The following is a 57671-nucleotide window of genomic DNA, read 5'->3' on the forward strand; positions in this document are numbered from 1 at the left end:
GCACAATTCTTTCAGGCAGTTGATACATTTTAAATTGCAGTCCAAGAATCAATTCCCCTTTCAGCGCTAATTAGCTTAAACTAACGTAATTATATCCGACCAAAAATAAAATGTCAAAAAAACAATATAAGAACATTGTAAGTTCTATTAACGTGATGTAAATCACAGTTTAATGTACACCTTTTTAGTATAATATGTGTGCAAAGAAAGCTTACCGGTCTATTGGTATTGTGGAGAAGGGAGCCTGTGATTATGAATTTTGCAGAAGGTAAATGGACCAAAGAAATTGACGTACGAGATTTTATTCTCGCAAACTACACCCCCTACGACGGTGATGAAAGCTTTTTGGCATCGCCGACAGAAAATACACAAAAGCTGTGGGAGCAGCTTTCCGACAAAATGAAGATTGAGCGTGACCGCGGCGGTGTGTATGACATTGACGAGCATACCATCTCGACGATTACGTCTCACCAGCCCGGCTATATCAATCAGGAGCTGGAGGTCATCGTGGGCGTGCAGACAGACGAGCCGTTAAAACGTGCGATTATGCCCTTCGGCGGGATTCGTCTGGTGCATACCGAGCTGGAAACGTATCACCGGGAGCTGCCGAAAGAGATCGACGAGGTATTCAAGTACCGGAAAACCCACAACGATGGGGTATTCGACGTTTACACCGACGAAATCAAGAGGGCACGCCACTGCGGAATTATTACCGGCCTGCCGGACGCATATGGCCGCGGCCGCATTATCGGCGATTACCGCCGTGTGGCCCTGTACGGTACCGCGTTCCTCATTGAGGAAAAGAAAAAGGCAAAGAGCGAATCTGTTGCGGCCGCGATGGACAGCGACCTGATGCAGCTGCGCGAAGAGCTCAGCGAGCAGATCCGCGCGCTCGGCGAGCTGACGGAAATGGCGGCCTCTTACGGATTTGATATTTCAAAGCCCGCCTCCAATACCAGAGAAGCGATTCAGTGGCTGTATTTTGGCTACCTGGCGGCGGTAAAGGAACAGAACGGCGCAGCGATGAGCCTGGGGCGTGTTTCTACTTTCTTGGATGTTTACGCCGAGCAGGATATCAAAAACGGATTGTTTACCGAGGAACAGATTCAGGAGATGGTCGATCATTTCGTGATGAAGCTGCGTATCATCCGTTTCCTGCGCACGCCCGATTACGATGAGCTGTTCAGCGGTGACCCCACATGGGTAACCGAATCCCTGGGCGGAATGGCTCTGGACGGGCGGTACATGGTGACGAAAATGACGTACCGCTTTCTGCATACGCTGACAAATCTCGGCCCGGCGCCCGAGCCGAACCTGACCGTTCTGTGGAGTGAGCGCCTGCCGGAAGCATTTAAGGACTATTGCGCGAAGGTTTCGATCGAAACCTCTTCCATTCAGTATGAAAACGACGACATTATGCGCCCGAAATACGGCGACGATTACGGAATCGCCTGCTGCGTTTCCGCCATGCGCATCGGCAAGCAGATGCAGTTCTTCGGCGCCCGCGCAAATCTGGCTAAAGCTCTGCTGTATGCCATCAACGGCGGCAAGGATGAGCGCTACGGCATGCAGGTTGGCCCGGAGCTGGCTCCCGTTACCTCAGAATATCTGGAGTATGAAGAGGTGCGCCGCAAGTTCGACGCCATGTGCGACTGGCTCGCGAATCTGTATATCAACACCCTGAATATCATTCACTACATGCACGATAAGTACAGCTATGAGCGGATTGAAATGGCTCTGCATGACGAAGAGATTCTGCGCACCATGGCAGGGGGCATCGCCGGCCTGAGCGTGGTAGCAGATAGCCTTTCCGCCATAAAGAACGCCAAAGTAAAGCCGATCCGCAACGAAGCCGGGCTGGCCGTGGATTTTGAAATCGAGGGCGACTACCCCAAATACGGAAACAACGATCCGGTGGTAGACGAAATTGCCTCGGATATCGTCAGCAGCTTTATGAGAAAGCTGCGCCGCCAGAAGACCTACCGCAATTCGCTGCAGACCTTGTCTGTACTGACCATTACCTCAAACGTAGTTTACGGCAAAAAAACCGGTTCCACGCCCGACGGTCGCAAGGCGGGGGAGCCCTTCGCACCAGGAGCCAACCCCATGCACGGCCGCGACACCAGCGGTTCCGTCGCCAGCATGAAGAGCGTGGCCAGACTGCCCTATGATGATTCTGAGGATGGCATTTCCTATACCTTCAGCATCGTTCCCGATGCGTTGGGCAAGACGAAGGATCAGAAGACAAAGAACCTTGTCACCCTGCTGGATGGTTACTTCCTTGAGACCGGACATCATATTAATGTAAACGTATTCAACCGCGAAACCTTGCTGGATGCGATGGAGCATCCGGAAAAATACCCGCAGCTGACCATCCGCGTCAGCGGTTATGCGGTGAACTTTATCAAGCTGACACGCGAGCAGCAGAAGGAAGTTTTGAGCCGCACCTTCCACGAGAAATTCTAAAATCCTGCAAATGGGGTAAAAGGCGGCGTTTGCCGCCTTTTATTCTGTAAAGCTTTTTCAAAGGTCAGAAATTTTTTCTCCACTTTAGGTGAGAAAAAACAATTATTTCATTTTAGCCTTTTTCAGTGGTATGATGATAATATAAACAGCAGGGAGAAATGACAATGGGAATCACGGGATACATTCATTCGGTAGAAAGCTTTGGCACATTGGACGGGCCGGGCGTTCGCTATGTTTTGTTTTTGCAGGGCTGCGGTCTGCGCTGCCTGTACTGTCATAATCCGGATACCTGGAACCCCTCCTGCGGCAAAGCGGTCGATTCGGAACAGGTCGCAGCGGATATTGTAAGCTACCGCAACTTTATTCGCACCGGGGGCATCGCCATTTCGGGCGGCGAACCCTTTCTTCAGCCGGAATTTGTCGTCGATCTGCTGCAGCGATGTCGGAAGAACGCAATCCACACGGCAGTAGACACCGCGGGAAGCGTTCCGCTTTCCATTTCAAAGCCTATCATCGACGCGGCGGATATGCTGCTGCTGGATATCAAAAGTCTGGATGAAGAACTGTGCAAACGCCTGACCGGACAAGGCCCGGAAAACACCCTGGCCACACTCGATTACTGTGAGCAAACAAAAAAGCGGGTATGGCTCCGCCATGTGTTGGTGCCGGGCTTGACTCTGGACAAAGCTCTGCTGGAAGAAATGGCGGACTATCTGCGTTTCTTTTCCTGTATCGAACTGACGGAACTGCTCCCCTTTCATAAAATGGGGGAATTCAAATGGAAGGAACTGAATTTGCAGTATGAACTGGGGGAAACGCCTGCACCTTCCAAAGAAGAACTGCAGATGGTAAAGAGAATTTTTGAAAAAAACAGCCTGCGTTACTTATTAAAGGAATAAGGAGGATACGCGGGTCTAAGGGCCGTTTATCATGCTGATAAAAGATTGACAAGGCAGGAAGATTCTGCTATCATTTTAGTTAGTTTAATCTAACTTATGTGAGGGTATGATTCATTGAAACAGTATGTATGGCTGAATCCCGTATCGGTGGCGATGTACGGTGGAGAATATTTGATTGCTCAATTAAAAGAAAAGGGGATGGAACCGGTGGAATGCCGGTGGAATCATATGGATTCTGTCCGTGAAAAGTACCGGCAGGCCGTGAAAAAAACAGACCACTGTGTCGCGGATATGCGATGTCCCCTTGCGGTGGACTATGTCAAGAAGCAGTATGCGCCCGATGTTTTGGAGTATCCGCCCATTGAGCCGATTTTGCTGCATTGTGCGAGGGAACTGCATCAGCGGCTGCTGGGGCAGGGGGAGTTGCTGGTCACCACACCATGCCGCGCATTAAAAGAATTGGGGACGAGCCTTCATCTGCCGGGGGTGGAATTTCTGACCTTTCTAGAGCTGGCCGAACGGCACGACATTTCCCTACATAAAAAGAAATTGGATGAAAGCCCGATTCCACCGGGCTTTTTTGTGGGATTGGGCGACCGGGTCAAAATACTGGACAGCCGGGAGAAGATCGACGATTATTTTTCCGTGCCAGTCCCCAAAACACCCCCTGCGCTTCTGGAGCTGCTTTATTGCGAGGGTGGCTGCCACCATGGCGACGGAGTATGGGAGGGAGCAGAATGAAACAGACGCTGAAAGCCCTTCTGCCGATTGCTGTTCTGCTGGCCCTGTGGCAGGCGGCGGCCTCGGCCAAAATTTGGAGCGAATATGTGCTGCCCAGCCCCGAGAGGGTGCTGCGTGCCTTTACCACGATGGCGCAGAGCGGCGTTCTGTTCGAGAACATCTGGGTCAGCTTCTGCCGCGTGCTGACAGGTTTTTCCATCGCCTTTGCGCTGGCGTTTCTTCTGGGGCTTCTGGCCGGGCTTCGCCCGAATTCCTCCGTGTACTATAACCATATCGTGGAGTTTTTACGGAATGTTCCGCCGCTGAGCCTGATTGCTCTTTTGATTCTGTGGTTCGGCATTGGGGAAACCTCCAAGATCATTATTATCGTGTTGGCATCGTTTTTCCCGATGTTCCTGAACATCAAAAAGGGACTGGCCTCCTGCGACCCCAAGCTGATCGAGGTGGGGCGCTCCCTGAATTTTACACAGGGACAGATCTTCCGGCGAATCCTGCTGCCAAACGCTCTGCCGGATATTCTGGTCGGCATGCGCGTGGGGATGGGGTACAGCTGGCGCGCCATTATCGGCGCGGAAATGATCGCGGCGGCCGGCGGGCTTGGATATATGATTCTCGACGCACAGCAGATGTCCCGCTCCGACAAGGTGATCGTGGGAATCTTTGTCATCGGGATCGTGGGGTATCTTTGCGACCGGCTGTTCTCACTGGCCATCAAAAAAGCGCTGCATGGGGGTGTTGACAATAGCTGGAGCTAAGGTAGAAAAGCTGTACAAGAGCTTTCAGGTCGCCGGGAAAGAGCTGCCGGTGCTGCAGAATCTGACGGCGGAATTTCCCGAGCAGAGCATCACGGTGATTCTGGGCAGAAGCGGCTGCGGAAAAACAACCCTGCTGCGGATTCTGGCAGGCTTTGAGCCGCACAACAGCGGGGAGGTGCTTACCCCGGCGAAAGAAAAAATCGGGATGGTTTTTCAGGAGCCAAGGCTGATGCCGTGGCTGACCGTTTGGAAGAACATCACGTTTGGCGTTCCGAAAGAACGGCTGGCCCCTGCCGCCGTTGACCACCTTCTCAAAATGACGGGGCTTACCGGCTTTGAAAAAGCGTATCCGTCGCAGCTTTCCGGCGGAATGCAGCAAAGGGCCGCGCTGGCCCGGGCGCTGGCTTACGACCCGGAGCTGATTTTAATGGATGAACCGTTCGCCGCGCTGGATCACTTTACCCGCGAGGCAATGCAGAACGAGCTGATCCAAATTTTTTCCCAGCAGAAAAAGAGCATCATCTTTGTCACACACAGTGTGGATGAAGCTCTTTTGATCGGGCAGAAGATTCTGGTGCTGAACCCGGGCGGTGCGGCACAGGAATTTCTTTTGTCCCAATACACGTATCCGAGAGATCTGCTTTCCGATGAGATGATTGAACGGAAAAAAGAGATTCTCGGGGCAATTCAATCAAAAAAGGAGCATATGCAATGAAACGAATTCTCTCAGTCCTTTTGTCCGCGGCAATTGCGGCGGCCTCTCTCGCCGGCTGCGCAGCCGGCGGCCAGGCCAGCCAGCCCGAACCCTCACAGCCTGTTTCTTCGGCGGTGCCGGAGTTTACCGTAGACAAAATCGGCGTCACTTATGTCAAATCCCCGCTGAACGTTCCTTCGATCGTTGAAAAGAAAAAGGGTATTTTTGCAAAGGCGTTTGAAGAATACGGTCTGCCTGTGGAATACTCCAATCTGACCGCCGGACCGGAGCAGACGCAGGCGCTGGCCTCCGGCGATATTCAGTTTTTGTATGCGGTGGGCGCCACCTCTGTGATTCTGTCCGCCTCCAACGGCGCGGACATCAAAATCATCAGCACCTACAGTCGTTCTCCCGAGGCCTTCCGCATGTTTGCGGGCAAAGACAGTAAGATTCAGTCCGCCGCGGATTTGAAGGGCAAAAAGATCGCCGGCCCCAAGGGCACGATCCTGCATGAGCTGATGGTTGCTTACCTCGCCACCGCAGGCCTTACGGAAAAGGATGTGGAGTTTGTCTCCATGGGAATTCCGGACGCGCAGGCCGCGCTGGCCGGGGGTACGGTAGACTGCGCGCTGCTGGCCGGCCCCACTGCTTATAACATGGCGAAGGACGGCTATAAAGTTGTCACCACCGGAAAGGGCCTTGTGGATGCTACCATCGTCGTGGCCACCAGTCAGTCCTTCTACGATAAGAACCCCCTGCTCGTCAAACGCTTTTTAGAGGCGGAGGATCAGATTGCCTCCTACATGAAGGAAAATCCCGAAGAGATTCTGGAAATAACCGCAAAGGAAACCGAGCTGAGCATCGATGCCGTGAAGGAAATGTACCCCATGTATGACTTTGGCACAGAGATCACCGACGCGGACATCGCTTCCATGAAAAAGACGGAACAGTTTATGAAAAAGAACGCGATGATCGAAAACGACGTGGATATTGACCAGCTCATCCTGAAAGTAAAATGACGCTATATTGAGTGGCCTCCTCAGGCCGCAAGAAAAGCTTGTCTTTCATGACAATCCATTGAAAAGATGACATTGATTCCCTCCGCCACAGGCGGGGGGAATTGCCGTTTCAGGGTGAATTTGATTATCTTGATTGGATTTTTCCGCCTTGTTTTGCTTTCGCATATCCGCAACAGGCTGCACGGATCAGATATCGGCATTCCCCCGCCCACGGCGGGAGAATATTCTCTTTTTGGAAATGTTTCAAGTTGAAGCACGATTCTGATTGAGGTGTTTTCACCCTGTTTTGATTTATTATATCCGCAACAGGCTGCACGAATCAGGCATCGGAATTCCCCCGCCCACGGCGGGGGAATATTCTCTTGTTGGGGAATTTTTCAAATTGTGCTGCCGTTGCGATGGAGGGCTTTCTTTTTCTGTTTTGATTTAGCATATCCGGGACAGGATGCGAATAGAAATTAGGTAGAAACAGGAAAAGGAGAGAAACTCTATGGAGTATACACTCAACCGGCAGTCCATCTGCGCAAGTGAGATCATATTTGACGGTTGCCAGGAACAGCCAATCGACCTGGATTTCAGCCTTCCTGATTATTGTCCCGACATTCAACGCATCCTGAAGTGCCAGGTTTGCCCCCGCATTACCGGCAGGAGCATCATCGGGGATCACCTGGAGATCGAGGGCTCCGCGGCGATTAAGGTGATTTATCTGGATTCCGGCGGCAGCTGTATCCGGTGCTGCGAAAATGTCAAGCCGTTTTCGGCGTCGATTCCGCTGAAGAAGCAGACCGACAATGCGGTCATATTTACCAGCTCGCGTGTGGAATACATCAACTGCCGGGCAACGAGTCCGCGCCGTCTGGATATTCACGGGGCGTTTTCCATCTGCGCCAAGGTGGCGGAAAAGGTAAACAATGAATTTGTGAGCAATATTGAGGGCGATGACATTCAGCAAAAGCAGGAGCAAATCCCGGCCAGCCAGGTAACGTCGATTGCGCAGCAGCAGTTTTCTGTTTCTGAAGTACTGGAGATCAGCGACAGCAAGCCGCCGGCCAATAACATCATTCGCTCCGGCGCAACGGCGACCATTTCGGATTACAAGGTGGTCTCCGGCAAGCTGATCGTCAAGGGCGAAGTGAGCGTTAAGCTTTTGTATGCTCCCGAATCGGAGGATATGCTCCCCGAGGCGATGGAATATGTGATTCCCTACAGCCAGATGGTGGACGGCGATGGACTGGAGGAGGGGAACCTCTGCGATGTGAGCGTCAACGTGCTGAGCAATGATCTGCAGATCAAGAGCGACTCCTCCGGAGAAAACACGCTGTTTGAGGCCGAGGTTCGCCTGGCGGCCAACCTGATGGCATACGAGGACACGGAAATCGCCATTGTAACGGACGCCTATTCCACTCAATATGAGCTGGAAACCCAGACGCAGTCGAAGCCGGTCTTCCGGCTGATCGAGATGATCAACGACTCCGTTACGCAAAAGAACAGCTTCGATATCGGCGAAGGCGGCATCACGAAGGTGATCGACGTCTGGAACGAGATCAGCAGTGTTTCCGCAGAGGAAGAGGAAAACCAAATTCGTTTTACCGGCAAGCTGAATCTGTGCATTCTCGCACTCAACGCACAGGAGAAGCCTTTCTACTTTGAACGGGTCGTCGACTTCACCGCCAGCCATGAGTGGCGCAAAAAAGAGGGTGGAGTCTTCTGCGCACCCCGGGTAGAGATCAGCAATATCAGCTTCCGAATTACCGGCGGCACGGGAATTGAAGTAAAGACCGAGCTCAAGCTGACCGCCGCCGTGTTCCAATCCAGCAGCCACAGAATGATTGCGGGCGCAAACGCGGACGAAACCAAAACGCGTAAAAAAGATAACTCCGCCGCACTAACCATCTATTTTGCAGACGCGGGAGAGAGCCTTTGGGACATTGCCCGGCGCTACTGCACCTCCGTTTCCGCAATTCAAAAGGAAAACGAGCTGGAGGAAGATTTTGCTGAGAATAGGGGGATGCTTTTAATTCCAATGTAAGCGATCCCAAAAATAAAATTCTCTGCCTGAGGGGGAGGTAAAATGGAAGAGCGCAATATTTATCAAGATATTTCGGAACGCACCAACGGTGATATTTATATTGGTGTGGTCGGCCCGGTTCGCACGGGCAAATCTACCTTCATCAAAAAGTTCATGGATACCATCGTCATCCCCAACATGGACGAAAACAGCCGGCGTGACCGCGCGATCGATGAAATGCCTCAATCCGCCGCGGGCCGCACCATTATGACGACGGAACCAAAATTCATTCCGGAGCAGGCGGTCACCGTAAATATTGACGACAGCGCCACGTTCCGCGTGCGCATGATCGACTGCGTGGGCTACATTGTTCCCAGCGCGCTGGGGTATATTGAAAACGATCTGCCGCGCATGATCCGCACCCCGTGGTACGACGAGCCGATCCCCTTCAATATGGCGGCGGAAATCGGCACGCAAAAGGTCATTACCGAGCATTCCACCATCGGGCTGCTCATTACGACGGACGGCAGCATCAGCGAAATTCCGCGGGAAGAATATGAAGAGGCGGAAGAGCGCGTTGTTTCGGAGCTCAAGGAAATCAAAAAGCCCTTTATCATTCTTCTCAACTGCACAAACCCCACTGCGCCGCAGTCTCAGGCGCTGGCGGAAAACATGCAGAAGCGCTACAAGGTTCCCGTGCAGCCGGTGAACTGCCTCGAGCTGAACGAAAAGGAAATCCGCGATGTTCTGGCAAAGATCCTGTTCGAGTTCCCGGTCAAGGAAATCAAAGTCGAAATGCCGCACTGGCTCTCTACGCTCGAAAAGAAGCACTGGCTGCGCTCCGCGATCTTCCAGATCATTCAGCAGTCCGCCTCGAAAATCTCGCGCATCCGCGAGGTGGGCGGCCTGGTGGATGACGTGTCGAAATGCGAGCACGTCGGCTCCGCGCAGACGCTTTCCGTCGATTTGGGAACCGGCTGTGCCAGAATCGGAATTCAGCTGAAAAACGACCTGTTCTACCGCATTCTCGGCGAGCAGACGGGGCTGGAGCTGCACAACGAGGGCGAGCTGCTCTCCTCCGTTCTGGAGCTGGCAAAAATCAAGATGGAATATGACAAGATTCGAGACGCCTACCAGGATGTACTCGATACCGGCTACGGAATTATGATGCCGACGATCGACGAGATGAGCCTGGAAGAGCCCGAGATCATCAAGCAGGGCGGCAAGTACGGTGTCCGCCTCAGAGCGGCCGCGCCGTCGATCCATTTGATCCGCACCAAAATCACAACGGAGCTGACGCCCATTGTAGGCTCGGAGCAGCAGTCGGAAGAGCTTGTCATGTCCATGATGAAGGAATTCGAGGAAAGCCCCGTTAAAATCTGGGAGTCGAATATCTTCGGCAAGTCTCTGCATGAGCTGGTCAACGAGGGAATGCATAACAAGCTGTACCGCATGCCGGCCGACGCGCGCGACAAGATGAAGGAAACGATCGAGCGTATCATCAACGACGGCTGCAACGGTCTCATTTGTATCATCCTGTAACATAACGCGATCTCTTTGCTCCGCAGGGAGTAAGTTGATTTATTTCACCCCAAACAGAAAAAGCCGCGCTCTGCATTGGCTATCATTGGGCCAAGACAGAGCGCGGCTTTTTCTTTACGATCGATTCTTTTTTGAGAAAACAGAAATTTCTCTCTGCCGCAGGCGGCGAGAAGGATTCCTGGCCTTTTTCGGCCGTTCACCGCAAACAGAGGCTTGAACAAGCCGAAAACGGAACTCATTCTATTTTGTCGTCAGCCCTGAAAGGTGTGATAGAATACCGTTTTGGAAAGCTCAAAGCGGTCGTTATGCAGTCTGCTGGGCTTTGCTTCCTCATTGGGGTAGCCCATCATCAGAATGGCCATGGGAACCAGCGCCTCGGGAATATGGAACTCGCGGCGCACCGCCTGCGGATCAAATTGCATCACCCAGGTCGAGCCGATCCCCAGCTCACTGGCCTGAAGAATCATGTGCGTGCCGACAATGCCCATATCTACCTCGCCGCTGTCGGCGTTGTCGTAATCCTTGCGCTTCCAGCTCACTTCTTTTTCATAGCATACCACAAGCGCCAGAGTCTGGTGAAAACGGAACGGGCAGCATTTTGCCAGAAGCTCCATCTCCGCGGGTGTGTTCAGCACCAGAATTCTCTGCGGCTGACTGTTGTGGGCGGTGGGGGCAATCCGGCCCGCTTCTAAAATCAAATCCAGCTTATCCTGCTCCACAGGCTTGTCGCTGAATTTTCTCATCGAATACCTGTCCTTTGCCAATTCCAAAAAGCTCATATTGCAACCTCCTGAGTAAAAGATGTTTGCCGTTTTCCGCTCAGCCGTCACGGCTCCGCTGAAAACGGCGCGAATAAAAAATGTCTCGGAGCGATCACGCCCCCGGGCTGAATAGCATAGTATTTCCGTTTTTGCGCGGGCTTCTTATCAGAATACAGTCCTTCATTTGGATCTCTCCGTCGGCGGCGCGCGCTTTTTGTTTTGAGGTGGGTGTTTCTTCGCGGTATTTAAGTTTGAGTATAATCGATTTGTCAGAGGTTTTAATTACCAAACAGAACCAAAAATACCGTTCTTTGTCTTTATTATATCGCCCTTTTTTCCGGGATGCAAGAATTCCTTTTCCTTTTTTGGTGCTTCTGCCATATGACTTTTCTTGCATTTAAAGCATAAGAAGGATATAATAGAATAGCTGAAAAGTTATCTCTGCAATCGTTGTCATACGCATGTGGCTTATATTGCACGAGTCAATACTCTATAAAAGGAAGTGGCAGAATGTTCCCAATTTTAAAAAAGCGAAGACTGAACGATACCATGACATTAATGGAGGTGGAAGCGCCGTTTATCGCAAAAAAAGCGAAGGCAGGGCAATTCATCATCCTGCGTGTCAATGAATTCGGTGAAAGAATTCCGCTGACAATTGCAGACTACGACCGCGAAGCGGGTACGATTACGATCATTTTCCAAAAGGTGGGAAAAACGACTCTGCTGCTTGACCAGTTGGAGGAAGGGGAAAAGATTCTGGATTTTATCGGGCCCCTCGGCACAGCCTCTCACCTGGAAGGATACAAAAAGGCCGCGGTGATCGGCGGCGGCGCGGGCTGCGCAATTGCGTACCCGCAGGCAAAGGCCCTGCATGAAATGGGCGCTCATGTCGATATGATCGCCGGCTTCCGCAGCCAGGATATCATCATTCTGGAGGAGGAAATGCGCGCGGCGAGCGACAATCTGTTCCTGATGACCGACGACGGCTCCAACGGCAACAAGGGCTTTGTCACCGACGCGTTAAAGGCGCAGATTGATGCCGGCGCCGATTATGATCTGGTGGTTGCGATCGGCCCGCTGCCCATGATGCGCGCGGTCAGCAATTTGACAAAGCCGTACGGCATTAAGACGATCATCAGCATGAACCCGATTATGATCGACGGCACCGGCATGTGCGGTGGCTGCCGCGTAACAGTAGGCGGCGAGACCAAATTCGCCTGTGTGGACGGTCCCGATTTCGACGGCCATCTGGTGGATTTCGACGAAGCGATCCTTCGCACCAGAACTTACAGGGAAGATGAAGCGAGAGCGACCCGCGAATACAACTGTCATCTGATGGAGGGCGCAAAGAATGGCTAACATGAATCCGAAAAAAACACCGATGCCGGAACAGGATCCGCTGGTGCGCAATCATAATTTTGAAGAGGTTACTCTGGGCTACACCGATGAAATGGCTATGGAAGAAGCGCAGCGCTGCCTGCAGTGTAAACATAAGCCTTGTATCAGCGGATGTCCGGTCAATATCAGAATTCCCGAATTCATCCGCTGTATTACAGAGGGGGATTTGGAGCAGGCTTACCATATCATTACCTCTACAAGCTCTCTGCCGGCAGTATGCGGCCGTGTATGCCCGCAGGAAACACAGTGTGAGGCTAAATGCGTGCGCGGCATTAAGCACGAGCCGGTCGGAATCGGCCGCCTGGAGCGTTATGTTGCAGACTGGTACATGAATAACCGCGAAAGAAAGCCTGTGAAAACAGAGCAAAACGGACATAAGGTCGCCATTATCGGCGCGGGCCCCGCAGGCCTTACCTGCGCCGGTGATTTGAACGCGATGGGCTATTCCGTCACCGTTTTTGAGGCCCTGCATACCGCGGGCGGCGTACTGATGTACGGCATCCCGCAGTTCCGTCTGCCGAAAGAAATCGTGCAGAAGGAAATCGATCTGCTCAAATCCAACGGAGTAACCATCGAAACCGATATGGTGATCGGCAAGGTTCTTTCTGTGGACGAGTTGTTTGAAATGGGCTTTGAGGCGATCTTTATCGGCTCCGGCGCCGGACTGCCGAGCTTTATGAACATCCCGGGCGAGGGCCTTGTCGGCGTGTACTCTGCCAACGAGTTCTTGACCCGCATCAATTTGATGAAGGCGTACAAAGAGGGTTACGATACCCCGATCATCCGGCCGAAGAACGTTGCCGTCTGCGGCGGCGGAAACGTCGCGATGGATGCAGCCCGCAGCGCGAAGCGCCTGGGCGCCGAAAATGTATATATCGTATACCGCCGTGCGGAGGAGCAGATGCCTGCCCGCCGTGAGGAAATCCACCACGCCAAAGAGGAAGAGATCGATTTCCGCCTGCTGACGAATCCGGTTGCCATTCATGGTGACGAAAACGGCAGAGTGACCGAAATCGAGTGCATCCGTATGGAGCTCGGCGAGCCCGACGCGAGCGGCCGCCGCAAGCCGGTGGAGGTAGAAGGCTCGAACTTCCGTCTTTCGGTAGACTGCGTTGTCATGGCCATCGGCAATTCGCCGAACCCGCTGCTCCAGAGAACAACGGAGGGCCTTGAGACGAACCGCCATGGCTGCCTGATTGTCAACGAAGAAACGCTGCAGACCACCCGTGAGGGCGTATTTGCCGGCGGAGACGCGGTGACCGGTGCGGCAACCGTTATTCTGGCGATGGGTGAGGGCAAACATGCCGCGAATTCTATCGACGAATACATCAAGAGCAAAAAGTAATTTTATTCTGAATGACAGGGAACCCGTTGTTTATAAAACAGCGGGTCCCTTTTTTATTTTCAGAGCAGTATACAAAAGAATTCTTTTGTATACTGCTCTGAAAATCTTTCTGTTTGAGAGAGGAAAGGTTCGGCGTTCTCTTTTGGTACTTGCTGTCATATAAATAGAGTTGACGGGAGGGATATCAAAATGAATCGTAAGTATAACAGAACAGACGGCATGGAAGACGATGACATCATCTTGAACCGGGCAAATGATATTTACAGTGAATCAGACAATACAAATAGCCGCTACGACAAAATGGACAGAATCGATGAGGACGGCTACGAGTATAATTACGATTACCATTACATAAAGCCCCAGGGATATGAAGAGGACGAAGAGGATTTCCAGCCGCGGCAAAAGAAAAAGACGAAAAAGATGCTGATCTTTGTACAAATGCTGCTTTGCATCACCGTTCTGGTAACCGCCATGCTTTTGAAAATCACAGGCGGGAATGCCTATCAGAGCATTCGCGAATGGTACCTGAGTCACGCTGGGGATTCCATCATCGCGCAGGAATCCTTCAATCATTTTACCCGCACCTGGGTACAGTTTTTCTCTTCCTCTCCGGCAGAACAGGGGAAGCAGGCATCTTCTGTACCAGAATCTTCAGTGCCGGAATCCTCTGCACCGGCTTCTTCTGCTCCTTCTTCTGCGCCGTCCTCCTCACTGCCGGATATTTCTTCTACAGTCTCTGGAATTGCCTATACCACCAGTGTTTCTTCCAAAACGCCGGTGTTTGTTTCTGTGTTTCTAGATACCCCGGTAAAAAACGGCGTGATCACCTCCGGCTTTGGTCCGAGGGACGGCGGCATTCACCTGGGCATTGACATTGCCGCCGACGCCGGCAGTAACATTGTGCCCGCAATGCCCGGCAAGGTGGAGTTCAGCGGAGAAAATTCCTCCTATGGAAAATACATTCTGATCGACCACGGCTCCAATATTGAAACGAGATACGCGCACTGTGAAAAACTGCTGGTAAAGAAAGGGGATATCGTTACCTATTCCCAGCCCATCGCCCTGGTTGGCAGTACCGGGGATTCGACCGGCCCGCACGTACATTTTGAACTGATTCTGTCCGGCGTCTGCTATGATCCGCAGCCGCTGCTGAAAAACAGGACGGTCTGATGCGCTTCACGGTTGGTGGCTGCCAAGTCACAGTGCAGTTCTGGTTTATGGCGCTGGTAACGCTGTCCCTGTTCTTAGACAGAAGCGGAATGGCCGGAATCGGGCTGGTCGCGGTGATTCTGCATGAAAGCGGGCATCTGCTGATGATGTCGCTCGTGGGCACTCCACCGGAGCGACTCTCTATGAGCCTGTTTGGTCTTGAGATCTGCCAGAAAAGCGGCAGCTGCCGCACTTATCATCAGGATGCCTGGATCGCGGCGGCGGGTCCTTTGGCAAGCCTGTTCTTTTTTGCGCTCTGCTGGATAGGATATGAGCTGACCAGTTCGCTGTATTTGGCGAATCTGGCCGCAGCGAATCTGATGCTCGCCCTTTTAAACGGACTGCCGGTCGGCCCACTGGACGGCGGCCAGACTCTGTATGCTCTGCTCTGCAAAAAATACCCGGCAGAAACCTGCGAAAAAATTGTAGAGATCGTTTCCTTTTTTGTGATCCTTCCTGTTGCACTGGCCGGCTTTCTGGTTTTACTGCAGTCGCGCTATAATTTTTCTTTGCTGATTGTCAGCGGATACCTGATGTTAATGCTTCTATTGAAAAAGGGAAGATATTTTTAACGGACTGCTGAAGCACCGTATCATTTGATTTGATTCACAAAATATTTAGAATATTGTTGCTTTTATCTAAGCAGGCATTGTGTTATAATAACCTCACGGCATAGACGAAAGCGGAGCTTTCGATGCCTGAGAGAACATTGAATCATCCTGTCCGGCAGGGAAAAGCAGTTGAGTTTTTCGAATCAGCTTGCTCTGGTGGGGATGATAGAATAACCTCACGACACAAGCGAAAGCAAAGCTTTCGATGCCTGAGAGAACATTGAATCATCCTGTCCGGCAGGGAAAAGCAGCTGAGCATTTTGAATCAACTGCTTTGGAGGAGATGATAGAATAAAACAAAGCTTTCGACGCCTGAGAAGACATCGAAAGGTCACAAATCATCAGTTAGATATTTTTTGTGTCTGGATTTAGTATTTTTATAAACTCATATTGGAAATTTATGATATAATAATGATTAAAGTTATATTCTTTTTTTGACGTCCTGTTTACACTTAAAAACGATATAAATCGGGAATGATAAGGAAAAACGGCGGTTTGCGGCCGGATCGGGCAGCTTGCCCGCGCCCTGCTAATCACCGGATAGGGAGATGAGAGAAATGATAAAAACAGAGGAGTATCCTGTCACTGAGGGTATAAACTTTCGCAGTATTCAGGATACCAGATTTAAAACTCTGCGTATTGCAGTCAATTTCATGTTGCCTTTGGAGAAAGAAACGGCGGCAGCAAATGCGCTGCTTCCTTTTTTATTGAGTCGTGCAAGCCGGGAATACCCCGATTTTACACGCTTGAATGAGCGCCTCTCAGAGCTGTATGGCGCGGCGATTCACGCCGATGTGCGAAAGCTGGGAGAAGCTCAGGTGCTTTCCATCGCGGCGGCCGGTCTTGCAGACCGCTACGCGCTCGAGGGAGAAAGCATTTCAGCAGAGCTTTCGCATCTGCTGTGCAGTATTTTATTTGATCCGCCGCTTGTGGACGGGCTGTTCCCGGAGGACGGCTTTGAACAGGAAAAAAGACAGACGATCGAAATGATCGATTCTGATTTCAACGATAAACGCACTTTCGCGCGTCTGCGCTGCGAACAGCTGATGTGTGACCGCGAGGCCTTTGGAATCAACCGCTATGGCAGCCGTGAGGATGTGACGGCGCTGCAGAGAGAAGAGATGACCAAGGTATGGGAACGCGTGCTGCGCACTGCCCGCATTGAGATCATGGCACTTGGCGACTGCGACCCGGTGCCGATTTACGACAGCTTTTTGAACGCGTTCAAAAAGCTCGACCGCGACCCGGTGCCGGAACTACACACGGAAATCATCAAGGAAGTGACAAAGCCGCGTGAATTTTCCGACACGATGGAGGTTGCCCAGTCCAAGCTGGTTCTGGGGCTCCGCGCCGGAGCTGCCGTTCCGCAGGACGCGGTGGCGTCCACAAAGCTGATGTCCGCAGTACTCGGCGGCACACCCAGCTCCAAGCTGTTTTTAAATGTTCGCGAAAAGCTGAGCCTTTGCTACTATTGTGCCTCCCGCTATGACTGGAATAAGGGTATTATTCTGATTGAAAGCGGTGTGGAAACGGAAAATATCGACCGGGCCCAGACAGAAATTCTCGGTCAGCTGGATGAAATCCGTGCCGGGAAGGTGACGGAAGAAGAGCTTCTCGCAGCAAGGCTGAGTGTCGGCAACAGCTACCGCACCGTCGGGGATTACCTGGGCGGCCTTGAAAACTGGTATGTTTCCCAGGCATTCTGCGAAAAGATCCAGTCGCCGGAAGAAGCGGCGGAAGAAATCAACTCCGTTACCATGGAGCAGGTGGTTCAGGCCGCAAATCGCGTCGTTCTGGATACGGTCTACCGCATGGTCGGAAAGGAGGAGGCAGAGGAATGAGAATGGAAAAAATCACAAACGAACGCGTACAGGACAGCTACTACAGCGTCAAACACCCGAGCGGCCTGCGTATTTTCGTTTACCCGAAAGAGGGAAGCAACTCAACCTATGCCATCTTCGGCACCCGTTACGGCTCGGTAGATACCAGCTTCCGGCGCTCCGATGAACAGGAAGTCAGCACGGTTCCGGAGGGCATTGCGCATTTTCTGGAGCACAAGCTGTTTGAGAGCGAAGACGGAGACGCTTTTGCGCGTTATGCAAAAACCGGAGCCTCCGCCAATGCGTACACCTCGTTCGACATGACCTGCTATTTATTCTCCTGCACCGAGAACGTGTATGAGTCGCTCGAAATCCTGCTGGATTTTGTTCAGTCTCCATATTTTACCGAGCAGACCGTGCAGAAGGAGCAGGGAATCATCGGCCAGGAAATCCGGATGTACGACGACGACCCGCAGTGGAGGGTCATGTTTAATCTGCTCAAAGCCCTGTATCACCACCATCCGGTGAAGATCGATATTGCCGGTACGGTAGAGAGCATTGCAGAAATCACGCCGGAGTATTTGTACCGCTGCTACCACACTTTTTATAATCTGAATAATATGGCTCTGTGCGTCGCAGGGAATATCGATCCCGAGCGCGTTTTAGAGCTGTGCGATAAAATGCTCAAGCCCTCCGAACCGACCCAGGTAGAGCGCATTTTTGAGGAAGAGCCTGCCGGCGTGGTGCAGGATCGTGTGGAGCAGAAGCTTTCCGTTACGATTCCTCTGTTCCAGCTTGGCTTTAAGGAGCCCGCACGCCGCCGTAATGTTCAGGAGCTGGCGCAGACGGATGTTCTGCTGGAGCTGTTGGCCTCCGATGCATCTCCGCTGTACCGCCGTCTACTGGATCAGAACCTGATCAACACCGCCTCCTTCGGCAGCGAATACTTTGAGGGACCAGGCTATGCCGCCGTGATTTTCTCCGGGGAATCGAAAGACCCGGACACTGTCGCAAAGGAAATCCGCGAAGAAATCGAACGCCTGCGCAAGGAAGGAATTTCGGCCGAGGCCTTTGAAAGGGCCAGAAAAGCCGTGTACGGCCGCAATGTGGCCGCGCTCAACAGCGCCGAAGCCATTGCGAACGCGATGATTTCTCTGACGTTTGCAGAGCGCGAGCTGTTCTCTTATATCGACGCGCTGGCTACCGTTCAGCTTCCGGACGTTCAGAAACGATTGGAAGAACAGCTCCTCACGGAAAATTCTGCTCTGTCAGTGGTTTTCCCTATCAAATAATTGGAGGCAAGCTTTCATGTACCAGGTTCATACCGTCGAGTTCCCAAAAATGGGGCTCGACTTCAACATAAACCCAACCGCCTTTTCGATCGGCGGATTTACAATTCAGTGGTATGGCGTCATTATTGCAATGGGATTTCTGCTGGCCTTTTTGTATCTGATGTTCAGCTGCAGAAAGTTCAACGTTGACCAGGACAGGCTGATTGACGCCGTGATCGTCGGCATGATTGGCGGAATCATCGGCGCAAGACTGTACTACGTTATTTTTTATCCCGGCGACCAATACGTGAAGGATCCTCTCAGCATTTTGTATATTTGGAACGGCGGTCTTGCCATTTACGGCGGGATCATCGGCGGTCTGCTCTGCGGCGCGCTGATGGCAAAGCTGCGCGGCCTGAAAATCGCCGCTGTTCTCGATCTGGCGGCCCTCGGCTTTTTGATTGGACAAACTGTAGGCCGTTGGGGCAACTATGTGAATCAGGAGGCTTTCGGCACTGCGACCGATCTGCCCTGGGGCATGATCAGCGACCGTACGCGCCTGATCGTCGACGGCCCGGTTCACCCTTGCTTTCTGTATGAATCTCTGTGGTGCCTCGTGGGCTTTGGCCTTCTGCACCTGTTTGCGACCAAGCTGCGCAGATACGACGGGCAGGTTTTCCTGCTGTACCTGATGTGGTACGGTCTTGGCCGTTTCTGGATTGAAGGGCTGCGTACCGACAGCCTGATCGCTCCGGTTCTGAACCTGCGGGTTTCTCAGCTTCTGGCTGCTGCCACCGTTCTGATTGCGCTGGCGTTTCTGGCGATCTTCCGCAACAAAACCAGCCTGACCGGCATCGGATCGCCCAAGGTAATGGCTCTCAATGGAATTACCCTTGCTGCGGTGGAAGGTGCAGCTGATGATGGGAAAAGCACTATCTTCGGCGATATTACTCCCAAGCCCGAATTAGAGGGATCAGAGGAAACCGAGGAAGCCCTGGAGGAAGAAAAAACAGAAGAAGTTCTTTCTGAAGATATCCAATCGCAGGCATCCGCAGAGGATGCAGCGGCTCCGGAAGAAGCGGATTCGGCAGAAGAGACCGGTTCAAACGAAACCACACTGCAAGAAGCCGGTGAAGCAACAGAGATCATAACGGAAGAGGCTCCCGCACAGGAGTCCGCCGATACACACGAAGAATAAACCGAGCCTCAAATTTGTGGGGAAGCGGAAATAAGGGGAAAATACGGGAGGCAACCTATGGCTCAATTGATTGATGGAAAGGCGATTTCTGCCGCAGTACGCAAACGCATCGCGGAAGAAATCCAGTCACTGCAGGAAGAACAGGGAATCACCCCCGGCTTGGCCGTTATTTTGGTAGGGGAGGATTCCGCGTCTGAAGTGTATGTAAAAAACAAAGGCAAGGCCTGCGAAGAGGTCGGCATTGACTTTGAATTATATCGGCTTTCGGCCTCTGCCACACAGCAGGAGCTGGAAGAAACAATTCGTTCTCTGAACGACCGGGAGGACATCGACGGCATCCTGCTGCAGCTTCCGCTGCCAAGCCATCTGGATGCAAACCAGTTTGTCGGCCTGATTCGGCCGGATAAAGATGTTGACGCGTTCCACCCGGAAAACATTGGACATATCATGCGCGGAGATTTCGTTTTTCTGCCCTGCACTCCTGCGGGGATTATGGAGCTGCTGCGTGCATCCGGAATCGATCCGGCGGGGCAGCGTTGTGTCGTAATAGGCCGCAGCGATATCGTCGGCAAGCCGACGGCAATGCAGATGCTGCACGCGGACGCCACCGTTACCATTTGCCACAGCAAAACACAAAATCTGGCGGAGGTCTGCCGCGAGGCGGACATTCTGGTAAGTGCCGTAGGGCAGGCCGGTCTGATTACCGGCGATATGGTTCGCCCCGGTGCTGTCGTCATCGATGTTGGGATGAACCGCAACGAAGAGGGCAAACTGTGCGGTGACGTGGACTTCGCTTCGGTGGAGCCGGTTGCGTCTTACATCACGCCAGTACCCGGCGGCGTCGGCCCGATGACGGTTGCCATGCTGCTGCAAAATACACTGGAGGCAGCCAAACGGCACAGCGGAATTACCGGATGACGCCTTCATTACAATGAACAGAGGTTTCTTGGATGGGAAAAATATTAGATTGCATAGAATCCCCAAGGGATCTGCGATCCTTGACAATGGATGAACTGAACGTACTGTGCAGAGAAATCCGACAGGAGATTATCCGCACTGTGGCGAAGAACGGCGGGCATCTGGCATCCAATCTGGGAGTTGTGGAGCTCACCGTTGCTCTGCACTATGTCTTTGATGTTCCGTTTGACAATATCGTGTGGGACGTGGGGCATCAGTCCTACACCCACAAAATCCTGACCGGGCGCAAAAAGCAGCTGTGTACCATCCGTACCCAGGGCGGGCTTTCAGGCTACCCAAACCCCAAAGAAAGCGACTGCGACCCGTTTCATTCGGGGCACAGCAGTACCTCCATTTCAGTTGCTCTGGGGCTGGCCAATGCAAAAAATCTTCACAATGACCCCGGCCACGTGGTTGCAGTGATTGGCGACGGCGCCCTGACCGGCGGTCTGGCCTATGAGGGCCTGAACAACGCGGGGCGTTTCCCGAAAAATTTCATCGTCATTCTCAACGACAACAAAATGTCGATTTCAAAAAATGTCGGTTCCATTGCCCGGTATCTGGCACATATCCGTACGCAGCCGGGTTATCTAAAGGCAAAGGGAACCGTAGAGGGAATCCTCGATCACCTGCCGGTGCTCGGCGACCCGATCAGCAATGTTCTGCAAAAATCCAAAACCCTGCTCAAGCAGGCGCTTTATAAGGGCACCTTGTTTGAGGATATGGGCTTTGCCTATTATGGCCCGTATGACGGCCACGACGTGGAACAGATGATTTCTGTACTGCAAAGCGCAAAAGAGATCAACCGGCCCGTTTTGCTGCACGTCATTACCGCAAAAGGAAAGGGCTACACCTTTGCAGAGAAAAATCCGGACGCGTTCCACGGGGTCTCCTGTTTTGACATCAAAACGGGGGAATCGCAGGCTTCCGGCGAGAATTTTTCCAAGGTCTTCGGCAAAAGTCTTTCCGCCATGGCCAAAAAGGATGAACGCATCTGCGCGATTACGGCCGCCATGGAGAGCGGAACCGGTCTTGTCGGCTTCCACAAAGCGTTTCCCGATCGTTTCTTTGACGTGGGAATCGCGGAGGAACACGCTGTTACCTTTGCCGGCGGACTTGCGGCCGGCGGAATGCTGCCGGTGTTTGCCGTGTACTCCAGCTTTTTGCAGCGCAGCATCGATCAGGTGATTCACGACGCGGCTTTGCAGAATTTGAAAGTGACATTCGCGATCGACCGCGCCGGGGTCGTGGGTGAGGATGGTGAAACCCATCAGGGACTGTTCGACGTTTCCCTGCTCAGCGCCATCCCGAACATGACGATTTTTTCCCCGGCCTATCATGAGGAACTGGAGCTTTTGCTCCATCAGGCAGTTTACGAGTGTCCCGGAGTCACAGCAGTACGCTATCCCCGCGGGGGCCAATTGTATCAGCCGAAGGATTTCACGATTACGGGAAACTCTTTCGACGAATACGGTGACACCGAAGCGCCTGTGGTGCTGGTCACCTACGGCAGAATCTTTTCCATGGCCTGTCTTGCGGCAAAAAAGCTGCAGAAGGAAGGGATTTCGGTTCGGATCATCAAGCTCAATCGTATCCACCCGGTGGACCCACAGGCGATTAATGCCTGCATGAATGCCCGTCACACCTTCTTTTTTGAGGAAGGCGTCCGGCAGGGCGGGGTAGGCGAGCATTTTCTGTATCTGATGTACCAGCAAAATTATGCGGGGAAAACAACCCTGCAGGCGGTGGAAAACCGCTTTGTCAAGCATGCTACCATGCGCCAGTCTTTGGCTGAGCTGGGGCTGGACAGCGAAGGCATGAAAAATAGGATTCAAACGGAGTATCTAAAGTGACGGAGAAAAAAAGACTCGACACCCTTGTATTTGAAAAAGGTTTTGCAGAAAGCCGTGAAAAGGCCAAAACCCTGATCATGCTGGGGAACGTTTATGTAGATAACCAGAAATCAGACAAACCGGGAACCATTCTCCCTGCCGACGCGGCCATAGAGGTGCGCGGGCAGGGGCTGCGGTATGTCAGCCGCGGCGGTCTCAAGCTGGAGAAAGCGATCGAGCTGTACGCGCTTGACCTTTCGGGCCTTACCTGTATGGACATCGGCGCTTCTACCGGCGGCTTTACCGACTGCATGCTTCAGAACGGCGCCGAAAAGGTGTATTCGGTAGATGTCGGCTACGGCCAGCTCGCGTGGAAGCTGCGCACAGACCCCCGGGTGGTGAATCTGGAACGAACGAATGTGCGTTACTTAACCTCGGAGCAGGTGCCGGATCCCATCGATTTTTTCAGTGTGGACGTGTCCTTTATTTCTCTGACTCTGGTGCTGCCGGTGGCAAGAACCTTTCTTTCCGACAACGCGAGGGCGCTTTGCCTGATTAAGCCACAGTTTGAAGCCGGGCGCGAAAATGTCGGAAAAAAGGGTGTGGTTCGCGATCAGGCAGTCCACAAGCAGGTGATTGTCAAAATTCGAGATTTCGTCCTTGCGCATGGATTTTCCGTACTGGGACTTACCTTCTCGCCGGTCAAGGGGCCGGAGGGAAATATTGAGTATTTGATCTATTTGCAGAAATCGGAACATCCGGAGGATGCCAGCGGACAATCCGTGCCGGATTTGGTGGAGCAATCCCACATCGAGCTAAACGGTGGTGATACACATTGATTGCAGCAGTGATTCCTAATCTGACAAAAACAAATGCGGAACAGGTGACGCAGGAGCTTGTCAAAGAGCTGCGCCGTCTGGGAATCCATGTCTGCATGGACGCAGCTCTGTACAGCAGCTTTCCGTACCGCGATATTGAATTTTTTGAGGATTTTCTTGGCATGATAGCTGCATGCGATATCGTCATTGCCGTAGGCGGCGATGGTACGATCATTCACGCGGCCAAGCACGCCGCTCTGGCCGACAAGCCGATTCTGGGTGTCAATGCCGGCAGAATCGGGTTTGTCGCCGGTCTGGAGCCGAACCAGCTGCATCGTCTGCATCAGCTGTTGGACGGCACCTATAAGGTCGAGCGCCGCCTGATGCTCGAGGCCTCTTTAAAAAGCGAGCAGTATCAAAATGTGTATTACGCGCTGAACGAAGGGGTGATATCCCGCGGTTCCCAAAGCAGGATTCTCGATTTTCAGGTTTCTTATAACGACAACAATCTTTGCCACTACCGTGCGGACGGCCTGATCGTTGCAACGCCGACCGGCTCTACGGCGTATTCTCTTTCCGCGGGCGGCCCGGTGATCGAACCGGCGATGCGCTGCCTGCTGCTGACCCCGATTTGCCCGCATTCTTTGATGACACGCTCGGTCGTGTTCGGTGAGGACACCACCTTGCACATCAACGCGGTGCCGAACGGGCAAAGCGAAATCTTTTTGACTCTCGACGGAGAAACAACGATTCCCGTAACAGAGGACGAATGCGTACGCTTTCAAAAGTCTGCCCGGTCGGTCAGCCTGATCGACCTGAAATATCAAACCTTTTACGAAGTAGTGAATGAAAAACTTTCAGAACGGAGAGCGTGACATGAAAACAAGACGTCATACGAAAATTCTGGAACTGATCAGCGAATATCAAATCGATACGCAGGAGGAACTCCTGCGCCGGCTGAAAGAGGCTGGCTTCGATGTAACGCAGGCCACGGTATCCAGAGATATTAAAGAGCTTCGCCTTGTTAAGATTCTGTCTGCAGACGGAAAGTACCGTTATGCAAACAGTCAGGAGCCGTCTAGGGATATTTCCGGAAAATTCTATTCGCTGTTTGAGGATTCCGCCGTGGATGTGGACAACGCCATGAACCTTGTGGTCATCAAGTGTCTGACGGGAATGGCCAACGCCGTCTGCGCCGCAATGGACAGCCTTCGCTGGGAAAAGGTGGTGGGCACCGTGGCTGGCGACGACACCGTGCTTATCGTGTGCAAAACGCCGGAGACAGCGCTTGAGCTGACAGAGGACCTTAAAAAACTGATTGTTGGCAGGTGATAGCAGATGCTCTCGCAGCTGTATATCGAAAATGTGGCTGTTATTGAAAAATGCGGGCTGGATTTTGACGCCGGCTTTAATGTGCTGACCGGAGAAACCGGCGCCGGTAAATCCATCCTGATCGACTCGATCGGCGCGATTCTGGGCGAGAGAACCTCACGTGAGCTGATCCGCACCGGGGCTTCCTCCGCTTTTGTCAGCGCTGTATTTTCCTCGCCGAACGGCCATGTCCTGCAAAAGCTCACAGAGCTCGGCTATTCCGCCGATGAGGAAGGCAATGTCCTGATTCAAAGGGAAATCAGCCAGACGGGGAAAAACACCTGCCGCATCAACAGCCGGCCGGCCACGGTATCTGTATTAAAAGAGATCGCCCCGTTCCTTGTCAATACCCATGGGCAGCATGAAAGCTACCAGCTGCTTTCACCGGATCTGCATATTCGGTACATAGACCGTGTGGGCGAGCTTCTGCCTTTGCTTGGCGAATACCAGCACGCTTACCGGAATATGTGCCGGATCCGCGACGAGCTGCAGGCGTTCGATCTGGACGAATCGCAGAAGGAGCGCCGGATGGATCTGCTGAAATACCAGATTCAGGAGCTGGAAGAAGCCGCGCTGCGCCCCGGCGAGCAGGAGCAGCTGACGGAAAAACGCACGCTGTACCGCAACAGCGAGCGCCTGGCACAGCAGTTTCAGCTGGCACGGACTTTGCTCGATGGGGAAGAAGAGGGCGGCGTTCTGTCCGCCATGGCGCAGATCAGCTCCGCTTTGCTCGATGCAAAGCGCTATCTTCCGTCGGCCGAGTCATTGTCCGACCGTTTTCAAAATCTGGAATACGAGCTGCAGGACTGCAGTGCGGAACTAAGCCGCACCGCGGAGCTTTTGGACTATGACCCCGCGGAGCTGGAGCAGATTGAAGACCGGCTCGATTTTTTGTACCGGCTCAGCCTGAAATACGGTGAGACAGAAGAGGACATACTGGGTTATCTTGAAAACTGCCGCGCCGAGCTGCAGAACATTGAGCTTTCCGATGAACGTCTGGCCAAGCTGAACGAGCAGTACGAAAGCGCCAAGGAAGAAGCGATCCGCCTTGCGAAGCTTCTTTCCGCACAGCGTAAAAAGGCGGCGTCCAGATTTATCGAGAGCGTAAAAAAGGAACTGCAGTTTTTGAATATGCCGGGAGTTTCGTTTGAGGTTGAGCAGGAGCGCTGCCCGCTCAACGCGACCGGCTGCGACAAGATTCAGTTTCTGCTTTCCACCAATCCGGGGGAGCCGCCGAAGCCGGTAGCGAAGATCGCGTCCGGCGGTGAGCTGTCGCGTATTATGCTGGCGATTAAATCGGTACTTGCGGGGAAAGATGAAGTGGACACCCTAATTTTTGATGAGGTGGACACCGGTATCAGCGGCAGCGCCGCGCAAAAGGTGGGCCTTAAGCTGCGTCAGGCCGCTGAGGGACATCAGGTGATTTGTGTGACTCACCTGGCGCAGATCGCCGCCCTGGCCCAGAACCATCTGCTGATTCAGAAGAAACAGCAGCAGGACCGCACCTTCACAGAGATCACCCCGCTCGATGCTGAGGGCCGCGCCAACGAGCTGGCGCGCATTATGGGCGGATTCCCCATTACGGAGCTGATGCTGGAAAACGCCCGCGAAATGCTTCGGCTCGCGGAGCAGGCGCCGGGAAAGGCCGGGGCTTGACAAGGCAAAAAACATTCGTTATAATGCAAATCAATGGCGAAGATGGAAAAAAGTACAGGAAAGCGGCCGGTACAGAGAACCTGCGGTTGGTGCAAGCAGGGGCGGAAGCTTCCCGGAAATACATTCCTGAGCCGTCGGGCTGAGAAAGCGGCAGATTGCCGGATTTAGGCTCGTCCGGGGTACGCCCGTTAGCGCGTTTGGGTAATTTTTTACCCGTGAGGCCGCCGCCGTGAGGCTGCGGTAAACTGAGGTGGTACCGCGGAATTTCCGCCCTCTGCAGGAGAAAAACGCAGGGGGCTTTTTATTTTCCCCTTGCAGACTGAATTGGAGGAAATGGAAAATGGGAGTATTTGACGAACTGGAAGCAAGGGGCATGATCGCCCAGATCACAAATGAAGAAAAGGTAAGACAGCTGCTGAATGAGGACAAGATCGCTTTTTACATTGGCTTTGACCCGACAGCGGACAGCCTGCACGTAGGGCATTTCGTTCAGATCATGGTCATGGCGCATATGCAGAGAGCAGGCCACACACCGATCGCGCTGTTCGGCGGCGGCACCGGCATGATCGGCGACCCCTCCGGGAAGAGCGACATGCGCAGAATGCTGACGAAAGAGGATATTGACCACAATATCGCATGCTTTCAAAAGCAGATGTCCCGCCTGATCGATTTTTCTGAGGGAAAGGCGATTATGGCAAACAACGGCGACTGGCTGCTGAACCTGAACTATATTGAATTTATGCGCAAGGTCGGCGTGCATTTTTCCGTGAACCGCATGCTGGCGGCGGAATGCTATAAGCAGCGCCTGGAGCGCGGGCTTTCCTTCTTCGAGCTGAACTACATGATCATGCAGAGCTACGACTTTTTCGAGCTCAACGAGCGCTACAACTGCATTCTGCAAATGGGCGGAGACGACCAGTGGAGCAATATCATCGGCGGGGTCGAGCTGATCCGCCGCATGAAGAGCAAAGAAGCCTACGGCATGACCTTTACGCTGCTCACCACCAGCGAGGGCAAGAAGATGGGCAAAACGGAAAAAGGCGCCGTATGGCTCGATCCCGAAAAAACCTCTCCGTTCGATTTCTACCAGTACTGGCGCAATGTGGATGACGCGGACGTGGTTCGCTGCATGAAGTTGCTGACCTTCCTGCCGCTCTCTAAAATCGCAGAGTACGAGGCGATGACCGGCAGCGAGCTGAATCAGGCAAAAGAGGTTCTGGCCTTTGAGGTGACAAAGCTGATCCATGGGGAAGAGGAAGCCGCAAAAGCGCAGGAAGCCGCGCGGGCCCTGTTCGGCGGCGGCAGAAATTCCGATAACATGCCCAGCACGGAGCTTTCCGCTTCTGATTTAGCGGACGGTTCGATGGGCATTCTGGAAGTAATGATCAAAGCAGGTTTGATTCCGTCCAAGGGCGAGGGCCGCAGACTGATTCAGCAGGGCGGCGTTTCGGTGGATGACCAGAAGATCACCGCAGTTGAGCATGTGCTGACAGCGGCTGATTTTGAAAAGGGCTTTGTCATCATTAAAAAGGGCAAAAAGGTATTCCACAAGGTGATCCTCCAAAAATAAAGGCATACCGCTTTTCAGATTGGATTGATTTTATTTTGCTGTTTCTTCCCCTGTCTTTGGCGGGGGAAGAAACAAGGTGTATTGAATGAGATATTTTTCAGAACTGAGAGGGGGAGGAATCATGAAACGTCGCTGCTGGCCCGCTCCGATTGCAACCGCCGCACTGACATTGCTTCTGTTCTTCCTCTTTGACCTGTATCCTTTCGAAAATCAGACCCTGGCCTGGTGCGACATGAAGCAGCAGGTCATTCCCTTTTTGCTCGATTTCCAAAACATATTAAAGGGAAACGCCGATTTCCTCTTAAACACGCAGAATGCGGGCGGAATGAGCTTTTTGGGCGTTTTCTTCTTTTTTGTATCGAGCCCGTTTACCTTTTTGGTACTGTTTGTTCCGTCAGAGCAGATGTATCTGTTTGCGAACATCCTCGTTCTGCTGAAAATGGCGTTATGCTCGTTTACCGCAGCGCTCTTTTTCCGGCATCGGTTTTCCAATCTCAACACCGTGCAGATTCTGGCACTGTCGATCATGTATGCCTTTGGCGGGTACACCATGCTGTATTTTCAGAACATGGTATGGCTCGACGTCATGGCGATGTTTCCCATCCTGATGATCGGGCTGGACCGGCTGATCCGGCAGCGCAAACCGCTTTGCTATGCGCTGAGTCTGGCGGCGATCATGGTTCTGAATTTTTACCTGACCTATATGGTCGTTCTCTTTGTAGTTCTGGCGTTCGGAATTTATCTGCGCCTGACACAGGAGAAAGTGGAGGAGAGAAGACAATCGGTTCTTCTGCTGGGGATTTCCACAATTTGCGCATTGCTGGCCACCGGTGTGGTCTGGCTGCCGTCTCTGTTTCAATATCTGTCGTCGGCCCGCACCGTCGGTTTGATCGAGAGCATTTCCTCCGGCACACTATTGACCAGCTTTTATACCACGCTGCCCATTCTGCTTTGCAGTGCGGGCGTGTTTGCCGCACTGGCGTGCTTGAACCCGCGCAAATGCTGGCAGGATTCCCACATGCGCAGTCTGCTGATTCTGTGGGTACTCCTTGTTGTGCCTTTGTTTATCGAGCCGATCAATAAAATGTGGCACACCGGCAGCTATCAGGCTTTCCCGGCACGGTACGGATATATGACGGCTCTTCTCGGCCTTCTGTTTTTGGCCAAGGCGATCTCCGACCTGAATCGGGAGGAAGGGCGCTTCCTGCATCAGGATTGGCCGGGAATCGGCATTGGCATTTTCCTTTTTGCCTGCATGTCTCTGGTGGCATATCTACTTCTGTATTACCGCTACCGCGATTTGAGCGTCTACACCAGAACTCTTTGGCTGGATGAAAACGCCGTGCTCTATTTTCTGCTGTTTACGGTGCTGGCCATCCTGTGCTACTATTTGATTCTGTATTTGTACCAGCATCAATATCTGACTAAAAAATATTTCTCGTTGTTTCTATTACTGCTGGCTTGCTGTGAATCCGTATTTTCCGGCAGTGTGTTTATCGGCTCGGCGGCAAATCCGGTGTCTTTTTACAGCTCCGTGTTCGATCTGAAAGATAAAATAGACGACACCGATTTGTACCGGGTGAAAAACGGACACAAGTATTTTGACGTCAACCTTTTGGGTGGGATCAATTACCCAACGCTCAATCACTATACCTCGCTGACAGACGAGGATTTTATGTTCGCGATGAAGCGGATGGGGTATTCCTCCTACTGGATGGAGGTCAGCTCCCACGGCGGTACCGAGCTGACGGACGCCCTGTGGGGAAACCGCTATACCATCAAGCGGGAGTACGAAACAACCGACCGCGATCATATCCTTTATCAAAATGACCGCTACGCTCTTGTCAAGAACCAGGAACTGATGTCCTTTGGAACCGTCATTCAGTCCGACGACATCAGTGAGATGAAGGATCTGCCGAGCATGACCCGCCGCGAAATTCAGCAGTATCTTTTTACAAAGGTATTTGGTTCAGAGGAACAGCTGACGGAGGAATATGAACCGTCCTCTACAACAAATCTGTTTGTGTACGACACCGGCTCCCAGATGGAGCTGGTACGGGAAAATTCCGAAAAGGACGGCGATCTGGAATACCACATCCTGGTGGAGGGAACGCAGACCTTGTATCTGGACTGCTTCGATCAGGTCACCAATCATCTGACGGAACCGGCTTATAAAAGCCTGCGTGTTTCTGTCAATGACGAAACAGTGGCGTATCAGTACCCGACCCAGCAGGAAAACGGACTGCTCAATCTCGGTACCTTTACCGATGAAACCGTAGACATCCGCGTTTCGGTTCTTCGTGATTTCCATGCGAAATCGTTCGGCGTGTTCGGTATGAATCTGGAAACACTTGACGCCGCCGAGGCTTCCGCGCCTAAGGTACAGCTGACGCAAAACGGGAACAGCATTTCCGGAACTGTGCAGGCCTCAGGCAATAATCCCTATTTGCTGCTGCCTCTTTCGTACCAGAAGGGATATTCTTTTCAGGTAAATGAAGAAAAATCAGCCGAAGCATCTCAGGTGTTCGGCGATATGATCGCCATTCCTTTGGAACAGGGAGAAAACAGGGTAACGATCACGTTTGTGCCGCAGGGCCTGAAACCCGGTATTCTTCTTTCCGTTTTGGGTATTTTCGCGCTCCTGGGATTCTGGCTGTTTTTAAGAAAGGGAGGCTACCGTTACCTGAGGCCGCTGGAGCCGCTGGCTTTGTGGGCCTACCGGATTTTGTTCTGCGCCGTTCTGGCCGGGGTTTATTTGTTCCCGCTTGTTATTTACGCATTCGGGTAGCAGGGAAGAGAGACTCTACTTCAGCTTTACTTTTGCAATGATAAAAGTAAATTATAATGGAATTTGCAAAAAGGGCCACGCGAAAACGCGTGGCCCTTTTTATACACCTGATCGATCACAATTCTAACGGTCGGCTATCATAAAATCAAGTGAAGTTATAATTAAAATCTACCACAGACAGTCTATGAAATATATAAGATCGGCATATTCGGCAGCTCTTTGGACAGCTTTTCCCGTAAAAAAGACTCGGCTTCTGCGCGTATATCGTTTCGGTAACAGTATTTGCCGCGCCCGCGCCCGGTCATCGTCTCCCGGTTAAACAGTTCCACGCCATTGGGAAATGCATCTGTATTAATGGCATTTTGAACAAAGCTGTAGGTCATCAGTATGATTTCTATAAAACCGTTTTGCGTCACCTTTGGGCTCAGTTCTTCCGCTAGCTGCTCGATCAGTTCCCCATACAGGCGCTTCCAGTCCGGCACCAGGATGATTGGCGCAAGTAACATCCCCACCGGATACCCTGCTTCCGCCATATCATTCAGTGCCCCAATGCGTGCGTGCAGCGGCGATGTCCCCAGCTCTATGCGGCGGATGAGCTCCTCCGGATTGATACTCATGCGAAATATGGTCTTTCCTCCGTGGTCAAGGCTCAGCAAGGGTTTTACCATATCAAATTTGGTGGGGAAGGTAAGGTGTCCGCGGCCCTCACGCGCAAAACGCTCGATGGTATAAATAAGATTATCCGTAATGGTGTTTTCCAGCACCAAATCGCTGTTGCTGCCGATTTCAAAGGTCTGCGGCGCAGGAGCTTCGGCATCCTTTTTCAAAATTCTGTCCAGCATTTGCTCACGGTTTACGAACAGGCGCAGATAGGCACATTTGTTATAATTGCATACCAGATAGCAATACAGGCACATGGCTCTGCACCCCGAAGAGGTATACGGTACCAGCCAGTCGGAAACTTTATAATTCGGCACATATTTATGTGTTTTTCTCAGGCCGATGATCAGATGCTGTTTGAGCTTTGGGAAGTCCCGATTTTCCGAAGCCGTCAATTCCGGTATCCGGTTATGGCTCTCAATTTCGATCCAAGGCAAGCTTTCATATTTGGCCCGGAGCATTTTTCCCAATTCATAATGAAGTGCAGCCGGTTCGTAATAAACCGCATCAAAACCCATATTCACTGTAAACGCCTCCTCTGCACTCAGTTTTCCCAAAACAGCGGATACTATAGCAATAAGGATTCTGTGCTGCACATCGTTTTGAATCAAAACAGTCATGTGTCATTTTTTAGTTGAAATGGAACCACGCAAAAAGCACCTGAAGCTTCTTCAAAGAAGCTTCAGGTGCTTTTTTTAAATCAGGATTTCTCCCAAATCAATTTAGTCCTGTGGTTCTCTCATCGCCTGCTCAATGGCGGTCAGGGTTTCCGGATAATCCGCAAAGGTAACCAGTAAAGACACTTCATCTTCCGACGTGGTGATAATCCGTACATCGGTCGAAACACGGGCTGCTGCTGCAAATACTGCGGCCGCAATACCGGGGGTATGTTTCATACGCTGATCGCTCACGGTAATTTTACTGTTGCCGCTGCTGACGATCATTTTGATTTCATGTCTTGCCTGCAGCTCAGAGGTGAATTGCAGCATTCTTCCCAAATCTTCATCTGCAATCGTAAACGAAAGAGAGGTGAAGGCCCCTTGTGTGGGGGACAGGGAAATCATATCGACATTCACTTCCAGCGCTGCGATCTTTTCGAATATCTCCGATAAAAAGGAAATATTCGCCGAGCAGTTCTGCAAAGTGATCAGGGTAATTTCACTGGACGAAGCAATGGTCGCTCCTGGCATCATGATTCCTCCTTATGATCGGCCAGCAGGTCGCTCATGTTGTATAAACCCGCAGGCTTACCGATTAGGAACAGAGCGGCATTGATAGAGCCTGTTGCGAAAATCTCTTTGGATTGAGCCGAATGAGTGATGCTCAAAATCTCGTCGGGGCCGGCAAACAGAACCTCGTGTTCCCCAACGATGGTGCCGCCGCGAACAGAATGCAGACCGATTTCCGTTTTGCTTCTCTTCTTGCGCTGAGAATGCCGATCATATTCGTAATGGGGTTCTTCTTCCACTACAGAAGAGATTGCGTCTGCAATCATCAGTGCGGTACCGCTGGGAGCATCGACCTTCTGATTATGGTGCTTTTCGATGATCTCTACATCGAACTGGCCCCACAGTACAGAAGCAGCCTTTTTCGCAAGCTCGATCAGCAGATTGACCCCAAGGGACATATTGCCGGAGTAAAAGATCGGGATGCTTTGGGCAGCTCTTTTGATTTGAGCCACCTGATCCTTCGAATAGCCCGTAGTGCAGATAACCATGGGCATTTTACGGGAAAGCCCCAGCTCCAGCAGGGAAGAGAGAAGAGAGGGGTTGGAAAAATCAATCAGAACATCCGCTTCGCAGCTGATATCGGCCGGAGTAGAGAACACGGGAAATTCCTTTTCCACGCCGGTAAAAGCATCGATTCCCGCAACTGTGATGCAGTTGGGGCGGGTTTTCAGCCCCGCGGCAATCTGATTGCCCATTTTTCCGTTGCACCCGCTTATGATAAATCTAGTCATTTTATCATTCCATTCTTAAATTAATACTATTTCCAATGAAACCGCGGATTTTATCCGCGATTTCATTCCTGCCGCAGGGCGGCAGACGACAGCATAATCTGCCGTGAAAGCCGTGTAATACTGAAATCTTGCCAAAACACAAAATGTTTTTGCGAGCTGCTGACAGCGGCAGGAAAAAGCGTTTTTTGCTTTTTCACTTAGAAATTTAGTATTATCACGATTGGCCCAATTACAGAAGTCAGATCAGACCATGCTTTTTCATCACAGAAACCATCTTCTCGCGGTTTGCGTCATTCATGGCTACGAGGGGCAGACGGCATTCGCCGCTTTCATAGCCGATCAGATTGACAGCTTCCTTCACCGGAATGGGGTTCACATCGATAAACATGGCGTTCATCAGATCAAGATATTCCAGAGAAAGTGCGCGGCTCTTTGCAATATCACCATCAAAGAAGCTCTGGCAGATATTGTGCATCAAAGCGGGGCAGATGTTCGCAATCACCGAGATGATTCCCTTGCCGCCCAAAGAGAGGATCGGCAGAGTCTGGTCGTCGTTTCCGGAATAGATGTGCAGGTTATCTCCGCACAGAGCAGCCGTTTGCGCAATGGCGGAAATATCCCCGTTCGCTTCCTTTGTCGCCACAATGTTGGGGTGCTTGGAAAGCTCCAGATAGGTAGCGGGCTGAATGCCGCAGCCGGTGCGGGAAGGAACATTATACAGAATGATCGGCAAATCAGTCGCGTCCGCAATATGAGTAAAATGCTGAACCAATCCCGCCTGAGAGGTCTTGTTGTAATAAGGGGTCACGCTCAGCTGAGCATCCGCTCCATAGCGCTTTGCCTCAACAGCCAGCTCGATTGCGTAAGCCGTGTCGTTGCTGCCGGTACCGGCAATCACGGGAACACGGTGATTGACCTTCTTGATCGAGTATTCCAGAACACCGCAGTGCTCTTCATGTGACAATGTGGCGGATTCGCCCGTGGTCCCGCAGGCGATAATCGCGTCGGTCCCGTTTTCAATCTGAAAATCGATCAGGCGGCCCAGCATCTCATAGTTGACGGAGCCATCTTGATTCATAGGAGTTACAATGGCAACACCGGAGCCGAGAAAAGGTGCCTTTTTCATAGTAGCAACCTCCTGTTATACAAATAATAATATAATAAATAATAATCTGAAATCGGATGAAAAATGCTTAGTCCATATATCCCTGAGCACAGAGCAGCTCACCCAGCAGAACGGCGCCGCCGGCGGCTCCGCGCAGAGTGTTGTGGGACAGGCAGACAAATTTGATGTCATACTGGGTATCGGGACGCAGACGGCCAACGGATACCGCCATGCCGCCCTCCAGATTTCTGTCCAGCTTTGTCTGCGGACGGTCGTTTTCTTCAAAGTAGTGGATAAACTGCTTCGGGGCGCTGGGCAGCCCGAGCTGCTGAGGTACACCGGCAAAGTTCTTCCAGCGGTTCAAAATCTCTTCGATTTCGGGCTTCTTTTCAAAGGAAGCGAACACCGCCGCAATATGGCCGTCGGTTACCGGTACACGGATGCACTGTGCGGTGATCGACGGGGAAGTGGCATTGACAATCTTGTCGCCCTCAATGTGACCCCAGATCTTCATGGGCTCCTGCTCGGATTTTTCTTCCTCGCCGCCGATATAGGGGATCACGTTGTCGATCATTTCGGGCCAGGATTCAAAATTCTTACCCGCTCCGGAAATTGCCTGATAGGTGCAGGCCAGAACCTTTGTAACGCCGAAGTCCATCAAAGGATGCAGAGCCGGCACGTAGCTTTGCAGGGAGCAGTTGGATTTTACCGCGATAAAGCCGCGCTTTGTTCCAAGACGCTTTCTCTGCGCCGCGATGATCTCGGTATGCTCGGGGTTGAGCTCCGGAACCACCATGGGAACATCGGGGGTACCGCGATGCGCGCTGTTGTTTGAAACAACCGGGCATTCCGCCTTGGCATAGGCTTCTTCCAGCGCTTTGATTTCTTCTTTCTTCATATCGACCGCGCAGAATACGAAATCGACCATAGAAGCGATTTTCTCTACGTCCGTATCAGCATTTAACACAATCATATCGGCCATCTTCTCAGGAATGGGAGAAGACATCAGCCAGCGTTTGCCTACGGCCTCGCGATATGTTTTCCCGGCGGAACGGGCACTCGCGGCCAACGCGGTCACCTGGAACCACGGGTGGTTTTCCAATAATGTGGCAAAACGCTGTCCCACCATACCTGTTGCTCCAATAATGCCAACCTTATACTGTTTCATGGGATGTTCCTCCTAATGTAAGAAAATGGAATAAGAAATAAAAAAACCGGTTGAAAACCGGTCATCAATCAAATATAATAAAAAGCATTCCAGATGCAGTATTCCTGCTGATACTCTGTGATAGCTCTCCACCATAATCTCATGATGACAGTCATGCTGCTGTTCGCAGACATAACCAGGCAAATGCCTGCCGGGGCATTCCCTTCGGCGACTTTCCCTTTCACAGGCTCTCGTCGGTTTTGGCAACCTACATCCCGCTACTTTTGAAAGACGCGCCTCTATCTTCTTATTTTTATCTTGCTTTATCATAGCACGGGTTGCTATCGGTTGTCAATTTATTTATAATAGAATTCGAAAATAATCTAACCCAATTTAGGAGAGTAAGAATGGAAAGCACTTTAAGCACAAAAGACTTTGATTTCGACCTGCCCGAGGAGCTGATTGCGCAAACTCCCATTGAGCCGCGCGACGCTTCCCGGCTTTTAATTTTGGACAAGAAAAGCGGTGAAATTCAGCACCGGCATTTTTATGACATCATCGATTATCTGAACCCAAACGACTGTCTGATCCTGAACGATTCCCGCGTTCTTCCCGCCAGAATATATGGCATCAAAGAGGGAACGGGAGCAAGGGTGGAATTTTTGCTTTTGGCCGCGAAAGGGGACGACGTTTGGGAGGTACTGGCCGGCCCCGGCAAACGTGCCAAGCCCGGAAATCGCTTTTCCTTCGGCGACGGACTCATGACTGCCGAAGTACTGGAAATCATAGAGGATGGAAACCGTCTGGTCAAATTCTCTTATCAGGGGAATTTCTACGCTGTTCTTGACCAGATCGGCCAGATGCCGCTGCCGCCTTATATTAAGAAGAAGCTTGAGGACAAGGAACGCTACCAGACGGTCTATTCCCGCGAGGTCGGCTCCGCCGCCGCCCCCACTGCCGGGCTGCATTTTACCAAAGAGCTTCTGGGAAAAATCCGGGAGAAAGGGATCAAGATCGGGTATGTGACGCTTCACGTCGGGCTTGGTACCTTCCGTCCCGTCAGCGTGGACAAGATCACGGATCACAAGATGCACTCGGAGCATTACTGGCTGCCGCAGGAAACCGCCGATTTAATCAACGAGACGAAGAAGAACGGCGGCAGAGTCATTTCCGTCGGCACCACCAGCTGCCGCACGATCGAATCCGTTGCAAAAAAAGAGGGCTGCATCAAAGAAAGCGACGGCTTTACGGATATTTTCATCTACCCCGGGTTCCAGTTCAAGGTACTGGACGGCCTGATTACGAACTTCCACTTGCCCGAAAGCACCCTGATCATGCTGGTGTCCGCCTTGGCCGGCCGGGAGCACATTCTGAACGCTTACCGGATTGCCGTGCAGGAAAAATACCGATTTTTCAGCTTTGGCGACGCGATGTTCATCGGAAGCAGGACGGAGTAAACCTTGAGCGGGATTAGCAAAACGCAATTTCAACAAAAGGATTGCGATATTCTGTCTCCCGTTTACGTGGATGATGCCATACCGATTCGGTGAAAGCCGCAAAATGAAGAAAGAAAAGGAATTACGAAATATGCTGAAAGTACAAACCACTCAGGGACGAGCCCGACGCGGCTCATTTGAAACCGTACACGGTACGGTTCAGACCCCGGCCTTTATGAATGTCGCGACCGCCGGAGCAATCAAGGGCGCCGTTTCTGCTCTGGATTTAAAGGAGCTGAAATGCCAGGTACAGCTTTGCAACACCTATCACCTGCATTTGCGTCCAGGGGACGAAAGCGTTTATCAGCTGGGCGGTCTGCATCGCTTTACCCGGTGGGACGGCCCCATTTTGACAGACAGCGGCGGCTTTCAGGTGTTTTCCCTCGCGAAGCTGCGCAACATCAGGGAAGAAGGCGTAACGTTCTCCTCTCACATCGATGGGCACAAAATCTTTATGGGGCCGGAGGAAAGCATGCAGATTCAGTCTCATCTGGCTTCGACCATCGCGATGGCGTTTGACGAATGCGTGGAAAATCCCGCCGAATACGCTTATGCCAAGCAGTCCTGCGCGCGTACCACGCGTTGGCTGCACCGCTGTAAGGCTGAGATGGATCGCCTGAACACCCTGCCGGGTACCATCAACCCGCATCAGATGCTGTGGGGAATCAATCAGGGCAGCACGTATGAGGATCTGCGCATCGAGCACATGAAGCAGATCCGCGAGCTGGATCTGCCGGGCTATGCCATCGGCGGCCTGGCGGTAGGGGAAAGCGCACAGGAGATGTACCGGATCATTGAAGCCGTTGAACCGGAAATGCCTGCGGATAAGCCCCGCTACCTGATGGGAGTCGGCACCCCCGACAACATTCTGGAATCCGTTCGCCGCGGCGTCGATTTCTTCGACTGCGTCATGCCCACCCGGAATGCGCGCCATGCCCACCTGTTCACCTGGCAGGGAAGAAGAAATCTGCTCAACGCCAAGTATGCGCTGGACGATACCCCGCTGGATTCCGAGTGCGACTGCCCGGTGTGCCGCAGCTTCAGCCGCGCTTACCTGCACCATCTGTTCAAGGCCGGCGAGATGCTGGCGATGCGTCTGGCGGTCATGCACAACATCTATTTTTACAATACGCTGATGGAGAAAATTCGCTACTCTTTGGAGCAGGGAAGCTTTGACACATTTTATCTTGAAAACGTTGAAAAACTTGGACAAAGAATCTAATTTCGCTTGCATGATTTCCCATTTATTGATATAATCAAATTACTAATATGGAGGTGCTTTTTTCTTATGAATCATTTATTACCTTTGGCGGCAACTGCGGCTGCGTCTTCCGGGAATTCTATTTGGAGCATTATCGTTATTTACGCACTGTTGTTCGGTGCGTTGTATTTCTTTATGATCCGCCCGCAGCAGAAGAAGAAAAAGGCGGAGGAAGCTCTGCGCAAGAACGTTCAGGTCGGCGACGAAATTACGACAATCGGCGGTATTGTCGGTCGCATTGTGGCCATCAAGGAAGAGAGCGAAAGTTTTGTGCTGGAAACCGGAATCGACCGCACTAAGATCATTGTGAAGCGCTGGGCGCTGGGCAAGATCAACACCGTTCATGAGGATGACAAATAAACAATCCTCCATCGGCTGAAGAAAAACTAGTATATTTTACCCCTCCTGCGAATATCTATGAAGCGTAGAGAACATGCAGGAGGGGTATTTTATATGAAAAGACCAAAAAGAGTGAAATCCAATAGAGAGCGTTCCCAAAATCCAGTTTGGAAAATACTTCGTCCAATTGTGTTCGGCACTTTGGCCGGGGCGGTAATATGCACCGTTCTGCTGCTGGTGCTTTCTCTGATTCTGGTCGCCGCAAAGCAATTACCCCAAAGCCTGCTTCAGCCGATTACTGTGCTGATCGCCGCTCTGGGTGCGTTTTTTGCCGGGTATACAGCCGCGCGTATGTCTGGTGAACGCGGAATGCTGTACGGCGCAGGCTCAGCCCTTTTGCTGTTTGGGCTGCTGTTTTTGGCGGGGCTCACCGTTTCGGGAGAAAGCGTTTCGGCCTTCATGCTCACAAAGGGCCTGGTCATGGTTTTGACAGGAGCCATCGCCGGTATTTTGTCGGTAAACAAAAAATCCAGGCGAAAATAGGCTTTTCAAGCTTCCATTCTTGTGCTATAATATTGGCATTAAAATTTGTGAAATGGGGATTTTGAAATGAAACAGATCAAAACTTTGAATAAAGCCAACCTGAAAGAGAGCGCTGTCAAGGGCGGCTGCGGCGAGTGCCAGGCGTCCTGCCAGTCTGCCTGCAAAACCTCCTGCACCGTAGCGAACCAGAAGTGTGAGAATGCGCAGAGAGTGTAATTTCTGATTGAGACTGCGGCCGGATAAGATCAAATGATGGAAGGGACAGAATTCTGTCCCTTCCATTTTGTGCGGATGGAGAAAGATATATGATACACAAATATTACCTGAACGGATATTACATTGTCCTCGATACCAACAGCGGAGCAGTTCACGTGTTTGACGAGCTGCCCTACCTGATGCTGGATTCTTTTACAGACAGTGTGCCGGAAGAGCAGCCGGAGGAAATCAAACGAAATCTTCTCGGGCGATTCTCGGAATCCGAAATTGACGAGGCCTATGAAGAGCTGCTCGAGCTGTACCGTTCCGGCCTGCTGTACTCCAAAGATGAGTACGAGCAGTTCTGCGATATGCTGCGGGATGCTCCGGTCAAATCGATGTGCCTGAACGTAGCGCACGACTGTAACCTGCGCTGCGAATACTGCTTTGCGGCCAAGGGCGACTTCGGCCGCGGTCGGATGCTGATGCCCTTTGAAGTCGGCAAGCGTGCGATCGATTTTCTGATCGAGCAGTCCGTGGGTCGCCACAATCTGGAGCTTGATTTCTTCGGCGGCGAGCCGCTGATGAATTTTGAGGTCGTGAAGAAGGTTGTGGATTACGCCCGCGGCATTGAAAAGCAGCACAACAAGAACTTCCGCTTTACGATCACAACGAACGGCCTGCTGCTGACAGACGACAAGATCGAATATATCAACCGCGAGATGTCCAACGTGGTTCTGTCCCTGGACGGCCGCAAGGAGATCAACGATCTGCTCCGTGTCCGTACGGACGGACGCGGCAGCTACGACAGGATCGTCCCGAATTATCAGAAGCTGGTTTCAACCCGCGGCGATAAGGACTACTATGTGCGCGGTACGTTTACCACCCATAACCTCGACTTCTCTAAGGATGTACTGCATATGGCAGAGCTAGGGTTTGATCAGCTCTCCATTGAGCCGGTGGTGTCGGACGAAAAGCTGGATTACTCCCTGAAAGAAAAGGACCTGCCCAGCGTGTTTGAGGAATACGACCGTCTGGCAAATCTCCTCATCCAGCGCAGGAAAGAGGGAAGAGGCTTTAATTTCTTCCACTTTATGCTCGATCTTGACCAGGGCCCCTGCGCGATCAAGCGGCTGCGCGGCTGCGGCTGCGGCAACGAATACATCGCGGTCACTCCGGAGGGAGATATTTTCCCGTGTCATCAGTTCGTCGGGGACGATGAGTGGAAGATGGGAAATATCATGCAGGGAACCTTCGATCGTTCGATGAAACAAAAATTTGCTCAATATAATATTTACAGCAAAAAGGATTGCCGGAACTGTTGGGCCAAGTTCTACTGTAGCGGCGGATGCAACGCCAACAGCTGGCAGTATGAGGGGGACATTCTGAAACCCCATACGATTTCCTGCGAGCTGGAGAAAAAGCGTTTGGAATGTGCCATTATGATGAAGGCCGCTCTGGCAGATACAGAGTAAGCCAAGGCTTTTTCTATCGTAACCTTTTGTGTAAGCCTACCCGAAAAACGTGATATGGAATGCCCATTATGCACACGCTTGCTGGTAACATTCAGGCGTGTGCATAATTATGCGTCCGTATATTCTCTCGCGAGTTTACATAATATTTTAGAGGGTTACATAATTCAGACGCACGTTTTTCTGCATACTGTATAAATTTTACATTTCCTCCTGATTCTGCTTGCTTTGGGGATGGAAAAGTATTATAGTATATTATATTTCATATCGTAAAAGTGGGGGTCAAAATCCAAAACTGGGCCAATCTGGCAGAAAAATGGTGGGTTTTGATGTTGATATTACTGTGTAAAGGAATGTGAATGGTATGGTAGTAGGATTTGTCGGGGCCGGAAATATGGCCGGTGCAATTATGAATGGAATCCTTCGCGCAGGGATTCATCCGGCGCAGGACATGATCGTATTTGACATCAGTGAAGAAAAGCGTTCTGTGTTTCAGCAAAAGGGATTGCGGACTGCCGCATCTGTTTCTGAAGTCGTGAAGGATGCCGACATTGTTTTTCTTGCCGTGAAACCGCAGAATTTTGCGGAGGTACTGGAGGAAGCGAAAAAAACGGTAACTGAGCAGACTCGCTTTGTCACCATTGCAGCCGGAATTTCGATTCATTATATCACCTCTACGCTGGGCTGTGACTGCCCTGTGATCCGTGCGATGCCGAACACCCCTCTGCTCGTGGGCAAGGGCGCTACCGCGCTGTGCCGTTCTGAGAAGGTGTCGGATGAGGATTTTGCGTTTGTGCGTTCTATTTTTGAAGCCTGCGGCACGGTAGAAATCCTGCAGGAGGATCAGATCAATGTGGCGACCTCCGTCAACGGCAGCGGCCCGGCTTATGTGTATCTGTTCGCAAAAGCGGCAGCCGAAAGCGCAGACCGTCAGGGAATCCCCGCGGATGCGGCTCTGCGTCTGTTCAGCCAGACCCTGATCGGCAGCGCCGAAATGCTTCTGCATTCCGGCCATACGCCCGACGAGCTGATCAAAATGGTATCCTCTCCGGGCGGCACCACCCTCAAAGCGCTGGACGTTTTTTACAGCAGAGGCTTTGAGACAATCATCGACGAAGCGATGCTGGCCTGCACACACCGGGCGGAGGAGCTTGGGAAATAGGCGCTCCCGGGGCTGCTGATTAAAACGATATTTTTTACTCCATAATGAAAATAGAGTTTTGCCCATAGACTCATATTACGCCGTTTCGGCTCATACAATTCAGTAGGCAACCGCCCTCAGGAGGATCTGTATGAGTAGGAAAGGGACAAGAATCATACCGCTGTACTATCGTTCGCAAAAGAAATCGCGGCCTGTCCATGAATCGCGGTTTCGTCTGTTTGATCTGCAGAGCATGTTTCAGGTGGTTACGGAAAATCCCCTGCTAACAGCACTGGCGCTTCTGCTTTTGGTGGGAACCATCTTTGGCGCGCTGTTTGCCAGGGGGGCCGACGACTCTATTTTGCAAAAGCTGGATCTGCTGTTCGCCAGTGACGTAAAGGCCCGGGCCGTACAATCCTCCGGCTCAGCGTTTGTTGCGTCGCTTGGTTCTTCTTTTTTCTTTGTTGCGGTTTGTTTTTTATTGGGAATGTCTTTGTGGGGGGCGTTCGTTCTCCCGCTCGTTCCATTATTTCGAGGATTCGGCTTTGGTCTGGCCTCCGGTTACCTGTATGCGGCATATGGGTTTCAGGGAGTTTTATTCAATGCGGTGGTGGTTTTGCCAGGCGCCCTTTTATCGATGATCGCCATTCTTCTTGCGGCGAAGGAAGGCATGCTGTTTTCGAAAGAGGCCCTGTTAGAAGCGTTAAGACGAGAGCAAAGCAAAACGCTTTCTTTAAAGGAATATGCGGTTCAGTTTGGCTCTTTCCTGATTCTTTCTGCTGCTGCGGCTGCAATCGATCTGATTACAACCGTATGTTTTACCGGCGCGTTTTCCTTTTAAGCCCAAAAGCCAATTAGGGGGTACAATTGAGATGAAAGAATGTTGTTCCGACTACCGGGACTATCTGCGTTTTCAAAAATCCGTTTCTCAAAACACTCTGGATTCGTATACCAGAGATGTAGAGCATTTTTTAGAATATGTAGAACAGCAGAACCTTCGGGGGCCGGAACAGGTAACCGAATCTGTTATGGAGGAGTACGTCAAAGCCCTGAACAGCCGTCAGTGCTCTGTATCGACTGTGACGCGCAACATGGCCTCCATCCGCGGTTTCTATCAGTTCCTGATTCTAACGGGAAAAGCGTCTGACAATCCTGCCAAAAACATACGGCTTGAAAAGGTTCAAAAAAAGCCGCCTCAGATTCTGAGCAGCGAAGAAATTGAGCTTTTATTTGCACAGCCCGATATTTCAGAGCCGAAAGGCTGCCGCGATAAGGCGATGCTGGAGCTGCTGTACGCTACCGGCATCCGCGTGTCTGAGCTTGTGGATCTGAATGTGACCGATATCAATCTGCATACGGCGATGCTTTGCTGTGGGGGACACGGAAAAAATGAGCGGATGATTCCGATCTATTCCAAGGCGATCGCAGCTGTCTCCGATTATTTGTTCCGCGTCAGGAGCATCATGATCCGCGCGGACGGAGGACAGGCTTTGTTCACCAATCTGAACGGCAGGCGCCTGACCCGGCAGGGCTTCTGGAAGATCATCAAAGGCTACGCCGAACAGGCCAAAATCACGAAAGAGATTACCCCGCACACACTTCGGCATTCGTTTGCGCTGCATCTGCTGGAAAACGGCGCAAGCCTCAAGGATATTCAGCTGATGCTGGGGCATGCGGATATTTCTTCCACGCAGGTTTATGTTCAGCTGATGAATGACCATTTTAAAGAAGTTTACAACCATTGCCATCCCAAGGCCAAGCTGGGGGTAAGCTAGAACGAACCCGCAGCGTGGGTAACACAAAAGGAGTGACTCTGTTTGTCAGGATTTTCTCTGTTCGGTGGCTACCAGAAGCCGGGACCTGGAGTAAGCAAAGACGCACCGCAAAAGCCGCCGGTTCAAAGATTTTTTGAAGTGCTGTTCCGCAAATTTTTTGATCTGGTAAAGCTGAATCTGCTGTTCCTGGTTCCATTTGCAGTCGTAGCGATTCTTTCTTATCTGGTAGGCCTCGTTACCGGGCAGGCGTTTTTGTGGAATCTGCCGTTTGTTTTGCTCAGTCCCTTTTTGGCGGGTCTGACTTTTGTCACCCGCAATTACGCAAGGGAAGAGCACGCGTTTATCGCGTCTGATTTTAAAGACGCTGTTTTGCTCAACTGGAAGCAGTTCTCGATTCACGGCATCATCTGTTATGTGCTGGTCAGCCTGATTACCTTCTGCATTCGCTTTTATTACACACTGGCGGCCTCGCAGGGGACTCTGTTCATGGTTCTGTTCGGAGTCAGCATTGCGGTATTTCTGGTATTTATCTTCATGCAGTACTACATTCCGCTGATGATCGTAACCTTTGATCTAAGCCTGAAGCAGATTTATAAAAACGCGTTCATTTTCGCCATTATCGGCCTGTGGCGCAATATTTTATTAACGGCGATCTTCGGCGCGATTTTGTTCCTCAATTATTTTCTGTACTATATGAATCCGGCTTTGGTTCTTTTGATCAACGGATTCCTGGTTCTGTTTTTTGCATTTTCTTTTTCCTCCTTTTTGATTAATTTTACTGTTTACCCGTTAATTGAAAAGCTGATGATTCACCCCGCGCTGGAACCTGCGGATGCACAATCGTCTGAAAGCGAAGGTGGGGAAGAGAGCACAGAGGCGGAGGGGGAAGAGGAAAGGAAATCCGAACCCGAATATGTATTTTATCAGGGAAAACTAGTGAAGAAAAGTACTCTGGAAAATGACGACGGTTCTATTTTCCAGGATAGAAGCTGACCGAAATCGAAAGGAATAGAAAGCAATATGACAAAGGATAATGGAAACTCTACCGAAGCCTCCTATACCATTCAGGATTTAATCCAGAGGCATATTTCGGGAGACAAAAAAATTCAAAACCTGCTTTTGGAACGTTTGAAAACAGATGAGCCAATTTGGGCTGTCACTTGCTCCTATACCAAGAATTATTGGCTGGAATTTGTGGGCACTGTTCCGAGCACGCTTTTATTTACGGAAAAACGGTTTTTCGAAGATTTTCAGCAGAAATGCAAAGAGCAAGGGATTGAGGTAAGCTGTGAGGAAAACAGTGCGGAAGAAAGAATGCGTTTGCTGGGGGACTTTTACAGAAGCGGATTTGAAGGCCTGATTATTGATAAAGGCCAGCCGGCTGTGCATCTGAGCCTGTTTGCCTTAATGAAAAAACCTGACTTTTCCAGATTACCGGAAATTCAGCGCCCCGTTATGAATCCTTCTCTGGTAAGGGCGGCCAACCAGTTTTTTCAGCTTTTGAACCAGAAGAAAGCCACCTTAGAGCATCAGAACAATTTGTTTCGGGAGATTTACAACGCGCAATTTTTGATGGCGATGGATGCAAGTGATGTTAATCTGGAACAAAAGGATTCTGAAAGCGGAAAGGCGATTATTAAGGAGGGCACCAGTTTCGCCCTGCCCACGATCAGCAATAGCGAGAACCAGCATTTTTATCCGGTATTTACCGACTGGAATGAACTGCGGAAATATGATCCGGAGCAGAAATACAATGGAATGCTGGTGAAGCTGGAGGATATTAAGCATTTTATACAGCAGTCAGATGGGGCTGTGATCAATCCCTACGGCGCCAACATCGTCCTTTCAGAAGAACGAATCAAAGAGATTGAAGCGGTCTGCGAAGTAGAATAGCAGCCGGAAAGTTCGGAAAGCAAGGGGAGTGCCAAAAAATGTATATCGCAAATTTAACTTATCTAAAACCATTATCAGAAGTTGAGAAATATCTTGAAGAACATGTCGCGTTTTTGGATCGGTATTATGAAGCAGGAAAATTCATCTGCTCCGGCAGAAAAAATCCCCGTATTGGCGGAGTGATTTTGTTCCATGCAAAAGATGAAGCTGAAATGAAACAAATCATCTCCGAAGATCCATTTCATATAAACGGGATTGCAAGCTATGAAATGATCGAATTTAATCCCACAAAATGTGCTCCAAACTTTCAATGCTTTACAGAGCAATAAATTACGAGCCGGAACACTGAAGCTTACTTGCCATCAGTGTTCCGGCTCGTTTTATTGGCTCTTTTTTTCTTCCGAATCTTCTCCCTGCTCCGCTTTATCGCCGCTTTCAGATACCGCGAGTTTCTTCACGGCAGTCGCGGAAACAACACGGTTTCCTCTGGATTTCACCTTAGACAGCGGATTGGCGTTCGCCGCATCGCGCATCTGCTGATTGGATAAATGCGTATAGATTTCGGTGGTACCCAGATTTTCATGCCCGAGAACGTCCTTCAAAACCCGAATATCCACATGGCCGTGCTGATACATCAGGGTAGCCGCCGTGTGGCGCAGCTTATGTACGGAATACCCAGGGCCTTCAAATTCGATTTTCGCCAGATATTTTTTCACCAGATGCTGCACGGTTTTCGGGCTGATCCGTTTGCGCTGCCGGCTGATGAACAGCGCCTCGCGGTCGATTAGATTGTTGTTCGGGCGAACCGCCAGATACTGCCGGATCGCTTCCTGACAGGCATCATTTAGATACACGACTCTCTCTTTATCGCCTTTTCCCACAATGCGTAAAGTCGATGCATTCTGCCGAACGTCTTTTACATTGATCCCCACCAGTTCAGAAAGCCGCATACCGCAGTTTAAAAATAATGTGAGGATGCAGTAATCACGCTGCCGATCCGGGCCGTCCACTGCATTCAGCAGTTCCATGCTCTGTTCGAGCGTTAAATACTTCGGCAATGCCTTTTTGAGCTTCGGCGTTTCCAGCTCTGCCATGGGATTCACAGAAAGCTTATGGGCCTTATTGGTCAGGTAGCCGTAAAACGCCCGCAAACTGGAAGCCTTTCTGGCTCTCGTCGCAGCTTTATTTCCGCGAACCGCTGAAAGGTAATTCATATATTCGAATACATCTGTCAGAGAAATCGACTGAATCAGTGCTAAATCTACATCTGAGATAGATATTTCATCTATGGGCAGATCATCCGAAGCCAATCCTCGCTGCTTTTTTATGTAACGAAAAAACGTCCTCAAATCGCGAAAATATTCTTCCATTGTATGATCGGATTTTCCTTTGACTGTACCGATATAACCCAGGAATTCACGGATAATCAAAGGACATTCATGCATTAATCTCGGATCCATTTTTATCACTCCAATTTCATTTATATCGATTCAATTATTTAGCTTTAATTATTTATATTGACTGTTCACTTATAACACCATTGAATTTCCGAACAAATGCTTCAGGCGGCCTGGATTGCGTTATCAGCTCCTGAAAGCCGATTTTGAAATTTCAGCTCCCCTGAATTAGACAAAATAGTTATTATGACTAATTATATCATTTTTAAAAGGGGCCGTCAATTGTGTACCCAGAATATACTTTCAATTACTCTATCAGTTCTCTTCTTTCACCGGCAGAATTCCGCCAATGTCGATCAAAGGATTTTGTGTCAGTTCCAAAACCTGTTTTTTCTGCGCTTCAATAAAGCGGCGCATTTGCAAACCATCCGGATGAAATTTCAGAGCCCCTGTAAACGCTACAACGGATTCAGAAATCAGTCCGCAGCAGCCGCCAATAAATCCGTATTCATATCCAGGCAGCCGAATATTTCCCGCGCTGATTCTCAGCACTTCAATTCCATGCTGCTCCGCCGCTTGTGCGATCCCGATATCCGCTGTAATCATCGCTTTTTCAGATAGGATCGCGGCGGAACAATTTGTGTAGCCCTGCCGCACCAAAATAGTATGTATTCCGGCAAAGCTGCAGGCTTTTTGCAGCGCCGGATCCAGTTCTTTTAATTTTCCGAACATTTGTTTATTGAGAATAAGTGCATTCAATCGAATATCCGCCGGGTATTTGTTTCCCAGTCTCTGCTCTGTCAGCAGCACTTCGGCTCCCTCGTCTTTCAGCCCTTGCTGCAGCTCGATTTCTGACCGCACCACGAGCCAGCTTTTCCCTTGAAGGTGAATACACTGCAGATCCGCGTGCCGATTGACCGGCTCCGGCAAATCCGGATTCACTTGTGGGGTTATCACACGAATTCCCCTGCTCTGCAATGCGGTGATTATTTCCGGCACGAGATCGGAAGCAATTACAGCGGTGACTTTGGATGACGGCAAATTTGGCGTATCTACAAAGCGTTCTGTTCGTATCCTGTCAGATATCATTCCCATACTCGATATCACCCTTATTACAATTTAAACCCAAAATGAAACGGCCCCTCTCTAACACAATGGAATACGCTTCTATTCCATTCTCAGGGCGTCTACGGGGTTCATTTTAGCCGCTTTCATGGCAGGATATACCCCAAATATCATTCCAGTTAAAACGGAGAAACCGACCGCAAGGGCCATAATATCCAACCGAATACCCAGTGCAAAGCCAAAATAAGAGGCACCCAAATAAGAAATCCCATAGCCAGCCAGAATTCCAAATAAGGAGCCAAACAGCGTGATCAAAATCGCTTCGAACATAAATTCTAACAGGATATCTTTTTTTCTGGCCCCGATTGATTTTTTAATCCCGATTTCCCGCGTTCTTTCATTGACAGAAACCAGCATCACCGTCATGATGCTCAGGCTGGCCACCAGCAGCGAAATCGCCCCAACAGAGGACAGAATCAGCGTGACGACCCCAAGAATATTAGAAAGGCTGTCGCGCTGCTTCATCAGATTGTTTGAAACAAAAGCATTGCTGCTCCCGTTCGTACGGTTCAGGGACTGCACCAGCATATCCCCTGTTTTGTCCACATCTGTTCCGGATTTCAGCTTGACAGCGATCTGGTCGAATGAACTCTTTCCCAGCAGCTGCTGCATGGTGGAATATGGAACATAGACAAAATTCGGAATGTAGCTGCCGATAAAGTTCTGGAGCAATCCGCTGCCTGTTTTTACAATCCCAACCACTTCAAATTCTTCCGTGCCGCCGCTGCAGGTAATCGACAGCTTTTTCCCGATGATATTATTTCTTTTATAAGAAGCCTGCGAAAAATTCTCGTCCACCATACAAACTCGCGCGCCAGATTTGACATCGCTGACGCTGATCGACCGGCCATACAGAACATTCAAAGAGATGATCTGGTTCGCGTCGGCATCTATTCCCCATACCAGCGCCTTTCCGGTGATCCGCGTTGTCTGCACACTGGTCGCCTGCATCATCACAGGCATGGCCTTCTCTACATTTTCCGATTCCCGTACAATTTTCAGGTCGGTATCAGTCAGCACAACCTGGCTGTCGTTTTCCAAAGTGCTGATCGACAGTCCGCTCAGGCCCAGGCTGTCAAACTCGTGGGTCAGCGCGTCCGTGCCGCACTGGCTGATATTGCCGATCATAATGACCGACGCTACGCCAATGGCTACCCCCATCATCGTCAAAGCCGTGCGGAGCCTTTTTCTGCCAAGGTTTTGAAAAGCGGAGCGAAAAATGTCAGCCATTGGAGGATCCCTCCTCCTGCGGAAGCACCGCAGCTCCGTCAGTAATCGAATCGGGATTCATAATAATGGTATCCTGATCCTGCAGGCCCGATAAAACCTCAAAGCCGGACTCGAATTCCTTCCGGGTGGTCACGGGCACCTTTATGGCCTTCCGGCCATGCAGCAGGTACACATACTCCTTGCCGTCGTCGTCGGCGCGAACGGCCTCATACGGCGCTACCAGAACATTTTTGCTTTCTTCTGTTATGATTCTTGCTTTTGCGGAGAAACCGGGCTTAATATCGCTTTTCGGATTTTGAATGCGAACCAGCACTTCAACCACGGTTTCCGTACCGGTGGTATGGTATTCCTGCTTCGCTTCCGAAGAAATAGAGGTTACCGTACCCTCATAAACGGTATGAAAGCCAGCCCCGGTGATAACCGCCCTCTGCCCTATTTTGATTTCTGAAATCTGCGACTCATTGACGGCCAGACGCACTTGCAGATCGGAGGAGGCAGAAACCGTCATAACAGCCTTGTTGCGTTCCACCGTTTCCTGTTCCGAAATTGCAACAGAAGTCACCACACCGGCCACAGGCGCTGTAATCTCGACATCCTTTGTCTCAATCGGTTCTGCCGGAGATGATGTGGACGAGCTGGCAGAAGAACTGCCTTGCTCTGAGGAAGAAGACGTTCCCGGAACCACTGCGGAACTACTTCCACCGGCAATCTGGCTATAATACGTTTCGAGCAGATCCTGATACGTTTGCTCATTCAGAGAATCCGGTAAAGAAACCGTATCCGATATATCCTGCGCAGATGACACCGACAGAGTCATCAGAACCTGGCCGGCTTTGACGGAGTCACCGGTTTTGACATGGATTTTCTGCACGACCGCCCCGGCCTGTGCATAGATATTGCGGGAATCCACTCGCTCGACTGTGCCATTGTTCGAATAAACCGAGCTTTCTGCTGTAACGGGACTCACCTTTACAACAGAAACCGGCACATAAGTACCTTTATAGACATTTCCCGCGTGAATAATCAGCAAACTTAAGATTAGTGTAAAGCTGAAAAGCATTCCATACTTTTTCATTCCAATCCCCCCATACACTCTTATTTTGTGATGGGAAGTCCATTTTATGAATGGAAAAGCACAGTTTTTCAATGAATAATTGCACCCGAAATTCAAAGAATACCGATGAGGTGAAATGCATGAATATCATTCAATGTGACGAAGACTGCATTTATCAGCGGGAAGGATATTGTTCGCTTGAAATTCCCACAATGGTAACAAACGATACCGGGCAAGGCTGTGTTCACCGTATTCAGGCCTCTTCCCGAAAGGGGAACCGTGTTCCACGCACTACTCCCCGTTCCGTTAAAGAACAGCCGCCTCAAACGCTTCCCTGATATTCCGCACCCCAATCAGCTGGATTCCGCGATGCTCTACGTTCACCTGCTTGAGACACGCATGCGGCAGAATGCAGGTCTCAAATCCCAGGTGCGCTGCTTCTGCGATACGTGCATTCACATGAGAAACGGACCGCAGCTCTCCTGTCAGGCCGATCTCACCGAACACCAAAACGTTATCGCCGATCTGCGCGTCTTTCAGGCTGGAAATCAGCGCCATGGCCACCGCAAGATCCGCCGCGGGCTCGTCCAGGCGCAGGCCGCCGACAATGTTCACGTAGGCGTCCAGATTCGAAAAATAGTAGCCCGCTTTCTTCTCCAAAACCGCCAGAAGCAGAGACATTCGGTTATAATCAAAACCGGTAGCGGTTCTTCTGGGGTTGCCGAAACCGGTGGTGGTTGCAAGACCCTGAACCTCTGCCAAAATCGGCCTGGTGCCTTCCATAACGCACGTCACACACGTACCCGATACATTCTTGGGCCGTCCGGATAATAACGCCATAGAAGGGTTGTCCACCTGGGACAGCCCTTTTTCGCCCATGTCGAATACGCCGATTTCATTGGTGGAGCCGTATCGGTTTTTCACCGCCCGCAGAATGCGGTACGACATCTGTCGATCCCCTTCAAAATACAAAACGGCGTCTACAATATGCTCTAAAACCTTTGGCCCGGCGATCGCGCCGTCTTTGTTTACATGCCCCACAACCATGATCGGAATATCCAGTGATTTGGCTGTGCGCATCACGTAATTCGTGCATTCCCTTACCTGGGTCACGCTGCCGGGCGACGAGCTGAGCTCCGGATGATTCATCGTTTGAATGGAATCGATCATGACGAGATCGGGCTTGAGCTCCTGAATCTGCTCAACAACAATCTGAATATCGGTTTCGGTCAGGATCAGCAGATTTTCGCTGCTGACTCCCAAACGGCGCGCCCTGAGCTTAATCTGGCGGCTGGATTCCTCCCCCGATACATATAAAATGCGCAGCTGCTGCCCCAAATACTCGCAGATCTGAAGCAGAATTGTCGATTTTCCGATTCCAGGGTCACCGCTGATCAAAATCAGAGAACCGCGCACGATCCCGCCGCCCAGCACTCTGTCAAGCTCAGAAAGCCCTGTCTGGTAGCGCTGTTCGTCCTCCGTATCGATTTCATTGATGGATATCGGGCGCGACATAGAGTGATGCCCGGCCGTTTTGGGAGCCGAACGAACGGGCTCGCGTATTTCCTCACTCATCGTGTTCCATTCCCCGCATCCGGGGCATTTCCCGTACCATTTTGGGGACTCAAATCCGCAGCCGGAGCACACGAATACCGATTTGCTTTTCGATGCCATATGATATCTCCATTTATCCTTACTTTATTTTCATTATCCTGTTTTTTTCCTGCCCACGGCGAAGAAGTATTGCTATTTCACGCTATTTGCGGCGAGGAAAGAACGCAAATCCATTTATATCTATTATAGCGCGGCAGCGGGGCTAGGGCAACAGTTATGCCATGGTTTGCGAAACAGAAATCCAATAGCTTAAAAAGCCCTGATAGATCGCAAATGCCATTTGCTTTTGATATTCCGGCTGACTCAGCTTTTTCGCTTCTCCGGCATTAGAGAGGAAACCGCATTCTACAATAACAGCTGGAACATCGGCGTTCCTCAGCAGATAGATAGAATCGGTAGCAGGCTTGGTTTCTCTTTGATTATCGGGCTGCAAAAGGGTAGAAATTGTTTTTTGAGTCGTATCTGCCAAAGCCTGGCTTTTGGGATTTTTGGTACCATAAAAAATCTGAGCGCCGCTGTATTTGCCATTTGTAAAATGATTCTGATGAATGCTCAGAAACACGCAGTCGCCGTTCTCTTCGATGATTTTCAGCCGATTGTGCATGTCTGAGGTCTTTCTCGCCTTCACCGTATCGAGCGTATTGTCCCCTACGGAGACATCGGAGTCCCGGATCATGACGACCCGAAACCCGGACATCTCAAGCATGGGCTTCAGATCCATCGCAATCGCAAGATTAATATCCTTTTCAACGATTCCGGATTTACTGACAGCGCCGCCGTCTTCCCCGCCGTGTCCCGCATCGAGAACGATGGTCGGCATATAGTCTCCGGCCAGCGCAGAAACCATCTGGTCGATTTTTTCAAAGGAAAGATAAGTCAGGCGGATAAACATCATACAGCAAAAGATCAGTAGCAGCAGGGGCAGTCGAAGCTTCTTCAAAGTCATCACCTCTGAGGAAGTATATGCACCCATCTACAAAAAAACAACGCCAATTGTACACAGAAACAAAATCCGTAGAAAGGGCCAAAATCATTCCATTTTATTTTAAGGCTGCCGCAACTTTTGACATCATTCTTTTTTCATACTATTCCTTTTCAAACAGGATAAAAAATAGAATAAAACGAAAAAACCGCAGGCTGCTAAACAGCTTGCGGTTCCTGGAGGCGTCACCCAGATTTGAACTGGGGAATCAGGGTTTTGCAGACCCTTGCCTTACCACTTGGCTATGACGCCATATTGATGATTATGGTGACAAAGATAACGCTTAATATTGCTTTAAGCGTTATCCAGTCAAGCCATGGAGCGGATGACGAGGCTCGAACTCGCTACCTCCACCTTGGCAAGGTGGCGCTCTACCAGATGAGCTACATCCGCGTTTGTTGGTGCCTCCGGACGGAATCGAACCATCGACACGGGGATTTTCAGTCCCCTGCTCTACCAACTGAGCTACAGAGGCAAATTTTGGCGACTCGGAACGGGTTCGAACCGTCGACCTCTAGCGTGACAGGCTAGCGTTCTAACCAACTGAACTACCGAGCCGTATGGTGGGAGTAATAGGACTCGAACCTATGACCCCCTGCTTGTAAGGCAGGTGCTCTAACCAGCTGAGCTATACTCCCATTTCGGCTGCCGCCGTGCATCTGTGCATCAGCGACGTGTTATATAATACTATATATTGTGTCAGTTGTCAACAGGTATTTTCAAATTTTTTCAAAATTTGGTTGGATATTTTTCCACGCTATTTTTGCCCATGCTCTCTCTCGACAGAGTCCGCTAGTTGGTTCAGCTGCTCCTGGGTAAACTCGTACGTTTTGGCGCAATACTGGCATTTGGCTTCCATCTTGCCGCTCTCATCCGCAAGGGTGCGGATATCCCCCGGGTGCAGCGTAGAAAGCGCACGGGTCACACGGTCTGCACTGCAGGTACAGACATACTTGACCGGCGACTCGTCCAATATTTCCATCTCAAAGCCATCCAGAGCCTGGCGGCACATTTCTTCCATACTCATGCCCTTGGCCAGCATGGTGGTAACCGGCTCGAGCAAAGCAGCATTGCGCTCCAGCTTTGCGATGGCGGCACCGTCTGCGCCGGGCAGCACCTGAACCAGCATACCGCCGGAAAGCAGAGACTGCCCGCTCTCCTTATCCACCAGAACGCCCAACGCACAGATGGTGGGAACCTGCTCACTCACAGCAAAATACTGGCTGATATCCTCACCGATCTCGCCGCTGACCAGTTCAACCTGACCAACGTAAGGCTCGCCCTCACCCAAATCGCGCATAACGCTCAAAAGACCGTCGGCGCCAACTGCCGCGCCGACATCGAGCTTCCCGTTCGGCTTATTCGGAAGAGATACCTCAGGATGCTCGATATATCCGCGGCAATTCCCGGTGCTGTCGGCGATTGCCACCACAGCGCCCGCAGGGCCGTTTCCCTTTATTTTCAGCGTGATCACGGCATCCTTCTTTTTGAGCATATTCCCCATCAAAGAAGCCGCCGACAGCAGCCGCCCCAAAGCAGCCGTTGTAACAGCACTGGTGTGGTGAATCTGCTGAGCCGTGTACACAATATCGGTTGTTTCCACCGCAGACGCCATGATACTGCCGTCGGTGGTGATGCAGCGAATAATTCTGTCCATAGATTTAAAGTTCCTTTTCTGATTCTGATATGGGTTCTTTTCTTGCGACTACAACAACGCGCTCGCTGTCCGGCCTGGGCAGCTCCATACTGCAGTCGTCGTAGCAGGCTGCGAGCGTTAAGCCCGCAGTATGTAACAGCTCACCGATTTTTTCTATGGAATAGGCCCTTTCATAGAAATGCTCGGAGCTTCTGCGGTACAGAGCGCCCTCTTTCCCAAAAAAGTCCAGATGGATCCCGACTCTGTCCGTTTTTTCTTCATAATGATTCTGCCATACACAGTATACATGGTCCGTATCATATAGAAAAATATGATTGGCCAGCACCTCTCGGTGCTTATATAATGTGTTCATGTCGAACAAAAAATACCCGCCCGGATTCAGAAAAAGAGAGACCCTGCGGAAAGCTGCCAGAACATCCCGTTCCGAAGTCAAATGATTGATGCTGTCCAGCGCACAGATCACGGTATCCACCGTGCCGTACAGATCCAACTTCTGCATCGGCTGACAAAGAAACAGAATCTCCTGCTCCTCTTCGGCAGCCTTCTGCTGAGCAACGGACAGCATCTCATAAGAAGCGTCTGCGCCGTAAACATCCAGCCCTCGTTTTTTCAGCTGCAAAGTCAGGCTGCCGGTGCCGCAGGCCAAATCCAGCACCAGGCCGGCCGGATGACGCAGGCTGTTCAAAAGCCCGCAGAAATACTCTGCCCGCTCTGCGTAATCGACATTTTGCGTCAGCTCATCATAATACTGTGCGAAGGTGGAATAAGAGCTCATTGTTCCGTGTCTCCATTTTCCTCCAGACGCTTGAACACAATCTCATATCCATCGCAGCCGTAGTTCAAAGAGCGGTTCACGCGGCTGATTGTTGCGGTGGACGCACCGGTTTTCGCAACAATATCGCTGTAAACACATTTACTGCGCAGCATATGCGCCACTGTCAGGCGCTGAGACATTGCCTTGATTTCGGGAACGGTGCAGAGATCCTCGAAAAAGTCATAGCATTCTTCGACGGTCTTGAGAGATAACACGGCTTGAAAGAGCAGATCTACGCTTTTGTCTTTGATTTTAGAATTCATAATACTCCATCCTTCTTTTTCATACTAAAACCGGTATGCGTACTCTAAAAGCCATCAAACGCCCTTAGAGGTCATACCGGCGCGGCTTGTTCAAGCGTTAAAGCGTGAAAGCGATAACGGCATGACAACAGGCCCCGAACCGGCATGGCCGGGCGAAGATTTACAGATCGTTACGAATCAAATCCTCATAAGACTCGCGCCGAATCACAACGCGCGGATTGCCGTCCTTTACCATCACGACAGCCGGGCGGGGATTGCGGTTATAATTGGATGCCATGGAATAGTTGTAAGCCCCGGTAGACAGTACCGCCAGCACATCGCCTATCTGCGGCTCCTGAATCATCGCGTCCTCCTGAATCAGATCGCCGCTTTCGCAGCACTTGCCCGCGATGGTTACCTTGGTTTCAGCCGGCTGATTGGCTTTGTTCGCAATCAGCGCGGTGTATTTTGCCTGGTACAAAATATAGCGGGGATTGTCCGTCATACCGCCGTCTACGGATACATAAGTACGGATATCGGGGATATGCTTGATCCCGCCAATATGGTACAGGGTGATTCCGGCTTCGCCCACCATGGAACGGCCCGGCTCGATGAAGATAAAGGGAACCTTCAGATCAAGCTCCTCGCACTTGCGGAATACGGCGGTAGAAACCAGCTCCATATACTGATCATACGGCAGCGGCGCGTCGTCCTTTGCGTAATGGATTCCAAATCCGCCGCCAAGGTTCAGCTCTTCTATTTCTATGCCGGTTTTCGCTTTGATATCCGCGATGAACTGCAGCATAACTTCTGCTGCCAATACAAAGGGAGAGCTTTCAAAAATTTGAGAACCGATATGGCAGTGAACGCCCTTGAGGTCGATGTTCTGATATTTCAGTGCGGCCTCGACGGCTTCCATCGCTTCGCCGGTCTCGAGCGCAAAACCAAATTTGGAATCGATCTGGCCGGTTTGGATAAAGCTGTGCGTATGGGCGTCGATGCCCGGCTTTACGCGCAGGGAAACATGGGCAACCTTGCCCGCTTCTTTCGCAAGGCGGTCAATCGTTTGCAGCTCGGTCAGGTTATCTGCGATAAAGTGTCCGATTTCATACTCCAGAGCCAGGCGGATTTCCTGCTCGGTTTTATTGTTGCCGTGGAAATGGATGCGCTCTGCCGGGAAGCCCGCCTGAATCGCGGTGTAAAGCTCGCCGCCGGAGGCTACATCCAGGCCGAGACCCTCTTCCTCAATAATACGGCAGATTGCCTTGCAGTTAAAGGCCTTGCTGGCATAGACGGTCATTCCTCTGCCCTGATAATGCTTTTCAAAGGAGCTCTGGTATCTGCGGCAGTTGCTGCGAATCTGGTTTTCATCCATGACATACAGCGGCGTGCCGAACTGCTCCGCCAGCTGCACGGTATCGCAGCCGCCGATGCTCAGATGCCCCTGCTCATTGATTTGTAAGTGGTCGGAAACATACATTGGTCGAATTCCCCCTTTGGTATTCCTTACTCTTGTACGGCGCAAGCCGCCGTAATCCATTCCTTCAGCGTGTCGAGGCCTTCCCCGTCGGCCGAAGAAAAAGGCAGACGCCGAACCTGCTCCCGATTTTGAAACAGGTCGTCGTATAGCTGAATTTGGGCGGCGCGCTCCCCTTTGTTGAGCTTATCGCACTTTGTCATGACCACCACAAAGGGAAGTCCACCCGCACTCAAAAAGTCGATCATATGCAGGTCGTCTGCCGTAGGCTTATGGCGCATATCCACAATCTGCACCACCAGCCCGATGCGGCGGCCGGCGGAAAAATAGCCCTCCACCAGATTGGCCCACCGCAGCTTTTCG

53 protein-coding genes, 5 tRNA genes, 1 riboswitch and 1 other annotated feature (2 of these 60 cut by a window edge) are annotated in these 57671 nt (G+C 51.1%); of the genes, 35 read left to right on the forward strand and 23 right to left on the reverse strand.

Annotation, left to right across the window (positions count from 1 at the left end; all coding sequences use genetic code 11):
• Window positions 1-45, reverse strand: the start of a protein-coding gene (locus TY09_RS02540) for a Crp/Fnr family transcriptional regulator (protein WP_042430900.1). Its footprint begins 690 nt before the window's first position; only the first 45 of its 735 coding nucleotides appear in the window; it begins with the start codon at window positions 43-45; its stop codon lies off the left edge, out of view.
• A gap of 207 nt (window positions 46-252) precedes the next feature.
• On the opposite strand from TY09_RS02540, the gene pflB reads away from it, so the two are divergent.
• From pflB to spoIVA, 8 genes are all read left to right on the forward strand, one after another.
• The gene (gene pflB / locus TY09_RS02545; protein WP_042430903.1) at window positions 253-2466 is read left to right on the forward strand and encodes a formate C-acetyltransferase; all 2214 of its coding nucleotides are present in this window, start codon (window positions 253-255) and stop codon (window positions 2464-2466) included.
• A gap of 164 nt (window positions 2467-2630) precedes the next feature.
• Window positions 2631-3365, forward strand: coding sequence for a pyruvate formate-lyase-activating protein (gene pflA, locus TY09_RS02550; protein WP_042430908.1), 735 nt, complete (start codon window positions 2631-2633; stop codon window positions 3363-3365).
• Window positions 3366-3479: 114 nt separating this feature from the next.
• Window positions 3480-4106, forward strand: coding sequence for a hypothetical protein (locus tag TY09_RS02555; protein ID WP_042430910.1), 627 nt, complete (start codon window positions 3480-3482; stop codon window positions 4104-4106).
• Window positions 4103-4861, forward strand: coding sequence for an ABC transporter permease (locus tag TY09_RS02560; protein ID WP_042430915.1), 759 nt, complete (start codon window positions 4103-4105; stop codon window positions 4859-4861). The genes TY09_RS02555 and TY09_RS02560 overlap by 4 nt, the downstream gene beginning before the upstream one ends.
• Window positions 4833-5576 (forward strand): ABC transporter ATP-binding protein, encoded by a 744-nt coding sequence (locus TY09_RS02565; RefSeq protein ID WP_081759584.1) that lies wholly within the window; start codon window positions 4833-4835, stop codon window positions 5574-5576. Before TY09_RS02560 ends, TY09_RS02565 begins: the two co-directional genes overlap by 29 nt.
• The gene (locus tag TY09_RS02570; protein WP_020071754.1) at window positions 5573-6574 is read left to right on the forward strand and encodes an ABC transporter substrate-binding protein; all 1002 of its coding nucleotides are present in this window, start codon (window positions 5573-5575) and stop codon (window positions 6572-6574) included. Before TY09_RS02565 ends, TY09_RS02570 begins: the two co-directional genes overlap by 4 nt.
• Window positions 6575-7064: 490 nt before the next feature.
• Window positions 7065-8603 carry a DUF3794 and LysM peptidoglycan-binding domain-containing protein gene (locus TY09_RS02575; RefSeq protein WP_020071752.1) on the forward strand — a complete coding sequence of 513 codons (1539 nt, stop codon included), beginning with the start codon at window positions 7065-7067 and terminating at the stop codon, window positions 8601-8603.
• A gap of 42 nt (window positions 8604-8645) precedes the next feature.
• Window positions 8646-10124 (forward strand): stage IV sporulation protein A, encoded by a 1479-nt coding sequence (gene spoIVA, locus TY09_RS02580; RefSeq protein WP_020071751.1) that lies wholly within the window; start codon window positions 8646-8648, stop codon window positions 10122-10124.
• Between the two features lie 251 nt (window positions 10125-10375).
• Here spoIVA and TY09_RS02585 read toward each other — a convergent pair whose 3' ends face one another.
• The gene (locus tag TY09_RS02585; protein WP_042430921.1) at window positions 10376-10903 is read right to left on the reverse strand and encodes a nitroreductase family protein; all 528 of its coding nucleotides are present in this window, start codon (window positions 10901-10903) and stop codon (window positions 10376-10378) included.
• A gap of 492 nt (window positions 10904-11395) precedes the next feature.
• On the opposite strand from TY09_RS02585, the gene TY09_RS02590 reads away from it, so the two are divergent.
• The 15 genes from TY09_RS02590 to TY09_RS02660 all read left to right on the forward strand — a co-directional run bounded on the left by TY09_RS02590 (window position 11396) and on the right by TY09_RS02660 (window position 30729).
• Window positions 11396-12244 carry a sulfide/dihydroorotate dehydrogenase-like FAD/NAD-binding protein gene (locus tag TY09_RS02590; RefSeq protein WP_020071748.1) on the forward strand — a complete coding sequence of 283 codons (849 nt, stop codon included), beginning with the start codon at window positions 11396-11398 and terminating at the stop codon, window positions 12242-12244.
• The gene (gltA, locus tag TY09_RS02595) at window positions 12237-13628 is read left to right on the forward strand and encodes an NADPH-dependent glutamate synthase (RefSeq protein ID WP_042430925.1); all 1392 of its coding nucleotides are present in this window, start codon (window positions 12237-12239) and stop codon (window positions 13626-13628) included. Before TY09_RS02590 ends, gltA begins: the two co-directional genes overlap by 8 nt.
• Window positions 13629-13817: 189 nt before the next feature.
• Window positions 13818-14798: a M23 family metallopeptidase gene (locus TY09_RS02600; RefSeq protein ID WP_009064132.1), complete on the forward strand. Its 981-nt coding sequence runs from the start codon at window positions 13818-13820 to the stop codon at window positions 14796-14798.
• The gene (locus TY09_RS02605) at window positions 14798-15409 is read left to right on the forward strand and encodes a zinc metalloprotease (protein ID WP_042430931.1); all 612 of its coding nucleotides are present in this window, start codon (window positions 14798-14800) and stop codon (window positions 15407-15409) included. The genes TY09_RS02600 and TY09_RS02605 overlap by 1 nt, the downstream gene beginning before the upstream one ends.
• 596 nt (window positions 15410-16005) lie before the next feature.
• Window positions 16006-17289: an EF-P 5-aminopentanol modification-associated protein YfmF gene (gene yfmF / locus TY09_RS02610; RefSeq protein WP_042430934.1), complete on the forward strand. Its 1284-nt coding sequence runs from the start codon at window positions 16006-16008 to the stop codon at window positions 17287-17289.
• On the forward strand, window positions 17286-18560 hold the full coding sequence (gene yfmH / locus TY09_RS02615) for an EF-P 5-aminopentanol modification-associated protein YfmH (RefSeq protein WP_042430936.1): 1275 nt from the start codon (window positions 17286-17288) through the stop codon (window positions 18558-18560). The genes yfmF and yfmH overlap by 4 nt, the downstream gene beginning before the upstream one ends.
• Window positions 18561-18576: 16 nt before the next feature.
• Window positions 18577-19737 carry a prolipoprotein diacylglyceryl transferase gene (gene lgt, locus TY09_RS02620; protein WP_009063932.1) on the forward strand — a complete coding sequence of 387 codons (1161 nt, stop codon included), beginning with the start codon at window positions 18577-18579 and terminating at the stop codon, window positions 19735-19737.
• A gap of 57 nt (window positions 19738-19794) precedes the next feature.
• The gene (folD, locus tag TY09_RS02625) at window positions 19795-20655 is read left to right on the forward strand and encodes a bifunctional methylenetetrahydrofolate dehydrogenase/methenyltetrahydrofolate cyclohydrolase FolD (RefSeq protein WP_009063827.1); all 861 of its coding nucleotides are present in this window, start codon (window positions 19795-19797) and stop codon (window positions 20653-20655) included.
• A gap of 32 nt (window positions 20656-20687) precedes the next feature.
• A complete protein-coding gene (dxs, locus tag TY09_RS02630) occupies window positions 20688-22547 on the forward strand; it encodes a 1-deoxy-D-xylulose-5-phosphate synthase (RefSeq protein WP_042430938.1) in 1860 nt (619 codons plus the stop codon).
• The gene (locus TY09_RS02635; RefSeq protein WP_042430940.1) at window positions 22544-23365 is read left to right on the forward strand and encodes a TlyA family RNA methyltransferase; all 822 of its coding nucleotides are present in this window, start codon (window positions 22544-22546) and stop codon (window positions 23363-23365) included. Before dxs ends, TY09_RS02635 begins: the two co-directional genes overlap by 4 nt.
• Complete coding sequence (locus TY09_RS02640; protein WP_042430941.1) at window positions 23362-24219, forward strand: NAD(+)/NADH kinase; 858 nt, start codon at window positions 23362-23364, stop codon at window positions 24217-24219. The genes TY09_RS02635 and TY09_RS02640 overlap by 4 nt, the downstream gene beginning before the upstream one ends.
• Before the next feature lies 1 nt (window position 24220).
• Window positions 24221-24676 (forward strand): arginine repressor, encoded by a 456-nt coding sequence (locus TY09_RS02645; RefSeq protein ID WP_009063564.1) that lies wholly within the window; start codon window positions 24221-24223, stop codon window positions 24674-24676.
• Between the two features lie 6 nt (window positions 24677-24682).
• Window positions 24683-26371, forward strand: coding sequence for a DNA repair protein RecN (gene recN, locus TY09_RS02650; protein WP_042430944.1), 1689 nt, complete (start codon window positions 24683-24685; stop codon window positions 26369-26371).
• A gap of 30 nt (window positions 26372-26401) precedes the next feature.
• Window positions 26402-26649, forward strand: a binding site (T-box leader).
• 62 nt (window positions 26650-26711) lie between these two features.
• The gene (gene tyrS, locus TY09_RS02655) at window positions 26712-27941 is read left to right on the forward strand and encodes a tyrosine--tRNA ligase (RefSeq protein WP_009063873.1); all 1230 of its coding nucleotides are present in this window, start codon (window positions 26712-26714) and stop codon (window positions 27939-27941) included.
• A 121-nt stretch (window positions 27942-28062) separates the two neighbouring features.
• Window positions 28063-30729, forward strand: coding sequence for a YfhO family protein (locus TY09_RS02660; RefSeq protein WP_042430950.1), 2667 nt, complete (start codon window positions 28063-28065; stop codon window positions 30727-30729).
• Between the two features lie 182 nt (window positions 30730-30911).
• On the opposite strand, the gene TY09_RS02665 is transcribed toward TY09_RS02660, so the two are convergent.
• The 5 genes from TY09_RS02665 to asd all read right to left on the reverse strand — a co-directional run bounded on the left by TY09_RS02665 (window position 30912) and on the right by asd (window position 35622).
• Window positions 30912-31907, reverse strand: a complete 996-nt coding sequence (locus TY09_RS02665; RefSeq protein WP_187119571.1) for an SPL family radical SAM protein — start codon at window positions 31905-31907, stop codon at window positions 30912-30914.
• A 204-nt stretch (window positions 31908-32111) separates the two neighbouring features.
• Window positions 32112-32582: an ACT domain-containing protein gene (locus tag TY09_RS02670; protein WP_009064317.1), complete on the reverse strand. Its 471-nt coding sequence runs from the start codon at window positions 32580-32582 to the stop codon at window positions 32112-32114.
• Window positions 32579-33349: a 4-hydroxy-tetrahydrodipicolinate reductase gene (gene dapB, locus TY09_RS02675; RefSeq protein WP_074432603.1), complete on the reverse strand. Its 771-nt coding sequence runs from the start codon at window positions 33347-33349 to the stop codon at window positions 32579-32581. Before dapB ends, TY09_RS02670 begins: the two co-directional genes overlap by 4 nt.
• A 238-nt stretch (window positions 33350-33587) precedes the next feature.
• Window positions 33588-34475, reverse strand: coding sequence for a 4-hydroxy-tetrahydrodipicolinate synthase (gene dapA, locus TY09_RS02680; protein WP_009063781.1), 888 nt, complete (start codon window positions 34473-34475; stop codon window positions 33588-33590).
• A gap of 67 nt (window positions 34476-34542) precedes the next feature.
• Complete coding sequence (gene asd / locus TY09_RS02685; protein WP_042430957.1) at window positions 34543-35622, reverse strand: aspartate-semialdehyde dehydrogenase; 1080 nt, start codon at window positions 35620-35622, stop codon at window positions 34543-34545.
• A gap of 113 nt (window positions 35623-35735) precedes the next feature.
• Window positions 35736-35911: riboswitch (Lysine riboswitch) on the reverse strand.
• Window positions 35912-36008: 97 nt separating this feature from the next.
• Here asd and queA point away from each other — a divergent pair.
• The 12 genes from queA to TY09_RS02740 all read left to right on the forward strand — a co-directional run bounded on the left by queA (window position 36009) and on the right by TY09_RS02740 (window position 46045).
• On the forward strand, window positions 36009-37058 hold the full coding sequence (gene queA / locus TY09_RS02690; protein ID WP_042430960.1) for a tRNA preQ1(34) S-adenosylmethionine ribosyltransferase-isomerase QueA: 1050 nt from the start codon (window positions 36009-36011) through the stop codon (window positions 37056-37058).
• Between the two features lie 130 nt (window positions 37059-37188).
• Entirely contained in the window at window positions 37189-38319 is a 1131-nt protein-coding gene (tgt, locus tag TY09_RS02695; RefSeq protein ID WP_042430963.1) for a tRNA guanosine(34) transglycosylase Tgt, read from the forward strand.
• Between the two features lie 66 nt (window positions 38320-38385).
• A complete protein-coding gene (gene yajC / locus TY09_RS02700) occupies window positions 38386-38718 on the forward strand; it encodes a preprotein translocase subunit YajC (RefSeq protein WP_009064050.1) in 333 nt (110 codons plus the stop codon).
• A 93-nt stretch (window positions 38719-38811) separates the two neighbouring features.
• Window positions 38812-39240: a TIGR04086 family membrane protein gene (locus tag TY09_RS02705; protein ID WP_042430966.1), complete on the forward strand. Its 429-nt coding sequence runs from the start codon at window positions 38812-38814 to the stop codon at window positions 39238-39240.
• Window positions 39241-39306: 66 nt separating this feature from the next.
• The gene (gene scfA / locus TY09_RS17830; RefSeq protein ID WP_074432604.1) at window positions 39307-39456 is read left to right on the forward strand and encodes a six-cysteine ranthipeptide SCIFF; all 150 of its coding nucleotides are present in this window, start codon (window positions 39307-39309) and stop codon (window positions 39454-39456) included.
• 89 nt (window positions 39457-39545) lie between these two features.
• Window positions 39546-40910 carry a thioether cross-link-forming SCIFF peptide maturase gene (gene scfB / locus TY09_RS02710; protein ID WP_042430969.1) on the forward strand — a complete coding sequence of 455 codons (1365 nt, stop codon included), beginning with the start codon at window positions 39546-39548 and terminating at the stop codon, window positions 40908-40910.
• A 361-nt stretch (window positions 40911-41271) separates the two neighbouring features.
• Window positions 41272-42069: a pyrroline-5-carboxylate reductase gene (gene proC, locus TY09_RS02715; RefSeq protein ID WP_042430972.1), complete on the forward strand. Its 798-nt coding sequence runs from the start codon at window positions 41272-41274 to the stop codon at window positions 42067-42069.
• A gap of 130 nt (window positions 42070-42199) precedes the next feature.
• Window positions 42200-42889: a stage II sporulation protein M gene (locus tag TY09_RS02720; protein ID WP_042430975.1), complete on the forward strand. Its 690-nt coding sequence runs from the start codon at window positions 42200-42202 to the stop codon at window positions 42887-42889.
• A 31-nt stretch (window positions 42890-42920) separates the two neighbouring features.
• Window positions 42921-43823, forward strand: coding sequence for a site-specific tyrosine recombinase XerD (gene xerD / locus TY09_RS02725; RefSeq protein WP_042430977.1), 903 nt, complete (start codon window positions 42921-42923; stop codon window positions 43821-43823).
• A 42-nt stretch (window positions 43824-43865) separates the two neighbouring features.
• The gene (locus tag TY09_RS02730; RefSeq protein WP_042430979.1) at window positions 43866-44816 is read left to right on the forward strand and encodes a YesL family protein; all 951 of its coding nucleotides are present in this window, start codon (window positions 43866-43868) and stop codon (window positions 44814-44816) included.
• A gap of 27 nt (window positions 44817-44843) precedes the next feature.
• Window positions 44844-45716, forward strand: coding sequence for an SseB family protein (locus tag TY09_RS02735; protein ID WP_042430985.1), 873 nt, complete (start codon window positions 44844-44846; stop codon window positions 45714-45716).
• 38 nt (window positions 45717-45754) lie between these two features.
• A complete protein-coding gene (locus TY09_RS02740) occupies window positions 45755-46045 on the forward strand; it encodes a YciI family protein (protein ID WP_009064038.1) in 291 nt (96 codons plus the stop codon).
• Between the two features lie 51 nt (window positions 46046-46096).
• On the opposite strand, the gene TY09_RS02745 is transcribed toward TY09_RS02740, so the two are convergent.
• From TY09_RS02745 to yihA, 16 genes are all read right to left on the reverse strand, one after another.
• The gene (locus tag TY09_RS02745) at window positions 46097-47176 is read right to left on the reverse strand and encodes a tyrosine recombinase XerC (RefSeq protein ID WP_042430988.1); all 1080 of its coding nucleotides are present in this window, start codon (window positions 47174-47176) and stop codon (window positions 46097-46099) included.
• A 252-nt stretch (window positions 47177-47428) separates the two neighbouring features.
• Window positions 47429-48208 (reverse strand): DUF6873 family GME fold protein, encoded by a 780-nt coding sequence (locus TY09_RS02750; protein WP_326520085.1) that lies wholly within the window; start codon window positions 48206-48208, stop codon window positions 47429-47431.
• Window positions 48209-48280: 72 nt separating this feature from the next.
• Window positions 48281-49468, reverse strand: a complete 1188-nt coding sequence (locus tag TY09_RS02755) for an ABC transporter permease (protein WP_042430992.1) — start codon at window positions 49466-49468, stop codon at window positions 48281-48283.
• Window positions 49461-50543, reverse strand: a complete 1083-nt coding sequence (locus TY09_RS02760) for an efflux RND transporter periplasmic adaptor subunit (protein WP_042430994.1) — start codon at window positions 50541-50543, stop codon at window positions 49461-49463. The genes TY09_RS02755 and TY09_RS02760 overlap by 8 nt, the downstream gene beginning before the upstream one ends.
• Window positions 50544-50828: 285 nt before the next feature.
• Window positions 50829-52196: a DNA repair protein RadA gene (radA, locus tag TY09_RS02765; protein WP_042430998.1), complete on the reverse strand. Its 1368-nt coding sequence runs from the start codon at window positions 52194-52196 to the stop codon at window positions 50829-50831.
• A gap of 154 nt (window positions 52197-52350) precedes the next feature.
• Complete coding sequence (locus TY09_RS02770) at window positions 52351-53082, reverse strand: N-acetylmuramoyl-L-alanine amidase (protein WP_243171405.1); 732 nt, start codon at window positions 53080-53082, stop codon at window positions 52351-52353.
• A gap of 213 nt (window positions 53083-53295) precedes the next feature.
• Window positions 53296-53370, reverse strand: a tRNA-Cys gene (locus TY09_RS02775).
• Between the two features lie 65 nt (window positions 53371-53435).
• Window positions 53436-53511 (reverse strand) — tRNA-Gly (locus TY09_RS02780).
• A 6-nt stretch (window positions 53512-53517) separates the two neighbouring features.
• A tRNA-Phe gene (locus TY09_RS02785) sits at window positions 53518-53593 on the reverse strand.
• A 6-nt stretch (window positions 53594-53599) separates the two neighbouring features.
• Window positions 53600-53676 (reverse strand) — tRNA-Asp (locus TY09_RS02790).
• A 3-nt stretch (window positions 53677-53679) separates the two neighbouring features.
• Window positions 53680-53756 (reverse strand) — tRNA-Val (locus tag TY09_RS02795).
• Between the two features lie 119 nt (window positions 53757-53875).
• Entirely contained in the window at window positions 53876-54775 is a 900-nt protein-coding gene (gene hslO / locus TY09_RS02800) for an Hsp33 family molecular chaperone HslO (protein WP_042431002.1), read from the reverse strand.
• 4 nt (window positions 54776-54779) lie between these two features.
• Window positions 54780-55550 carry a class I SAM-dependent DNA methyltransferase gene (locus tag TY09_RS02805; protein WP_042431005.1) on the reverse strand — a complete coding sequence of 257 codons (771 nt, stop codon included), beginning with the start codon at window positions 55548-55550 and terminating at the stop codon, window positions 54780-54782.
• On the reverse strand, window positions 55547-55852 hold the full coding sequence (locus TY09_RS02810; RefSeq protein WP_009063659.1) for a YerC/YecD family TrpR-related protein: 306 nt from the start codon (window positions 55850-55852) through the stop codon (window positions 55547-55549). Before TY09_RS02810 ends, TY09_RS02805 begins: the two co-directional genes overlap by 4 nt.
• A 160-nt stretch (window positions 55853-56012) precedes the next feature.
• Window positions 56013-57311: a diaminopimelate decarboxylase gene (gene lysA / locus TY09_RS02815; RefSeq protein ID WP_042431007.1), complete on the reverse strand. Its 1299-nt coding sequence runs from the start codon at window positions 57309-57311 to the stop codon at window positions 56013-56015.
• 26 nt (window positions 57312-57337) lie between these two features.
• Window positions 57338-57671, reverse strand: the 3' portion of a protein-coding gene (gene yihA, locus TY09_RS02820) for a ribosome biogenesis GTP-binding protein YihA/YsxC (protein WP_042431009.1). It continues 257 nt past the right edge of the window; only the last 334 of its 591 coding nucleotides appear in the window; its start codon lies off the right edge, out of view; it ends in the stop codon at window positions 57338-57340.

The sequence above is a fragment of the Faecalispora jeddahensis genome, assembly GCF_000577335.1.
In the GTDB taxonomy this organism is placed as follows: domain Bacteria; phylum Bacillota; class Clostridia; order Oscillospirales; family Acutalibacteraceae; genus Faecalispora; species Faecalispora jeddahensis.

Coding starts and splice junctions, on each gene's coding strand:
- dxs (WP_042430938.1), top strand. CDS start 20,688: ATGGGAAAAATATTAGATTGCATAGAATCCCCAAGGGATCTGCGATCC.
- TY09_RS02585 (WP_042430921.1), bottom strand. CDS start 10,903: ATGAGCTTTTTGGAATTGGCAAAGGACAGGTATTCGATGAGAAAATTC.
- xerD (WP_042430977.1), top strand. CDS start 42,921: ATGAAAGAATGTTGTTCCGACTACCGGGACTATCTGCGTTTTCAAAAA.
- dapA (WP_009063781.1), bottom strand. CDS start 34,475: ATGAAAAAGGCACCTTTTCTCGGCTCCGGTGTTGCCATTGTAACTCCT.
- TY09_RS02570 (WP_020071754.1), top strand. CDS start 5,573: ATGAAACGAATTCTCTCAGTCCTTTTGTCCGCGGCAATTGCGGCGGCC.
- TY09_RS02590 (WP_020071748.1), top strand. CDS start 11,396: ATGTTCCCAATTTTAAAAAAGCGAAGACTGAACGATACCATGACATTA.
- TY09_RS02600 (WP_009064132.1), top strand. CDS start 13,818: ATGAATCGTAAGTATAACAGAACAGACGGCATGGAAGACGATGACATC.
- yajC (WP_009064050.1), top strand. CDS start 38,386: ATGAATCATTTATTACCTTTGGCGGCAACTGCGGCTGCGTCTTCCGGG.
- TY09_RS02805 (WP_042431005.1), bottom strand. CDS start 55,550: ATGAGCTCTTATTCCACCTTCGCACAGTATTATGATGAGCTGACGCAA.
- TY09_RS02665 (WP_187119571.1), bottom strand. CDS start 31,907: ATGGGTTTTGATGCGGTTTATTACGAACCGGCTGCACTTCATTATGAA.
- TY09_RS02705 (WP_042430966.1), top strand. CDS start 38,812: ATGAAAAGACCAAAAAGAGTGAAATCCAATAGAGAGCGTTCCCAAAAT.
- proC (WP_042430972.1), top strand. CDS start 41,272: ATGGTAGTAGGATTTGTCGGGGCCGGAAATATGGCCGGTGCAATTATG.
- folD (WP_009063827.1), top strand. CDS start 19,795: ATGGCTCAATTGATTGATGGAAAGGCGATTTCTGCCGCAGTACGCAAA.
- yfmH (WP_042430936.1), top strand. CDS start 17,286: ATGAGAATGGAAAAAATCACAAACGAACGCGTACAGGACAGCTACTAC.
- tgt (WP_042430963.1), top strand. CDS start 37,189: ATGCTGAAAGTACAAACCACTCAGGGACGAGCCCGACGCGGCTCATTT.
- lgt (WP_009063932.1), top strand. CDS start 18,577: ATGTACCAGGTTCATACCGTCGAGTTCCCAAAAATGGGGCTCGACTTC.
- queA (WP_042430960.1), top strand. CDS start 36,009: ATGGAAAGCACTTTAAGCACAAAAGACTTTGATTTCGACCTGCCCGAG.
- tyrS (WP_009063873.1), top strand. CDS start 26,712: ATGGGAGTATTTGACGAACTGGAAGCAAGGGGCATGATCGCCCAGATC.
- TY09_RS02660 (WP_042430950.1), top strand. CDS start 28,063: ATGAAACGTCGCTGCTGGCCCGCTCCGATTGCAACCGCCGCACTGACA.
- pflA (WP_042430908.1), top strand. CDS start 2,631: ATGGGAATCACGGGATACATTCATTCGGTAGAAAGCTTTGGCACATTG.
- TY09_RS02605 (WP_042430931.1), top strand. CDS start 14,798: ATGCGCTTCACGGTTGGTGGCTGCCAAGTCACAGTGCAGTTCTGGTTT.
- TY09_RS02740 (WP_009064038.1), top strand. CDS start 45,755: ATGTATATCGCAAATTTAACTTATCTAAAACCATTATCAGAAGTTGAG.
- TY09_RS02810 (WP_009063659.1), bottom strand. CDS start 55,852: ATGAATTCTAAAATCAAAGACAAAAGCGTAGATCTGCTCTTTCAAGCC.
- TY09_RS02670 (WP_009064317.1), bottom strand. CDS start 32,582: ATGATGCCAGGAGCGACCATTGCTTCGTCCAGTGAAATTACCCTGATC.
- TY09_RS02735 (WP_042430985.1), top strand. CDS start 44,844: ATGACAAAGGATAATGGAAACTCTACCGAAGCCTCCTATACCATTCAG.
- lysA (WP_042431007.1), bottom strand. CDS start 57,311: ATGTATGTTTCCGACCACTTACAAATCAATGAGCAGGGGCATCTGAGC.
- TY09_RS02720 (WP_042430975.1), top strand. CDS start 42,200: ATGAGTAGGAAAGGGACAAGAATCATACCGCTGTACTATCGTTCGCAA.
- asd (WP_042430957.1), bottom strand. CDS start 35,622: ATGAAACAGTATAAGGTTGGCATTATTGGAGCAACAGGTATGGTGGGA.
- pflB (WP_042430903.1), top strand. CDS start 253: ATGAATTTTGCAGAAGGTAAATGGACCAAAGAAATTGACGTACGAGAT.
- yfmF (WP_042430934.1), top strand. CDS start 16,006: ATGATAAAAACAGAGGAGTATCCTGTCACTGAGGGTATAAACTTTCGC.
- TY09_RS02760 (WP_042430994.1), bottom strand. CDS start 50,543: ATGAAAAAGTATGGAATGCTTTTCAGCTTTACACTAATCTTAAGTTTG.
- dapB (WP_074432603.1), bottom strand. CDS start 33,349: ATGACTAGATTTATCATAAGCGGGTGCAACGGAAAAATGGGCAATCAG.
- TY09_RS02560 (WP_042430915.1), top strand. CDS start 4,103: ATGAAACAGACGCTGAAAGCCCTTCTGCCGATTGCTGTTCTGCTGGCC.
- TY09_RS02745 (WP_042430988.1), bottom strand. CDS start 47,176: ATGGATCCGAGATTAATGCATGAATGTCCTTTGATTATCCGTGAATTC.
- TY09_RS02750 (WP_326520085.1), bottom strand. CDS start 48,208: ATGGGAATGATATCTGACAGGATACGAACAGAACGCTTTGTAGATACG.
- scfB (WP_042430969.1), top strand. CDS start 39,546: ATGATACACAAATATTACCTGAACGGATATTACATTGTCCTCGATACC.
- TY09_RS02770 (WP_243171405.1), bottom strand. CDS start 53,082: ATGACTTTGAAGAAGCTTCGACTGCCCCTGCTGCTACTGATCTTTTGC.
- spoIVA (WP_020071751.1), top strand. CDS start 8,646: ATGGAAGAGCGCAATATTTATCAAGATATTTCGGAACGCACCAACGGT.
- TY09_RS02575 (WP_020071752.1), top strand. CDS start 7,065: ATGGAGTATACACTCAACCGGCAGTCCATCTGCGCAAGTGAGATCATA.
- TY09_RS02645 (WP_009063564.1), top strand. CDS start 24,221: ATGAAAACAAGACGTCATACGAAAATTCTGGAACTGATCAGCGAATAT.
- scfA (WP_074432604.1), top strand. CDS start 39,307: ATGAAACAGATCAAAACTTTGAATAAAGCCAACCTGAAAGAGAGCGCT.
- TY09_RS02755 (WP_042430992.1), bottom strand. CDS start 49,468: ATGGCTGACATTTTTCGCTCCGCTTTTCAAAACCTTGGCAGAAAAAGG.
- hslO (WP_042431002.1), bottom strand. CDS start 54,775: ATGGACAGAATTATTCGCTGCATCACCACCGACGGCAGTATCATGGCG.
- radA (WP_042430998.1), bottom strand. CDS start 52,196: ATGGCATCGAAAAGCAAATCGGTATTCGTGTGCTCCGGCTGCGGATTT.
- gltA (WP_042430925.1), top strand. CDS start 12,237: ATGGCTAACATGAATCCGAAAAAAACACCGATGCCGGAACAGGATCCG.
- recN (WP_042430944.1), top strand. CDS start 24,683: ATGCTCTCGCAGCTGTATATCGAAAATGTGGCTGTTATTGAAAAATGC.
- TY09_RS02565 (WP_081759584.1), top strand. CDS start 4,833: ATGGGGGTGTTGACAATAGCTGGAGCTAAGGTAGAAAAGCTGTACAAG.